The sequence below is a fragment of the Roseovarius sp. genome (assembly GCF_040223625.1).
Classification (GTDB): Bacteria; Pseudomonadota; Alphaproteobacteria; order Rhodobacterales; family Rhodobacteraceae; genus Roseovarius.
The window spans coordinates 1-56504 of the sequence record NZ_JAVKFX010000066.1; the positions used below are offsets into that span (position 1 = coordinate 1).

At 67.0% G+C, this 56504-nt stretch carries 50 protein-coding genes, 1 tRNA gene and 1 pseudogene (1 of these 52 running past the window's edge); 21 read left to right on the forward strand and 31 right to left on the reverse strand.

Annotation, left to right across the window (positions count from 1 at the left end; translation table 11 throughout):
- The 6 genes and pseudogenes from RLN94_RS18580 to rpiA form a co-directional block, all read right to left on the reverse strand.
- Window positions 1-909 (reverse strand): annotated as a pseudogene (locus RLN94_RS18580) (trypsin-like peptidase domain-containing protein); the annotation flags it as partial.
- A gap of 230 nt (window positions 910-1139) precedes the next feature.
- Window positions 1140-1337: a DUF2065 domain-containing protein gene (locus RLN94_RS18585; RefSeq protein WP_350127741.1), complete on the reverse strand. Its 198-nt coding sequence runs from the start codon at window positions 1335-1337 to the stop codon at window positions 1140-1142.
- A complete protein-coding gene (gene hflC / locus RLN94_RS18590; protein WP_350127744.1) occupies window positions 1334-2590 on the reverse strand; it encodes a protease modulator HflC in 1257 nt (418 codons plus the stop codon). Before hflC ends, RLN94_RS18585 begins: the two co-directional genes overlap by 4 nt.
- A complete protein-coding gene (hflK, locus tag RLN94_RS18595) occupies window positions 2590-3759 on the reverse strand; it encodes an FtsH protease activity modulator HflK (RefSeq protein WP_350127747.1) in 1170 nt (389 codons plus the stop codon). The genes hflC and hflK overlap by 1 nt, the downstream gene beginning before the upstream one ends.
- A gap of 69 nt (window positions 3760-3828) precedes the next feature.
- Window positions 3829-5184 (reverse strand): glutathione-disulfide reductase, encoded by a 1356-nt coding sequence (gene gor / locus RLN94_RS18600; RefSeq protein WP_350127750.1) that lies wholly within the window; start codon window positions 5182-5184, stop codon window positions 3829-3831.
- 12 nt (window positions 5185-5196) lie between these two features.
- Window positions 5197-5985, reverse strand: a complete 789-nt coding sequence (rpiA, locus tag RLN94_RS18605) for a ribose-5-phosphate isomerase RpiA (RefSeq protein ID WP_350127752.1) — start codon at window positions 5983-5985, stop codon at window positions 5197-5199.
- Between the two features lie 346 nt (window positions 5986-6331).
- On the opposite strand from rpiA, the gene RLN94_RS18610 reads away from it, so the two are divergent.
- The 3 genes from RLN94_RS18610 (at window position 6332) to RLN94_RS18620 (ending at window position 9463) form a co-directional block, all read left to right on the forward strand.
- A complete protein-coding gene (locus tag RLN94_RS18610) occupies window positions 6332-7039 on the forward strand; it encodes a glutathione S-transferase family protein (RefSeq protein WP_350127755.1) in 708 nt (235 codons plus the stop codon).
- Window positions 7039-8412 carry an L-serine ammonia-lyase gene (locus tag RLN94_RS18615; RefSeq protein ID WP_350127758.1) on the forward strand — a complete coding sequence of 458 codons (1374 nt, stop codon included), beginning with the start codon at window positions 7039-7041 and terminating at the stop codon, window positions 8410-8412. Before RLN94_RS18610 ends, RLN94_RS18615 begins: the two co-directional genes overlap by 1 nt.
- Window positions 8413-8548: 136 nt before the next feature.
- Entirely contained in the window at window positions 8549-9463 is a 915-nt protein-coding gene (locus RLN94_RS18620) for a DMT family transporter (RefSeq protein WP_350127761.1), read from the forward strand.
- Here the strand turns inward: RLN94_RS18620 and RLN94_RS18625 are convergent.
- Window positions 9460-10134 (reverse strand): thiamine diphosphokinase, encoded by a 675-nt coding sequence (locus RLN94_RS18625; RefSeq protein WP_350127764.1) that lies wholly within the window; start codon window positions 10132-10134, stop codon window positions 9460-9462. The two genes, RLN94_RS18620 and RLN94_RS18625, sit on opposite strands and share 4 nt — an antisense overlap.
- 149 nt (window positions 10135-10283) lie before the next feature.
- Here RLN94_RS18625 and RLN94_RS18630 point away from each other — a divergent pair, with 149 nt between their 5' ends.
- Together RLN94_RS18630 and RLN94_RS18635 are read left to right on the forward strand one after the other, a co-directional pair.
- Window positions 10284-12653, forward strand: coding sequence for a coiled-coil domain-containing protein (locus tag RLN94_RS18630; RefSeq protein ID WP_350169426.1), 2370 nt, complete (start codon window positions 10284-10286; stop codon window positions 12651-12653).
- A 130-nt stretch (window positions 12654-12783) separates the two neighbouring features.
- Window positions 12784-13197 carry a DUF2267 domain-containing protein gene (locus tag RLN94_RS18635; protein WP_350127770.1) on the forward strand — a complete coding sequence of 138 codons (414 nt, stop codon included), beginning with the start codon at window positions 12784-12786 and terminating at the stop codon, window positions 13195-13197.
- A gap of 54 nt (window positions 13198-13251) precedes the next feature.
- Here the strand turns inward: RLN94_RS18635 and RLN94_RS18640 are convergent, their stop codons facing one another.
- The 7 genes from RLN94_RS18640 to RLN94_RS18670 all read right to left on the reverse strand — a co-directional run bounded on the left by RLN94_RS18640 (window position 13252) and on the right by RLN94_RS18670 (window position 21496).
- A complete protein-coding gene (locus RLN94_RS18640; RefSeq protein WP_350127773.1) occupies window positions 13252-14388 on the reverse strand; it encodes a Stf0 family sulfotransferase in 1137 nt (378 codons plus the stop codon).
- 69 nt (window positions 14389-14457) lie between these two features.
- Entirely contained in the window at window positions 14458-15222 is a 765-nt protein-coding gene (locus RLN94_RS18645) for a TIGR01458 family HAD-type hydrolase (RefSeq protein WP_350127776.1), read from the reverse strand.
- 42 nt (window positions 15223-15264) lie between these two features.
- On the reverse strand, window positions 15265-16272 hold the full coding sequence (locus RLN94_RS18650) for a helix-turn-helix domain-containing protein (protein WP_350127779.1): 1008 nt from the start codon (window positions 16270-16272) through the stop codon (window positions 15265-15267).
- Between the two features lie 57 nt (window positions 16273-16329).
- On the reverse strand, window positions 16330-16899 hold the full coding sequence (locus RLN94_RS18655; RefSeq protein ID WP_350127782.1) for a sarcosine oxidase subunit gamma: 570 nt from the start codon (window positions 16897-16899) through the stop codon (window positions 16330-16332).
- A complete protein-coding gene (locus tag RLN94_RS18660) occupies window positions 16892-19840 on the reverse strand; it encodes a sarcosine oxidase subunit alpha family protein (protein ID WP_350127785.1) in 2949 nt (982 codons plus the stop codon). Before RLN94_RS18660 ends, RLN94_RS18655 begins: the two co-directional genes overlap by 8 nt.
- Entirely contained in the window at window positions 19837-20124 is a 288-nt protein-coding gene (locus tag RLN94_RS18665; RefSeq protein ID WP_350127788.1) for a sarcosine oxidase subunit delta, read from the reverse strand. The genes RLN94_RS18660 and RLN94_RS18665 overlap by 4 nt, the downstream gene beginning before the upstream one ends.
- Window positions 20125-20245: 121 nt before the next feature.
- Window positions 20246-21496 (reverse strand): sarcosine oxidase subunit beta family protein, encoded by a 1251-nt coding sequence (locus RLN94_RS18670; RefSeq protein WP_350127791.1) that lies wholly within the window; start codon window positions 21494-21496, stop codon window positions 20246-20248.
- Window positions 21497-21576: 80 nt separating this feature from the next.
- Here RLN94_RS18670 and RLN94_RS18675 point away from each other — a divergent pair, with 80 nt between their 5' ends.
- A complete protein-coding gene (locus tag RLN94_RS18675; RefSeq protein WP_350159188.1) occupies window positions 21577-22545 on the forward strand; it encodes a GlxA family transcriptional regulator in 969 nt (322 codons plus the stop codon).
- A gap of 92 nt (window positions 22546-22637) precedes the next feature.
- Complete coding sequence (locus RLN94_RS18680; protein WP_350127797.1) at window positions 22638-23363, forward strand: type 1 glutamine amidotransferase; 726 nt, start codon at window positions 22638-22640, stop codon at window positions 23361-23363.
- 97 nt (window positions 23364-23460) lie between these two features.
- On the opposite strand, the gene zapE is transcribed toward RLN94_RS18680, so the two are convergent.
- Window positions 23461-24519, reverse strand: coding sequence for a cell division protein ZapE (gene zapE, locus RLN94_RS18685; RefSeq protein ID WP_350127914.1), 1059 nt, complete (start codon window positions 24517-24519; stop codon window positions 23461-23463).
- Between the two features lie 140 nt (window positions 24520-24659).
- Here zapE and RLN94_RS18690 point away from each other — a divergent pair, with 140 nt between their 5' ends.
- A complete protein-coding gene (locus RLN94_RS18690; RefSeq protein ID WP_350127800.1) occupies window positions 24660-25898 on the forward strand; it encodes an MFS transporter in 1239 nt (412 codons plus the stop codon).
- 10 nt (window positions 25899-25908) lie between these two features.
- Here the strand turns inward: RLN94_RS18690 and RLN94_RS18695 are convergent, their stop codons facing one another.
- The 7 genes from RLN94_RS18695 to fghA all read right to left on the reverse strand — a co-directional run bounded on the left by RLN94_RS18695 (window position 25909) and on the right by fghA (window position 32199).
- Window positions 25909-26826: an alpha/beta fold hydrolase gene (locus RLN94_RS18695; RefSeq protein ID WP_350127803.1), complete on the reverse strand. Its 918-nt coding sequence runs from the start codon at window positions 26824-26826 to the stop codon at window positions 25909-25911.
- Window positions 26823-27740: an ornithine cyclodeaminase family protein gene (locus tag RLN94_RS18700; protein ID WP_350127806.1), complete on the reverse strand. Its 918-nt coding sequence runs from the start codon at window positions 27738-27740 to the stop codon at window positions 26823-26825. Before RLN94_RS18700 ends, RLN94_RS18695 begins: the two co-directional genes overlap by 4 nt.
- Window positions 27737-28357: an HAD family hydrolase gene (locus RLN94_RS18705; protein ID WP_350127809.1), complete on the reverse strand. Its 621-nt coding sequence runs from the start codon at window positions 28355-28357 to the stop codon at window positions 27737-27739. The genes RLN94_RS18700 and RLN94_RS18705 overlap by 4 nt, the downstream gene beginning before the upstream one ends.
- Before the next feature lie 9 nt (window positions 28358-28366).
- Complete coding sequence (locus RLN94_RS18710; protein ID WP_350127812.1) at window positions 28367-29329, reverse strand: DMT family transporter; 963 nt, start codon at window positions 29327-29329, stop codon at window positions 28367-28369.
- Between the two features lie 75 nt (window positions 29330-29404).
- Window positions 29405-29848, reverse strand: a complete 444-nt coding sequence (locus RLN94_RS18715; RefSeq protein ID WP_350127815.1) for a YaiI/YqxD family protein — start codon at window positions 29846-29848, stop codon at window positions 29405-29407.
- Complete coding sequence (sthA, locus tag RLN94_RS18720; RefSeq protein WP_350127818.1) at window positions 29845-31296, reverse strand: Si-specific NAD(P)(+) transhydrogenase; 1452 nt, start codon at window positions 31294-31296, stop codon at window positions 29845-29847. The genes RLN94_RS18715 and sthA overlap by 4 nt, the downstream gene beginning before the upstream one ends.
- 69 nt (window positions 31297-31365) lie before the next feature.
- Entirely contained in the window at window positions 31366-32199 is an 834-nt protein-coding gene (gene fghA / locus RLN94_RS18725) for an S-formylglutathione hydrolase (protein ID WP_350127821.1), read from the reverse strand.
- A 187-nt stretch (window positions 32200-32386) separates the two neighbouring features.
- On the opposite strand from fghA, the gene RLN94_RS18730 reads away from it, so the two are divergent.
- Window positions 32387-34045, forward strand: coding sequence for a hypothetical protein (locus RLN94_RS18730; protein ID WP_350127824.1), 1659 nt, complete (start codon window positions 32387-32389; stop codon window positions 34043-34045).
- A gap of 14 nt (window positions 34046-34059) precedes the next feature.
- Here RLN94_RS18730 and RLN94_RS18735 read toward each other — a convergent pair whose 3' ends face one another.
- Together RLN94_RS18735 and RLN94_RS18740 are read right to left on the reverse strand one after the other, a co-directional pair.
- Entirely contained in the window at window positions 34060-34758 is a 699-nt protein-coding gene (locus RLN94_RS18735; RefSeq protein WP_350127827.1) for a nitroreductase family protein, read from the reverse strand.
- Between the two features lie 13 nt (window positions 34759-34771).
- On the reverse strand, window positions 34772-35704 hold the full coding sequence (locus RLN94_RS18740) for an AEC family transporter (RefSeq protein ID WP_350127830.1): 933 nt from the start codon (window positions 35702-35704) through the stop codon (window positions 34772-34774).
- A gap of 320 nt (window positions 35705-36024) precedes the next feature.
- Between RLN94_RS18740 and RLN94_RS18745 the strand changes: the two genes are divergently transcribed.
- The gene (locus tag RLN94_RS18745; protein ID WP_350127833.1) at window positions 36025-36234 is read left to right on the forward strand and encodes a DUF4287 domain-containing protein; all 210 of its coding nucleotides are present in this window, start codon (window positions 36025-36027) and stop codon (window positions 36232-36234) included.
- Window positions 36235-36624: a cupin domain-containing protein gene (locus RLN94_RS18750; RefSeq protein WP_350127836.1), complete on the forward strand. Its 390-nt coding sequence runs from the start codon at window positions 36235-36237 to the stop codon at window positions 36622-36624.
- An 80-nt stretch (window positions 36625-36704) separates the two neighbouring features.
- On the opposite strand, the gene mbfA is transcribed toward RLN94_RS18750, so the two are convergent.
- Window positions 36705-37682, reverse strand: a complete 978-nt coding sequence (gene mbfA / locus RLN94_RS18755; RefSeq protein ID WP_350127839.1) for an iron exporter MbfA — start codon at window positions 37680-37682, stop codon at window positions 36705-36707.
- 134 nt (window positions 37683-37816) lie between these two features.
- Between mbfA and RLN94_RS18760 the strand changes: the two genes are divergently transcribed.
- The 4 genes from RLN94_RS18760 (at window position 37817) to RLN94_RS18775 (ending at window position 46176) form a co-directional block, all read left to right on the forward strand.
- The gene (locus tag RLN94_RS18760; protein WP_350127841.1) at window positions 37817-39874 is read left to right on the forward strand and encodes a hydantoinase/oxoprolinase family protein; all 2058 of its coding nucleotides are present in this window, start codon (window positions 37817-37819) and stop codon (window positions 39872-39874) included.
- Between the two features lie 157 nt (window positions 39875-40031).
- On the forward strand, window positions 40032-41765 hold the full coding sequence (locus RLN94_RS18765; RefSeq protein ID WP_350127844.1) for a hydantoinase B/oxoprolinase family protein: 1734 nt from the start codon (window positions 40032-40034) through the stop codon (window positions 41763-41765).
- Between the two features lie 79 nt (window positions 41766-41844).
- Window positions 41845-43029: a DUF2793 domain-containing protein gene (locus RLN94_RS18770; RefSeq protein ID WP_350127847.1), complete on the forward strand. Its 1185-nt coding sequence runs from the start codon at window positions 41845-41847 to the stop codon at window positions 43027-43029.
- A 150-nt stretch (window positions 43030-43179) separates the two neighbouring features.
- Window positions 43180-46176, forward strand: coding sequence for a calcium-binding protein (locus RLN94_RS18775; RefSeq protein ID WP_350127850.1), 2997 nt, complete (start codon window positions 43180-43182; stop codon window positions 46174-46176).
- A 10-nt stretch (window positions 46177-46186) separates the two neighbouring features.
- Here RLN94_RS18775 and glmM read toward each other — a convergent pair whose 3' ends face one another.
- Window positions 46187-47527: a phosphoglucosamine mutase gene (gene glmM / locus RLN94_RS18780; protein WP_350127917.1), complete on the reverse strand. Its 1341-nt coding sequence runs from the start codon at window positions 47525-47527 to the stop codon at window positions 46187-46189.
- Window positions 47528-47750: 223 nt separating this feature from the next.
- On the opposite strand from glmM, the gene smpB reads away from it, so the two are divergent.
- A complete protein-coding gene (smpB, locus tag RLN94_RS18785; protein ID WP_350127854.1) occupies window positions 47751-48227 on the forward strand; it encodes an SsrA-binding protein SmpB in 477 nt (158 codons plus the stop codon).
- A gap of 67 nt (window positions 48228-48294) precedes the next feature.
- Here the strand turns inward: smpB and RLN94_RS18790 are convergent, their stop codons facing one another.
- The gene (locus RLN94_RS18790) at window positions 48295-48861 is read right to left on the reverse strand and encodes a helix-turn-helix domain-containing protein (protein WP_350127857.1); all 567 of its coding nucleotides are present in this window, start codon (window positions 48859-48861) and stop codon (window positions 48295-48297) included.
- A gap of 71 nt (window positions 48862-48932) precedes the next feature.
- Here RLN94_RS18790 and RLN94_RS18795 point away from each other — a divergent pair, with 71 nt between their 5' ends.
- Window positions 48933-49928, forward strand: coding sequence for an MFS transporter (locus tag RLN94_RS18795; protein WP_350127860.1), 996 nt, complete (start codon window positions 48933-48935; stop codon window positions 49926-49928).
- 161 nt (window positions 49929-50089) lie between these two features.
- Here the strand turns inward: RLN94_RS18795 and RLN94_RS18800 are convergent, their stop codons facing one another.
- A complete protein-coding gene (locus RLN94_RS18800; RefSeq protein WP_350127863.1) occupies window positions 50090-50740 on the reverse strand; it encodes a GntR family transcriptional regulator in 651 nt (216 codons plus the stop codon).
- 31 nt (window positions 50741-50771) lie between these two features.
- Window positions 50772-51464, reverse strand: a complete 693-nt coding sequence (locus RLN94_RS18805) for a M48 family metallopeptidase (RefSeq protein WP_350127866.1) — start codon at window positions 51462-51464, stop codon at window positions 50772-50774.
- A gap of 117 nt (window positions 51465-51581) precedes the next feature.
- Between RLN94_RS18805 and RLN94_RS18810 the strand changes: the two genes are divergently transcribed.
- Window positions 51582-51911, forward strand: coding sequence for a TIGR02300 family protein (locus tag RLN94_RS18810; RefSeq protein ID WP_350127869.1), 330 nt, complete (start codon window positions 51582-51584; stop codon window positions 51909-51911).
- An 89-nt stretch (window positions 51912-52000) separates the two neighbouring features.
- Window positions 52001-52076, forward strand: a tRNA-Ala gene (locus RLN94_RS18815).
- Between the two features lie 38 nt (window positions 52077-52114).
- On the opposite strand, the gene RLN94_RS18820 is transcribed toward RLN94_RS18815, so the two are convergent.
- Window positions 52115-53281 carry an MFS transporter gene (locus RLN94_RS18820; RefSeq protein WP_350127872.1) on the reverse strand — a complete coding sequence of 389 codons (1167 nt, stop codon included), beginning with the start codon at window positions 53279-53281 and terminating at the stop codon, window positions 52115-52117.
- Between the two features lie 90 nt (window positions 53282-53371).
- Between RLN94_RS18820 and RLN94_RS18825 the strand changes: the two genes are divergently transcribed.
- Window positions 53372-54703: an aminotransferase-like domain-containing protein gene (locus RLN94_RS18825; RefSeq protein ID WP_350127875.1), complete on the forward strand. Its 1332-nt coding sequence runs from the start codon at window positions 53372-53374 to the stop codon at window positions 54701-54703.
- 68 nt (window positions 54704-54771) lie between these two features.
- Here RLN94_RS18825 and RLN94_RS18830 read toward each other — a convergent pair whose 3' ends face one another.
- Window positions 54772-55707: a helix-turn-helix transcriptional regulator gene (locus tag RLN94_RS18830; RefSeq protein ID WP_350127878.1), complete on the reverse strand. Its 936-nt coding sequence runs from the start codon at window positions 55705-55707 to the stop codon at window positions 54772-54774.
- 99 nt (window positions 55708-55806) lie between these two features.
- Here RLN94_RS18830 and RLN94_RS18835 point away from each other — a divergent pair, with 99 nt between their 5' ends.
- On the forward strand, window positions 55807-56504 hold the 5' portion of the coding sequence (locus tag RLN94_RS18835; protein ID WP_350127881.1) for an SDR family oxidoreductase. 61 nt of this gene lie beyond the right edge of the window; 698 of the gene's 759 nt are visible here — the first part of the coding sequence; it begins with the start codon at window positions 55807-55809; the stop codon falls past the right edge of the window.

Here is a 56504-nt window from a genome sequence, read left to right on the forward strand (position 1 = left end):
GGTGACTTCCTTGCCGTCGAACGACATGATCACGTCGCCCGCTTCCATGCCGGCCTCGGCGGCCGGGCCTTCGGGCACGTCAGTGACAAGGGCGCCCGAGACCTTCTCGAGGCCAATGGCCTCGGCCACGTCGTCGGTCACGTCCTGGATGCGCACGCCAAGCCAGCCACGGCGGGTTTCGCCGTATTCGCGCAGCTGGTCGACCACGCGGGTGACCACGTTCGACGCCATCGAGAAGCCGATGCCGATCGAGCCGCCATTGGGCTACAGTATCGCGGTGTTCACGCCGATGACCTGGCCATCGAGGTTGAACAGCGGCCCGCCCGAGTTGCCCCGGTTGATCGCCGCGTCTGTCTGGATGTAATCGTCATACGACCCGCGCAAGGCACGATTGTTGGCCGAAACGATCCCCGCGGACACCGAGAACCCCTGACCCAGCGGGTTGCCCATGGCGACGACCCAGTCGCCGACGCGGGCGGCGTCGCTGTCGCCGAAGCTGACGTAGGGCAGCGGCTTGTCGGCCTCGACCTTCAGCAGCGCGATGTCGGTCTTGGGGTCGGTGCCGACGACCTCGGCCGTCAGTTCCTCGCCCGAGAAGAACTCGACGATCACCTCGTCGGCGCTTTCGATGACGTGGTTGTTGGTGACGACATAGCCGTCTTCGGAGATCACAAAGCCGGAGCCCAGCGCCGAGGTGCGGCGGGGGCTGTCGCCGTTGCGATCCTGAAATTCACGAAAGAAATCCTCGAAGGGCGAGCCTTCGGGGACGATGGGCGAAGGCCCGGTGCCCTGGGCCACCACCGTCGAGGTGGTGATGTTCACGACGGCCGGGCTGACCGTATCTGCGAGATCGGCAAAGCTGTCAGGGCGTGCCTGTGCCGCGATGGCCTGGGCAATGACGAGGCCCATGGCGAGGGCCGTCAGCCAGAAGGCCCGCAGCGCGCCGCGCCCGTCCTGTTGCTGTGCGATGGTTTGTGCTGTCAATGGAAACTCTCCTCCGGTTTATCCGATTGTCCGCATCGGTAGGGCAATTGTTGTCCTGAGCTTCTATTTATGAACGGTTGCCCGAGACGCAAAACTTGGCAAGCCAGTGTCACGACCATGTGAACCTGTCGCGAGCCCCGAGGCAAGCGCGCAAGTCAGGCGCCGAGCATCTTTGCGCACCAGACCAGCACCAGGCCGATGGCGATCGAGACGAGTCCGATCAGGCGGCGGGTCTGCTCGGGGAGGGCCCGCAGGGCGGCGAGCAGTTGTTCGACAAGCGAAGGGGCCAGTGCATAGACCAGCCCCTCGACCACGAGTACCAGCCCGAGGGCCAGAAAGAACGTGGCAATCAATTGGTGACCTCCTCGGCGGGGTCTTCCGCCTCGATCTGCTCGTCGGCAGCGGCGTCGCCGGTGTCAGTGTCGCCGTCGTCCGCGGCGGTGCCGTCATCGGAGGCGCCTTCGTCAGCGGCCCCGTCTTCGGCGGCCCCGTCCTCGGCGGTTCCGCCTTCGGTCGCCGCCGCCCCGGCATCGCCGTTGTCGACGTCTTCGGCTGCTTCCTGAGCAGCTTCCTCGGCGGCTTCGGCCTCCTCTTCGGCTTCCTGCTGGGCGGCATCCTCTTCGAGGCGGCGCCGTTCGCTTTCCGGAAGGTCCGGCGAAATCTCCGTTTCCGGAGCCATTTCGCGAAGGCGTTCCATGTCGATCTCCTCGATGGCGACTTCGCCCAGACCGTCGGCGCGCACGGCCTCGAACATCTGGCCGAGGAATTCGCTGTTGGGCGAGAAGACGATGGTCGAATTCTCCTCGTTCATCGACCGTTCGAGGGCAGAAAGCGAGCGGTAGAAGGCGAAGAAATCCGGGTTGTTGCCGAAGGCCTCGGCATATATCCGGTTGCGTTCGGCATCGGCCTCGCCTCGGGCGATCTCGGCCTCGCGTTCCGCATTCGAGACCGTTTCCACCACGGTCCGGTCGGCGGCGGCGCGGACGCGCTGTGCCGCCTCGTTACCGCGGGCGATCTCGTCCGCCGCCTCGCGTTCCCGCTCGGCCCGCATCCGGGCGAAGGTGGCGTCGAGGTTCTGCTGCGGCAGGTTGGTCTGCTTCAGCCGGACGTCGACGATCTCGAGGCCGAGACCCGCCGCGCTGGCACGGGCCTGTTCGAGGATGCGGACGGCAAGGTCGCGCCGCTGCGGCGACAGGATCGTGTCGGATGTCACCTGGTCGGCACCCAGCACCTCGCGGATCTGGGCGTTCAGGACCGAAGCGAGCCGGTCTTCGGCGACGCGCGTGCCGCCGATGCCGACAGCCTGCCGGAACTGGACCACGTCGGCGATCCGGTAGCGGGTGAAGGCATCGACCACGAGCCGGCGATCATCCGAGGGCGTGACCTCGATCGCGTCGGTGTCGAGCGACAGGATCCGCCGGTCGTAGCGCACGACCTCCTGGATCAGGGGGATCTTCACGCCGAGGCCCGGCTGATCGACGACCTTCTTGATCTGGCCGAATTGCAGGACAAGGGCCTTCTCACGTTCGTCCACGATGTAGAGCGAGGACAGGATGCCGATGATCGCAACGGCAAGGATGGGCAGAAAGAGAGCGGATTTGCGCATCAGTTCGATCCTTCGTTGCCGGCAGGCCGCGAGCGGCGCAATTGGTCAAGGGGCAGGTAGGGCAACACGCCCTCGCCGTTGGCGCCGGTGGATTCGTCGAGCAGGATCTTGTCCATCTTGCCAAGCGTGCGCTCTACCGTTTCGAGGTAGAGGCGGCGCTGGGTCACCTCGGGCGCCTGGTTGAATTCCTGGGCCACGGCAATGAAGCGGCTGGCCTCACCGATGGCTTCGTTAACGACGCGGGCGCGGTAGCCTTCGGCCTGTTCGAGCACCTGCGCGGCTTCACCGCGGGCCTCGGCCAGAACGCGGTTGGCGTAGGCATCGGCCTGGCGTTGCAGGCGGTCGCGTTCCTGTTCGGCGGCCTGCACCTCGCGGAAGGCATCGATCACCTCGCGCGGCGGGTCGGCGGTGTCGAGGTTGACCCGGACGATGTTGATGCCGCTTTGATACTCGTCGAGCGTCGACTGGATATTCTCGCGCGCGGTGTCGGCGATGATCCCACGGTCGCGGTTGAGGATCGGGGCGAGGTTGGTCGCGGCGATGATCTCGCGCATGACGGCCTCGGACACCGCCTGAACCGTCAGTTGCGGATCGCGGATGTTGAAGAGAAGCTTGGCCGGGTCGTTGATGTTCCAGACCACTTGGAAGTCGATATCGACGATGTTCGCGTCGGTAGTCAGCATCAGCCCGTCGCCGCCCGAAGACGAGCCGCGACCGCTGCCGATATTCTCGGTGCGCTCGGAGGTGACGTTGATCACCTCTGCCGTCACGAGCGGCCAAGGCGCGAAGTTCAGGCCGGGATCGCCGGTGGAGTAATATTCACCGAGGAACAGTTCGACCGACTGCTCTTCGGGCTTGACGGTATAGAAGCTGGCCATGGCCCAGAGCGCGACGGCGATCAGGCCGCCGATGACGAAGACGCCGCGCCCGAAGCCCGGGCCGCTGCCGCCGGGACCGGCGCCGTTGCCCTTGCCCGAGCCGCCGCGACCGCCCATGAGGACGCGAAGCTGGTCCTGGCCTTTCCTGACAAGTTCGTCGATCTCGGGGATCTGCGAGCCCCCTTCCGGCGGGCGTCGCCCGCCCCGGTTGCCGCGGCGGTCGTCATCGTCTCCGCCGTTCCCTCCCGAGTTTCCGCCGCCGCCCCAGGGGCCGCCAGAATGTCCAGCCATTTAACCTCTTCCTCTGTTTTGGCGTCCGTCCAAACGCTACTTCATAACCTGTGGTTTCACAGGCAAAAATCAACCGGTGCGCGCCGGCTCCCGCATTGTCACGATCTCTTCCGACATGGTCGGGTGCACGGCCACGGTACGGTCGAAATCCTCTTTCGTGGCGCCCATCTTCACCGCGATTCCGGCCATCTGGATCATCTCGCCCGCGCCAGGCGCGACGATATGACAGCCCAGCACCTTGCGGGTGGCCTGGCTGACGATCAGTTTCATCAGCACCCGGTCGGAGCGGCCGGCGAAGGCCTGCTGCATCGGCTTGAAGGAGGTGGCGTAGACCTCGATCGGTTCCTGTTCCTGCGCCGCTTCCTCGGACAGGCCCACGGTGCCGAACTCGGGCTGGGTGAAGATCGCCGTGGGGATCAGATCGTGATCGACGGGGGTGGGATTGCCCTTAAACACCGTCTCGACAAAGGCCATCCCCTCGCGGATCGCCACCGGGGTCAGGTTTACCCGGTCGGTCACGTCGCCGATGGCATAGACCGACGGCACGCTGGTCTGGCTGTAGTCGTCGACCAGCACCTCGCCCTTGCGGCCGAGCTTCACGCCCGCCTCTTCCAACCCCATGCCATCGGTGTTGGGCCGGCGGCCTGTGGCAAAAAAGATCTTGTCGAACGTGTGCTCGGTGCCGTTGGTGCCGGTCACGCGGTAGCCGTCGCCGGTTTTCTCGACCCGCTTGATATCGGTGCCGAGATGCAGGTGGATGCCGCCGGCGATCATCTCGTCGGCGATCAGGCCGCGCGCCTCCTCGTCGAAGCCGCGCAGGATCTGGGCGCCGCGGTAGAATTGCGTCACCTCGACGCCGAGGCCGTTGAGGATGCCGGCGAACTCGCAGGCGATATAGCCGCCGCCGATGATCAGGATGGATTTCGGCAGCGTTTCGAGGTGGAAGATGTCGTTCGACACGAGCCCCTCGTCTGGGCCGGGCAGGTCGGGCCGGACCGGGCGGCCGCCGGTGGCCAACAGGATGTGCTTGGCGGTGAACGATTTGCCGGTCGACAGCTTGACGGTGTGGGCATCTTCGAGCGTGGCGCGGGCGTCGTATGTGTCGACGCCGGAATTCTTCAGCAGGTTGCGATAGACACCTTCCAGCCGGTCAAGCTCGGAATGCAGGTGGCTCCTGAAGGCCTGCCAGTCGAAAGCCCCCGCCTCGACCTTCCAGCCATAGGCCTGCGCGTCTTCGATATGGCCGGGATACTCGCTGGCGAAGACCATCAGCTTCTTGGGCACGCAGCCCCGGATCACGCATGTGCCGCCATAGCGGTCTTCCTCGGCCAGCGCCACCTTTGCGCCGCCCTGCGCCGCCACCCGGGCCGCGCGCACGCCGCCCGACCCGCCGCCGATCACGAAAAGATCGTAGTCGAAGCTCATATCTCTTTTTTCCTAATCCTGCAGGTCGGAGAAGAGATTGTCGGATTCCACGAAATCCAGACGGTCTTCTTCCACCGTGCCTTCGTTGATATCGCGCGTCTCGACCTTGCCGTTGCCGTGGCCGAGGATCACGATGTCGCAGATATCCATGAAAAGCCCGTTTTCAACGACGCCCGGCATCTGGTTGAGCACCATGGCAAGCTGATGCGGGTTCCCGATGCGGCCGAGATGGAGGTCGATGATGTAATTTCCCTCGTCGGTGATGTAGGGATGGCGGCCGTTCATCCGGAGCGAGGCATCGCGGCCGAGCACGTCCATACTGATCAGAAGCTCCTCGATCAGGGCGCGGGTGGTCTGCCAGCCGAAGGGGATGACCTCGACCGGCAGGGGGAAAGCGCCGAGCCTTTCGACCTCTTTCCCGATATCCGCGATCACGATCATCTGATCGGAGGCGGTGGCGACGATCTTCTCCTGCAACAGTGCGCCGCCGCCGCCCTTGATGAGGTTGAGGTTGCCGTCGAACTCGTCGGCGCCGTCGATGGTGAGGTCGAGCCACTTGGCCTCGTCCAGGCTGATCACGTCGATGCCCACGTCACGGGCCAGCTCGGCCGTCCGGGTGGAGGTGGGCACGCCGCGGATCTTGAGCCCGTCATCGCGCACCAGCTCGCCCAGGCAGCGCACCATCCACGCCGCGGTGCTGCCGGTGCCGAGGCCCACGCGCATGCCGTCCTCGACATAGTCGACGGATCGCTTGGCGGCGACGAATTTCGCCTTGTCGATGGGCGACAACTCTCCGGACATGGCAGGCAACTCCCCGAACTCTCTGGCCGGTTATAAGAGAGTTGCGCGCACGGTGCGAGGGGCAATTGCCGCAAAAAAGCGGGGGAAACGGGCCCTAGGCGGGTGGAACCACCCCGACCTGCAGCGGATGGGTGACCGTGCGCCCCGGATCGGCGCCGAACATGGCGAGCCAGAGCGTGGCGAGAAACAGAACGAACCAGGCGGCAGACATGGCGCCCCTCCTTTCGGGATGCGTGGAGGGGAGGGTAGGCCGAGATGGTTAAGGGCCGGTGAAATTCACCGATCCGCGCGGCGGGAGGTCGTTTTCGGGCATGACAGGCCGGGCGCGGGGCCCTATGCGCGGCGCATGACCCAACGCTATCGCCTGCATTACGCCCCCGACAACGCCTCGCTCATCATCCGGCTGGTGCTGGAAGAGATGGGCGTGCCCTACGAAACCGCGCTGATCGACCGCAAGACACGCGGCCACAAGGCGCCCGCCTACCTGAAGGTGAACCCCGCCGGGCTGATCCCGGCGCTGGAGACGCCGGAGGGGCCGATCTTCGAGACCGGTGCGATCCTTCTGTGGCTGGCCGACCGGCACGGGGCGCTGGCCCCGGCGGCCGACAGCCCGGAGCGGGGTGCGTTCCTGAAATGGCTGTTCTTCACGTCGAACACGCTGCACGTGGCGCTGCGGATGCGGTTCTACCCGGCGCAATACGTGGGCGATAACCCGGCGGCGCAGGCCGCATTGCGGGAGCATCTGAAAGGGGAGGTTGCCCGGCACCTGAGCCTGATCGAGACTCAGGCGGCGGAAGGGCCGGGCTGGCTGTGCGGGGCCGAGCGCTCGGTGCTGGATTTCTACCTCGCCTGCCTGGTCCGCTGGATCCAGCTCTATCCCGCGGCGGAGGACAATGGCTGGTTCCGCCTGGCGGATTGGCCGCATATGCAGGCCATGGCGACGCGTCTGGAACGTTGCAAGGCCGTCAGGGCTGCCATAGATGCGGAAGGCCTGGGCGAAACGCCCTTCACCGCCCCGCGATTTCCGACACCACCAGAAGGTAGCGCCACCTGATGTTTCTTTCCGTCTTCGACATGTTCAAGGTCGGTATCGGCCCGTCTTCCTCGCATACGATGGGGCCGATGGTGGCGGCGGGCAAGTTCCTCGACAAGATGCGCGCGGCGCCGTTCGGGTTTCACGGCGTGAAGGGCTCGCTTCATGGGTCGCTGGCGTTTACCGGCGTGGGCCACGCCACCGACCGGGCGACGATCCTCGGGCTGGCGGGGTTCCTGCCGGAGACCTATGACCACGAGCAGGCCGAGAAGGTGCTCGAGGAGATCCGCGAGACGCACACGGTGTCACCCGAGGGCCTCGGCACGTTGCAGTTTCATCCCAAGGACGACCTGACCTTCGATTTCGGGCCGAACTTGCCCGGCCATGCCAACGGCATGATCCTGATGGCCACCGACAAGCAGGGCGACGTGATCCTGCAGGAGACCTATTATTCCATCGGCGGCGGTTTCGTGATGACCGAGGCCGAGCTGGCGGCGGGGCGGAACACGGAAGAGGGTGACCCGGTGCCCTACCCGTTCAAGAGCGCCGCCGAGATGCTGGAGATGTCCGAGACCAGCGGCAAGACCATCGCCCAGATGAAGAAAGCCAACGAGATTTCGCGCGGCGGGTCGGAGAACCTGCGATCGGGCGTCAGCCGTATCTGGCAGGTGATGAACGACTGTATCGAGCGCGGGCTGACCACCGAAGGCGAGCTGCCGGGCGGGTTGTACGTCAAGCGCCGGGCCAAGGGGATTGCCGATGCGTTGATGGCCGAGCGGGGCACCAACCTGAACGCGCCGCACAAGATCAACGACTGGATGAGCGCCTATGCCATGGCCGTCAACGAGGAGAACGCCGCCGGCGGGCAGGTGGTGACCGCCCCCACTAACGGGGCGGCGGGGGTGGTGCCGGCGGTTATCAAGTACTGGCTGGAGCATGTGCCGGGCGCGTCCGAGGCGCAGGTCGAGGATTTCCTGCTGACCGCGGCGGCAATCGGCGGTCTGGTGAAGTACAACGCCTCGATCTCCGGTGCCGAAGCCGGCTGCCAGGCGGAAGTGGGTAGCGCGGCGGCGATGGGCGCGGCCGGGCTGGCGGCGGTGCTGGGCGGCACGCCGCAACAGATCGAGAACGCGGCCGAGATCGCGCTGGAGCATCACCTCGGCATGACCTGCGACCCGGTGAAGGGGCTGGTGCAGGTGCCCTGTATCGAGCGCAACGGGCTGGGTGCCATCAAGGCGGTGAGCGCGGCCAGCCTGGCGCTGCGCGGCGACGGCACGCATCTTGTGCCGCTTGATGCCTGCATCGAGACGATGCGCCAGACCGGGGCGGACATGAGCGAGAAGTACAAGGAAACTTCGCTCGGCGGGCTTGCGGTGAACGTGCCGAACTGCTGAGGGGCCGAGCGGCGGGCGACAGGTTCTGTCTGTAGCTTGGCCTTGTCACCAGTGTTCAGGCCAGAATGCGCTTGCACCCTCTGCCGCTTTTCTGTGCAGTGCCGGACAGGAACGCACGCAGGACAGGCAGCAGGACATGAGCGCGAACACGGGCCGGACGGGCCTCGGTATTCTTCTGATGGTCGGCTTCGCCATCATCGCCCCGGCGATGGACACCTGTGCCAAGCTGATCGGCGATGCCGTGGCCGTGGGCCAGATCGCGGCGACGCGCTTCGTGGCGCAATCGGTGCTGCTGGTGCCGCTGGCGCTGGTTTTCGGCTGGCTGCACTGGCCCCGGCGGGGCGAGGTGGCGCTGCACCTGGTGCGGGCGGCGCTGTTGCTGGTTGCGACGGCGTTCTTCTTCACCGCGCTCCGGTTCATGCCGGTGGCCGAGGCGATCTCGATCTTCTTCGTCGAGCCCTTCATCCTGACGCTGCTGGGCGGGCTGCTGCTCGGCGAGCCGATCGGGCCGCGCCGCTATGTCGCCTGTGCCATCGGGTTCGCCGGGGCGCTGCTGATCATCCAGCCCAGCTTCGAGGAGGTCGGGCTGGTAGCGCTGCTGCCGCTGGTGACGGCGCTGTGCTTTGCCTTCTACATGATCCTGACCCGGCGGATGGCGACGCGGATGCACCCGATCACCCTGCAGGTCTATACCGGCTTCGCCGCGCTGGCGCTGGCGGTGCCGCTTCTGTGGGCCTTCGACGGCTCGGGCGTGGCCGCGCTCGACCCGGTCTGGCCGGAGGCGCGCGAGTTGTGGCTGCTGCTCGCGCTGGGGATATTCGCGACGCTGGCGCATGTCTGCATCAGCTTCGCGCTGGCCTTTGCGCCGGCCTCGCTGCTGGCGCCGATCCAGTACCTGGAAATCGTCAGCGCCACGATCCTCGGCTTCTACGTGTTCGGCGATTTGCCCGACGCGCTGGCCTTCGCCGGGATCGGGCTGATCGTGGCATCGGGGCTTTTCGTATTCGTGCGCGAGCGCAAGCTGGAACGCCGCCCGGTGCCGCAGCCCTAACCGCCCGGCCAGAGGGCGGTGGTGCCCATGAGCGATCGCACGACCGTCTCGAAGCTCTGCTCGGGCAGGATGACCAGCATCTTGGGCGCGGTGAAGGACATGTGCACCGTGCCGGTGGAGAGATTGGAGGTGCCGACCCGCCCGTCGGGGGCGAAATTCAGCCCGTTGATCGGCCATTCCAGCCCGTCCGACACCCCCTCGACCGCGCCCATGGGAAAGAGCGACACCCGCGTCTCCGGCGGCAGGTCGAGAGAGATGGAAGGCGGGGCGAGAAAGACAAGCTCCTCGGCGCCCAGAAGGATGCAGCGGCGGGCCGGGAAGCGCACCAGCGTGTTGTAGGCCGCCAGCGCATGGTCGAGCCGGTCGCCGGAAAAGCCGATCCCGATGACCAGAGGCGCGCGGATGTTGCGCAGGCATTTCTCGAAATCGGTGCTGTCCTGCTCGGCGATGTGGTGCAGGGCCTCGGCGGGCAAGGCACGCTGTGCCGCCTCGGAGACCGAATCGAAATCGCCGATCACGGCGGCCGGTTCGACCCCGTGGGCCAGCGCCGCATCGGCCCCGCTGTCGGCGGCGACCACCTGCGGGCCCAGCGACAACGCCCGTTCGATGCGCGTTTTCGTCACCGCCGCGCCGCCGATCAGCGTCACTGGTTCACTGGCATGGACAATCAAAGCAAGACTCCGCGGATTGTACCCCGATTAAGAAATAGAACACATTCTAACCACTAAATGATACGGTAATACTCCAAGAATCGAACCGCTTTGGTCTAGTGGATCATGGTAAACACGAGGCTTGCGGGCAGATCAATGTGAGCGAGATTATGGTAAGTACAAGTAAAATCCTGACGGTTTCATACGGCACCTTCTCATGCACGCTTGAAGGCTTCGACGACTCGTTTGACACCATGAAGGCGATTGCGGAGTACTTCCGTGACCTCGCCGCCGATGACCGGTACTTCGGGGCGGAACCGCCGACACCGGATGCCGAGATGCTGGCCCGGATCGCCGAGCGCGAGATCGCCCGCCGGGTCGAGGCGCACGAGAACGAAGGCCGGATCGTGCTGCGCGCCGCCGAGGCCGCAGCAGAGGCGGAAGAGGTCGCGCCCGAGCCGGCGCCGGAACCCAAGCCCGAGCCCAAGCAGATCGCCGCCGCGGCCGCGCTGGCCCGGGTCGAGGATGAGAGCGAGGCGCTGAAAACCGCCATCCACGCCCATACCGAAGCCGTTGAAGCCGAGGCGGACGAGCCGGTGGCCCTAGAGCCCGCCGCAGAAACCGCCATCGAAACACCCCCGCAGGAACAGCAGCCGCTGGTCGCCATGGCCCCCGCCGCGGAAGACCCGGTGATTGCCGAGGACGAGGTGGTGATCGCCGAGGCGCCCGTTGCCGAAGAGGACGACGCGTACCTGCAGGAGGCGATGGCCGACCTCGTGGCGGAAGATGACGATGCCGAGGATCACGACGACGAAGAGCTGAACGCCTTCGCCGACGTCGCCGAGGACGACCAGGACGAGCCTTTCGCCGGCTATGACGAGGATTATGCCGAGGATGACGCCGAAGAGGTGATCATCCCCCCGGCCCCCGCCGCCGAGGAGGCCGACAGCGTTGCCGCACGGCTGCGCCGGATCCGCTCGGTCGTGGCGCATTCCAGTGACGGTTATGCCACCGACGACTATTCCGAGGACGAGCACGCCCAGGACTTCCTGCAACGTACCGCCGAGGAGCTGGATGCCACGCTGGCCGAGGATGACGCCGCCGTGGAGCAGCCCGAAGAGGCATCCGACGAAACCGACGAGGACGATGCCTTTGCCGATCTGAGCGCGCGCCTGGCCGAAGCGGCCGACGAAACCGCCGAGGATCCGGCGGGCACGCTGGAAACGGCCGAGGCCGACGAGGCGGATCTCGATGACGGGCTGTCGGAGGATACGCTGTCGCAGCTTCTGGCCGACGCGATGCCGGCGGAGGAGGCGCCCGCCAATGACACCGCACCCCAGCTTGAGACCGAGCCGGAAGCGGAGGCCGATGACGAGGCGCCCTTCGTTCTGACCGGCGAAGAACAGGTCACGACCGACGCCGGCCGCCCGCTCCGGGCCCGCGTGCTGAAAATGAAGCGCAGCGAATTCGAGGCGGCAATCGCCTCGGGCCAGATCGAGGAAGATTTCGACGAGGACGAGGCGCCCGCCGCCGCCGCGCCGGACATGGCGACCGAGGCTGATGACGCCGAAGCGATGCTGAGCCCCGAGGACGAGGCCGAATTGCAGCGCGAGCTGGCCGAGGTCGAGGCCGAGATGGAACAGGGCGCCGGCTTCGACGAGGCCCCTGCCGCCCATGAAATGGTGGCCGACGAGGCCGGGATCGACGAAGCGGCTTTCGAGGACGCGGACGCGCATGATGCCGAGCCCGAGCCCGAGCAGATGTTCGAGGAACCCGCACCCGCGCCCGCGGCAGAAGCCCACGACGACGCGATGGACGAGCCCGACGACATGCCCGGCGCCCGCAGGGCCAGACGGCTTCAGGGGTCGGATACCGAATCGGATGCCTCGCGCCTGTTCGACACCGCCGACACGCATTTCGAGGCGCCGGACTCCAACAAGCGCCGGAATGCCATCCAGCATCTGCGCGCCGCCGTGGCCGCCACCAAGGCCGAGAAGAACGCCGGCAGCACGCTTGCGCAGGAACCTGACGAAGATCCCTATCGCTCGGACCTGGCCAGCGTGGTGCGCCCGCGCCGCCACCGGGCCAGCGGGTCAGACGAAACACCGCGCTCGCGCCGCCCCGGTGCCGAGACCCGGCAGGCCCCGCTGAAGCTGGTGGCCGAACAGCGGGTCGATACGCCGCGCGACCCTGTTCGCCCGCGCCGTGTATCGGCCCAGCTTTCGGGCCAGGCGGAAAGCGCGCCGGTGGAAGAGGGCGGGTTCAGCGAGTTCGCCGAGCAGATCGGCGCGAGCACCCTGCCCGAGCTTCTGGAGGCCGCCGCAGCCTACATGGCGGATATCGAAGGCCGCCAGCAATTCTCTCGCCCGATGCTGATGGGCAAACTGAAGGAGGTCGAGCTCGACTCCTTCTCGCGCGAGGACGGGCTGCGCTCCTTCGGGCACCTTCTCCGGCAGGGCAAGCTGCAGAAGGTCAAGGGCGGGCGGTTCTCGATCACCGACCAGACCGAATTCCGCGCCCAGGCCCGCCACGCGGGCTAAAGTCAAGCGGTTGGAACATGACAAGGCCCCCGGTGGAAACACCGGGGGTTTTTCGATTCACGACGGAGACGGGGTAGCCGATACGGTCTAGAAGCGGGGGCCAAAGCGACGTGCAAGGCAGGAGGACCCGATGCCGATGCCATGGACCTATCGCCACGCCTCGAAGGAATCGGACAACTCGGCCTATGCCGCGATGGACGGCGTGCTTCAGGTGTTCCGGCGCCGCCTGACTGCGCAGCATGGCATTGATTTCGCTTCGGTTCTTCCCTCTGTACCGCGGGCGGTGTTCATCAGCAGCTGGAAGTTGGAGGAGCCGCCCCCGCCCTTTCCCGACCGCGCCGCGCTGGTGCGCGAGGTCATGGCGGTGCGGAAGGATCACAACCTGACGCCCGAGAATGCGATCGAAGCCGTGGCATGGACCCTGCGGCGCTATACCAACCGGGCCGACCTGGAGCGGGTGCTCGGGCGCCTGCCCGAGGGGGCGGTGGCCTTTTCGCATGTCGAGGTGACGGACCCGAGGGAGATCGAGCAGAGGATTTTCTGAGGCCGAAAGTGACAGGGGACCTCCATGAACGGGCCGCCCGCACGACTCGGGCGTTTACCGGTCGATCCGGTCGCCAAGGTCAGACCTGAGCTTCGAGATGAATTCCTCGTTCTTCCGGGTGGAAGATGACCGCGGCAGGTTGCTTGCCCCCTCCATCCGGTTTCGCGCCGCCTCGGTATCCAGGTCGAGATGTTGCAGTATCCGTGTCGCGCATCCCACGCCGTCCGACACGATGTCCTCGAACGTGAAGGACAGATCGGGACCGCCGCGTTCCGCGAGGAACCGGTCGGCCAGATCGTCCTGCCGCTTGAGCATTTCGTAGAGGTCCTTCAACCGCGCAAAGTCGTATTCGAGAGAATTGGCCTTTGCTTCGAGACGCGCGTAGGCTTCGGCATCGTGGACATGCCAGCGGGCCGCGCTTTCCGCGATGTAGGTGGAGACGGCCCGAGCGACGCAATCCTCGCGCGTGATGCTGACCAGCGTCCAGTCCTTCGAACTGTGCAAGAGGTTCTGCCAGGCGTCATGCGAATAGGTGCCGGTGGCCCCGGCGAGGAAGCCGTGGACGATCTTCGTCACGAAGACCCCGTTCTTCTGACCCTTTGCAGACACGCCTGCCAGCCAATCAAGCAAGTCGATATTGCCTGTCCGTGACAGGGCCGCCACGTGATGACGCATATGTTCCCTGATATTGCCCAGTTGGCCGGAACTGGACAGGATGTTTGACAGGTACGTCGAACCTGACCGTGCCGGACAGATGATCGCACCGATGCGGGCCGGCTTGCCAGTTGCCCGCGAACCTCCCCCGGCACACCATGCTGGATACAAATCGCGCATCACATCGACTACGCGAACCCCACGGTCTGCGCAGACATCCTTTGCCTTCTGTATCGTCGACGGATCGCTGAAATCGCCCAGGACATAGACCGGCTTGCCCGTCACGTAGTCAACCGGCGCGCCGGCCGCCGCCAGGCGCTCTGCGTCCACGGGCACATGTAACCCCGGATAGCCGAAACGCGCTTCCAGTGCGCGCTTTGTCGGACCGCCGGCCAACAGGAATCCCGGCGGAAGCTGCCAGAACAGCTTTTCCACGAACCCGATCTCGTCAAGCAGCCCGAGAAGGCTGGCCGCCGAGACGTACGGATCTTCCATCGTGCGTTGCCGACAATCGGCCCGCGAAACCCAGGGGGGCATCGGTCCTCCTTTGGACAAGTGCGTTCAAGAAGCAATACACCCTGGCACGCGTGCGATAAAAGGCCCCCGTCAGGACAACAGCCAGTCGACCGCCGCGGAGAGGTCGGCGGCCACGTGGCTCGGGGCCGGGTCGATACCGGTTTCATCGCCGTCGCGGTACTTCCCGGTTTTCACCAGCACCGCACGGCCGAGGCCCGCGCGCAGGGCGCCGGCAACGTCAGACTCCGCATCGTCCCCCACCATAGCTGCCTCCTCCGCCGTCACCCCCATGTCGTCGAGCGCGGCGGCAAAGAAGGCCTTGGCGGGCTTGCCCAGAACCTCCGCCTCGGTCCCGCTCGCGTATTCCAGCGCGGCGACGAACGCACCGGCATCCATGCTCAGCTCGCCATCGGCATCGCGAAAGGCGCGGTTGGCGGCAAGCGCATAGAACGCGGCCCCCGCGCTCAGCACCCGGAACGCGGCGTTGAGCCTATCGAAGGTGAAATAAGGCCCGGCATCGCCAACCACGAGCGCGCCGGGCCTGTCACTGTCCTCATGCCCTTCGAAATCCTCGGCAAGATCGGGGTGGATCAGCAGGTGCGCCTTCACCCCCTTTGCGGTCAGAGCGTCGCAGGCCGCCCTGGCGGGTGTGAACAGCTCCTCATCCTCCAGCTCGAACCCCATTTTGCGCAGCTTTTCCAGAAGCTTGCGCCGGGGCGCGCGGGTCGAGTTGGTCAGGAACCGCACCGGCAGGCCGCCCGCGCGCAGTGTCGCCACGGCCTCGGCCGCGCCGGGCACGGGCTGGTCGCCGTCGTAAAGGACCCCGGAGAGATCGAGCAGGACGCCTTTCACCATGGCAAGAGGATGGCAAGACCGCGCCCGGCGGTCAAACCCTGCTTATGCGGCACGCCCCGCCCCGGCGCCGGCAAAGGCGTGGCGGCGCACCTCGCCCGGCATCTGGCCGTATTTGCGGTGAAACCATTTCTTCATCAGCGTCACGTTGGAAAACCCGCAGGCGACCGACACCTCGCCCACCGGCAGCGAGGTCTGCGCCAGCAGGCTGTGCGCCCGTTCCAGCCGCAGGTCGCGGTAAACCTTGAGGGGGGTCTGGCCCAGATACTCGCTGAACCCGCGTTCCAGCTTGCGGGGGGAGACGTCGAGGATATCGGCGATCTGGCCGACGGTCAGCGTGTCCTCGAGATGGTCGCGCATGATCTGCAGCGCCTCGCAGATCACCTCGTCGCCCTGCGCCATGCGCTTGTAGCGCCAGTGCTCGCCCGAGCCGCATTCGGCCTGCGGCTCGTTGAGCCCGAGGTCGCGGGCCAGTGCCACGCGGGTGAACTCGCCATCGCGGACGCCGACGAGGTCGACCATCATCCGGATGGCCGACACGTGGCCGGTGGCGCTGCTCATGGCCTTGTGGTGACAGGTGGTGCCCTCGACGATCTCGGGGCCCTGGGCGCCTTCCTCGACCCCGGGGCGGAAGCTGGGATGCACCGCCAGCCGCTTGGTGGCCAGCACGCCGGCGGCAAGCGGCACGAAAACGGCCGCGCCCACCACGCAGACGCGGGCGGCGTTGCGGATGGCGGCGCGCAGGGTGGTCAGGCCGTCGGCCGAGGGCTGCCACGGCGCGTCGGTGCCGCCGATCAGCACCAGCGTCTGGTCGGGCCCGCAGACCGGGCCGCAGGCTTGCGACAGCTCGGCCTCGCCGCGGATATGCACCCAGTCATAGGCCGGTTGCCCGGTCAGGCGGTTGGCACTGCGCAGGACGTCGATACAGGCCTCGGCGAGGAAGGCGACGCTGTCATCCTGGCTGATGAAGACGAATTCGCCGGACAGGCTGCGCCGTCCGGACACGGGTGTCGCCACCGCGGTACGGGCGCGTTCGAAGTTCTCGAGATACATGTGCTATCTTCCTTTCCCTTCGTGGCGCGGAGCCCTGAAATCCGCGTTGTGAATCCCTTAGCTGACGTTCCTGATCGAGGTTTCCACGGCATGCAGGAACGAGCCGGCCGAGGAACTGGCGGAGAGGAGCAGGAAGCTGTCCTGCCCGGTGCGGAGGATGATGGTGCCCAGATGCTCCATCACCGTGCGCGCGGCGTCGCCGACGGCAAAGGCATCGGGGTGAATGTCGAGCGGGCAGATCCGTTCCAGCGCCGTGCGGGCGCGGGGGCCGGAAAGCTCCAGCGCGCACCACGTATCGGTCTGGTCGGTGAGATAGGCGGTATCGCCGATGCGCCCGGCGACGATGGTTTCGGCATCCGGCTCGGCCCGGTGGAAGAGGATGAAGGCCTGATCGGGGGCCAGCCGCAGCAGCGTGGCGCCGTCTTCCTGTGCGGTGGCGGATTTGCCCGGCGCGGGCAGGTCGGCGCCATAGCCCTTGCGGATGGCGGCCAGCGCCGCGTCCTCCCCGCCCAGCGGCAGGGCGACGGCGACGATCGCCAGATCCTTCGGCGCGCGCAGCCGGAGGCCGTCGATTGTGTGGTCCACGCCGGCCAGCGGCGGGGCGGGTGTGAGGGTGAACTCAGCCACGGAGACGCACTCCTTCCGGGTCGATGAAATGGGCCGACACGATCTCGACCTCCATCTCGGTGCCGTGCACGGGGCTGACGGCGCGGACGATCTCGCCCTTGCGCTCATGCCCGGACTTGATGAAGCCCAGCCCGATGGAATGGCCGAGGTTCGGCGAATAGGCGACCGAGGTCATCCAGCCCTGGTCGTTCTCCATCGTGGCCTCCTCGCCCTTGTTGATGAAATGCGCGCCGGTGATCAGCTTCTGCGAGCGGTCGACCGGGCGGAACCCCATCATCCGGATCGCGTCGTCGCGGATCATCTCGGGGCGTTGCGAGAGCACGTTGCCGATGCATTCCTTCTTCTGGCTGACCATCTTGCCCAGCCCGATATTGTGGGCGGTGGTCTGGCCGTTCAGCTCGTTGCCGACGGCGTGGCCCTTCTCGATGCGCATGACGCTGAGCGCCTCGGTGCCGTAGGGGACGGCGCCGAACTCCGCGCCGGCCTCGTTCAGGACCGCCATCATCGAGTTGCCGTAGCGGGCGGGCACGGCAATCTCGTAGGCCAGCTCGCCCGAGAAGGAGATGCGGAACAGCCGCGCGGGCGTGCCGCCGCAGACGGTGATCTCGGCACAGGACATGAAGGGGAAGGCCTCGTTCGAGAGGTCGACATCCTTGTCGACCACCTTGCGCAGCAGGTCGCGCGATTTCGGCCCGGCGACGGCGAACTGGGCCCAGCCATCGGTGGTGGAAATCAGGTGCACGTCCATGTTGGGCCAGAGGCACTGGCGGGCGAATTCGAGACGGCGGAAGACCAGCACGGCGTTGGCCGTGGTCGTGGTCATGACGTAGTGGTTCTCGCCCAGCCGCGCGGTGGTGCCGTCGTCGTAACAGATGCCATCCTCGCGCAGCATCAGGCCATAGCGGACCTTGCCCACCTTCAGGGTCGAGAAGGTGTTGGCATAGACCTTGTCGAGGAAGGCGTCGGCATCGCGGCCCTTGATGTCGATCTTGCCGAGCGTGGTGACATCGCAGATGCCGACCTTTTCACGGGCGGTCTTTGCCTCGCGGTCGACGCTGTCGCGCCAGCCCTTCTCGTCGCCCTGCACGTACCACTCCGCCCGCAGCCAGTTGCCGACGGTGACGAAGCTCGCGCCATGTTCCTCGGCCCATTTGTGCGAGGGGGTCAGGCGGTAGGGGCGGAAATCCTTGCCACGTGCCCGGCCGGCCAGCGCGCCCATGGGCACGGGGGTAAAGGGCGGGCGGAAGATGGTGGTGCCGGTCTCGGGGATCGTCCGCCCGGTGATCTCGGACATGATGGCGAGCGCCGGTATATTGGCGGTCTTGCCCTGGTCGGTGGCCATGCCAAGCGTGGTGTAGCGCTTGAGATGCTCGACCGCGCGGAAGCCTTCCTGGTGCGAGAGCTTCACGTCCTTGACGGTCACGTCGTTCTGCTGATCGAGCCAGGCGCGATGCTTGCTTTGCGGCACGTACCAGAATGCGGCGTTCTCCTGCGGTTCGTCCTCCGCCTCGACCGCATCGGCCTTGGCGGGGGTGAACCCGAGGTCGGAAATCTGCGCCTCGGCCTGTGCCCGGCCTTCGGCCAGGGCCGCGGCCAGCGTCATCGAGCCATTGGCGGCGCCCGCCACGACCATGCCCGCAGGCATGGTGCCGCCCGGCACGAAGGCCTTGATATCGTCGCGCCATTCCGGCTTGCCACGCTGGTGGCAGGTCAGGTGGACGTTGGGGTTCCACCCGCCCGAGACGGCGAGGCAATCGACCGGCAGAACCTGCCCATCGGTCAGGGTGATGGATTTCAGGCCCTTGCGGCCCACGGTATTCACCACGCTCGCCCCGCGAATGTGCCGCACGTCGGGCAGGCTGAACGGCGCCGCCCGGTCGCGGCTGTCGATCACGGCACGGACATGCACGCCCTTCGCCGCCAGGTCGGCGGCGGTGCGCCAGCCGTCGTCGTTGTTGGTGAAAACGGCCACTTCCTTGCCCGGCGCCACGCCAAAACGGTTGACGTAGGTCCGCACGGCGCCCGCCAGCATCACGCCGGGGCGGTCGTTGTTGCCGAAGGCAATGGGCCGCTCGGTGCTGCCCGCCGCCAACACGGCGCGCTTGGAATAGATCCGCCACAGGATCTGACGCGGCTTGCCGGCGCTGTCGGCGAGGTGGTCGGTGCAACGTTCGAGCGCGCCGTAAATGCCGTGATCGTAGGCGCCGTAAACGGTGGTGCGGGTCATGACCCGCACGTTGTCCATCGACGCCAGTTCCGCCAGCGCCTGTGCCGCCCAGTCGTGCCCGGCCATGCCGCCCAGCTCCAACGTTTCGGAATTGAGCCGCCCGCCGGCGACGAAATCCTCGTCCGCCAGGATCACGCGCGCCCCGGCCCGGGCCGCCGCCAGCGCCGCCGACAGGCCCGCGGGCCCGGAGCCGATCACCAGCAGGTCGCAATGCAGGAAGCCCTTGTCATACTGGTCCGGGTCTTCCTGCATCGACAGCCGCCCCAGACCCGCCGAGGCGCGGATCGCCGGCTCGTAGACCTTTTCCCAGAAGGTTTTCGGCCACATGAACGTCTTGTAATAGAAGCCCGCCGACAGGAAGGGCGAGAGGAAATCCGTCATCGCCATCATGTCGAATTCGAGCGAGCCGCGATGGTTCTGGCTGGTGGCGGTAAGCCCGTCGAAAAGCTCGGCCATGGTGGCGCGGGTGTTGGGCTCGGTATGGGCCCCGGTGCGCAGGTGCACGAGCGCGTTGGGCTCTTCCGAACCGGCGGTGAACACGCCGCGCGGGCGGTGATACTTGAACGACCGGCCGACCAGCCGCTGGCCGTTGGCCAGCAGGGCGGAGGCGAGCGTATCGCCTTCGAACCCGGTCAGGGACCTGTTGTTGAAGCGGAACTTGAGCGGTTTCGTGCGGTCGATCAGGCCGCCGCCGATGCGGTTGGGTTGCGTCATTTGTCCCGCCCCCTTGCGCGCGCCACGTCGCGGGCCAGCTCGACCCGGGTGATTTCATGGGTCAGCGTGTCGCGCGTGACCACCAGCCACGAACGATCACCCTGTTCATGATACCAGAGCTCCTGATGCTGCCCGGCCGGGTTGTCGCGCAGGTAGCCGTAATCGTGGAACTGCTCCATCGCGCCCTCGGCCTGCCAGTCGGGCCGGTCAATCAGGCTGGCATCGCCGAGATAGACGAACTCCGCGGCATCGCGCGGGCCTAGAAGGGGGTGATTGATGATCATCGTTTCGTTTTTCCCTTCGCGCCCCGGGCTTGACCCGGGGCCTCGTGATTGGCCGTGAGGTCCCGGGTCAGGCCCGGGACGGGTGGGAACGATGGGCAAGGGCAATCGCGCATGTCGGACCTCAGTGGAGGTTGGGCTGATTGCCCACGCCTTTTTCGTCGATGATGTTGCCGCTGCGGAACCGGTCGAGGCGCATCTGCGCGGCGGTCGGGTGCGGCTCGTCCTTGGCCAGCAGGTGGGCGTAGCAGTACCCGCTCGCCGGCGTCGCCTTGAACCCGCCATAGCACCAGCCGCCGTTGAAATAGAGCCCGTCGATATGGGTCTTGTCGATGAAGGGCGAGCCGTCCATCGACATGTCCATCAGCCCGCCCCACGACCGCAGGAGCCGGGCGCGACCGATCATCGGCATGATCGCCATGCCCCCCTCGGCCACGTCCTCGACAACCGGCAGGTTGCCGCGCTGGGCATAGGTGTTGTAGCCGTCGATATCGCCGCCGAAGACCAGCCCGCCCTTGTCGGACTGGCTGACGTAGAAGTGGCCGGCACCGAAGGTGATGACGCCCGGGAGAACTGGCTTCAGACCCTCGGTGACGAAAGCCTGGAGCACGTGGCTTTCGATCGGCAGGCGCATGCCCGCCGCGGCCATGACGCGGCTGGACGAGCCGGCGACACAGACCGCCACCTTCTTCGCCTTGATCGCGCCGCGGTTGGTCTCGACGCCCAGGCACTTGCCCTCTCTGATGTCGAAACCGGTGACCTCGCAATTCTGGATGATGTCGACGCCGCGGCTGTCGGCGCCGCGGGCATAGCCCCAGGCCACCGCGTCGTGCCGGGCGGTGCCGCCGCGGCGCTGGAAGAGGCCGCCCTTGATCGGGAAGCGGGCATTGTCGAAATCGAGGAAGGGCAGCTCGCGCCGCAGCGCGGCGGCATCGGCTAGCTCGGCATCGGCGCCGGCGAGGAACATGGCGTTCGCCCGCCGCACGAAGGCGTCGCGCTGGCCGTCAGTGTGGAACAGGTTGAGGATCGAGCGCTGCGACACCATCGAGTTGTAGTTGGTGTCCTGCTCGAGATTCTCCCACAGCTTCATCGACATCTCGTAGAACGGCTCGTTCCCGGGCAGCAGGTAGTTCGAGCGGATGATCGTGGTGTTCCGCCCGATATTGCCCGAGCCCAGCCAGCCCTTCTCGAGCACGGCGACGTTGCGGAGGCCGAATTCCTTGGCGAGATAATAGGCCGTTGCCAAACCGTGCCCGCCGCCACCGATGATGACGATATCGTATTCCGCCTTCGGCTCGGGGTCGCGCCAGACGGGTTTCCATCCCTTGTTGCCGGTCAGGCCTTCCTTGAAGATCCTGAATGCTGAATAGCGCATCGGGCGGGAGTCCTTATCCTTGAGTCATTCCCAGCATGACGCGTTCCGCTTCGCTCGACTTTTCCCAAACAGTCGCTTACATGCCTATTATGGACAGTATTGGTACAAATTCAGTAACCAAGCGGCGAATCGGCATCCTGCCGATCGACGGGTTCGCGGTGATGTCCTACGCCGCGCTGACCGAGCCGATGCGGGCGGCGAACGTGCTGGCGCGGCGGACGCTTTACGAGATGATCAACATCTCGGCCTCGGGCCACCCGATCGCCAGCTCCGGCGCCGCGCTGGTTCTGCCGCAGGCCAAGGTTGGCGACGATCTCGACCTCGACTACCTGTTCGTCGTCGCCGGCGGCGACCCGACAACCTATGACGACCGCGCCGTGATCAACTGGCTGGCCCGGATGGCGCGGGAGGGGGTGCCGCTGGGGGGCGTGTCGGGCGGGCCGATCATCCTGGCGCGCGCCGGGCTGATGGCTGGGCGGCGGATGACGGTGCACTGGGAACATGCCGCGGCGCTGGCCGAGATCTCGCCGCACCTGCTGATCGAACGTTCGCTCTACGTGATTGACCGCGACCGGGTGACCTGTGCCGGCGGCTCGGCGCCGATGGACCTGATGCACGCGCTGATCACCCAGCACCACGGCAAGCCCTTTGCCCGGCTGGTGAGCGACTGGTTCATGCATACCGAGGTGCGCCCCTCCGCCGGGCCGCAGCGCGCCGGGCTGGTGGAACGGGTGGGGGTGAACAACGCCGCCATCCTCGACGCGGTGGAGGTGATGGAGGCGAACGTGGCCGAGCCGGTGAGCCTTTCGCACCTGGCGCAAACCGCCGGGCTGTCGGAGCGACAATTGAACCGGCTTTTCACCGACAAGCTGGGTCGGCCGACGATGCGCTATTACCGCGAGCTTCGGCTGGAAAAGGCACAGAGCCTGCTGCGCAACTCGCCGCTCACGCTGACCGAGATCGCGCTGGCCACCGGCTTTGCCAGCTCTTCGCATTTCTCACGCGCCTATGCCGCGCAGTTCGGCCAGCCGCCCTCGGCCTATCGCTGAGCGATTGCGTCACGGGGCGCGCGGTTTGCGGTCGCCGCTTGTCAAATTGCCGGCGCCCGCCATAGTCTCGGCGCGAGAGAACGGAGGGCCCCATGCATATTCTCGTCCTGCAGCACGAACGTGTCGAACATCCCGGCGTCTTCCGGAAGTTCCTTCGCGAAGACGGCCACACATGGGAGGCGATCGAGCTCGACGAGGGCGAGCCGCTGCCCGACAGCACGGACGGGTTCGACGCGCTCTGGGTCATGGGCGGGCCGATGGACACCTGGCAGGAAGACATCCACCCCTGGCTGAAGCCCGAAAAGGAGTTCATCCGCAAGGCGGTGGCCGAGGAGGGAATGCCCTACCTGGGCCTGTGCCTGGGCCATCAGCTTCTGGCCGAGGCACTGGGCGGCTCGGTGGGACCGTCGAAGACGCCCGAGATCGGGGTGATGGACGTGCACCTGACCGAGGCGGGGGCGAGCGGCGTGCTGTTCGACGGGCTGCCGGAACGGTTCGACTGCCTGCAATGGCACTCGGCCGAGGTGACGGCGCTGCCCGAGGGGGCGCAGGTGCTGGCCACCTCGCCCGATTGCGCCGTGCAGGCGATGAAATGGGAAACGCGGGCCTATTCCATGCAGTTTCACATGGAGATCGAGGCCGATACCGTACTCAACTGGAACAACATCCCGGAATATGCGGGCGCGCTCGACAAGGCGATCGGGGCAGACGCGGTGCATGATCTCGAGGCGGCCTGTGCGCAACGGATGGAGAGCTTCAACGACCGGGCGGAGCGGATCTACATCAACTGGCTTCAGGCGACGTCGCGGGCGGGGTGACGGAAGTCCGGGGCCTTTGCGCCTAGCGTTGAATTTCCAGCGGAAATTCAACGTCTCCCCCAGAGTATTTTTCCCAAGAAGAAGCCGGGTCGGGGCTTCAATCCTCCGCCCAGCCGTCCGACTGCATCTCGCGCAGGCGGCTGGCGGTGCGTTCGAATTCGAAACTGCCCTCGCCCTCGACATAAAGGTACTCCGGTTCCGCCGCTGCCGAACAGATGAGCTGGGTTCCGGCCTCGTAGAGCGCATCGACAAGGGTGACGAAGCGCTTGGCCTCGTTGAAGTTCGAGCGCGAGAGCTGGGGGATGTTCTCCAGCACCAGCACGCGTGCCGCCTCGGCGATGGCGAGGTAGTCGGCGGGGCCGAGCGGCTTGGCGCAAAGATCGTAGAAGCTGGCCCGCGCCACGCCGTTGCGGAAGGCGGGGATCGTGACCTCGCGCTTGTTGACGACGAGGGTGTGGGGCGCGCTGTCGCCATCGGTGAGGTCGTTCCAGACCGCCTTGATGTTCTCGCGCGCCTCGGCGTCAATCGGGGTGAAATAGGTGCGGGTGCCGGCCAGCCTGTCCTGCCGGTAATCGGTGGGGCCGGCCATTTCATGGACCACCATCCGCTCCTTCACCAGGTCGATGAAGGGCAGGAAAAGCTGGCGGTTGAGGCCGTTCTTGTAGAGGTCGTCTGGCACGCGGTTGGAGGTGGTCACCACCACCACGCCCTCGTCGAACAGCGCCTCGAAGAGCCGGCCCACGATCATCGCGTCGGTGATGTCGGTGATCTGCATCTCGTCGAAGGCCAGAAGGCGGACGCTCTCGGTGACCTCCTTGGCGACGGGAGACAGCGCATCCTCCACCCCCTGCTTGCGGGCGGCGTGCATGCCGGCGTGGATCTCCTGCATGAAGGCGTGGAAATGCACCCGGCGGTTGGGCACCTCGAGCGTGTCGACGAACATGTCCATCAGCATCGACTTGCCGCGCCCGACCCCGCCCCAGAGATAGAGCCCCTTGGGCGGCTCGGGCGCCTTGCGGAACCAACCCTTCTTCCGCGGCTTGGCCAGCTCGGCGCGGATGCGCTCGAACTCGGGCAGCGCCGCCACCTGCGCGACGTCGCGGGTCAGTTTCCCCTCGGCGACGAGGCGGTCATATCGTTCCGGCAGCGTTTCCATCCGCCCCGCATAGCGCGCCCGCGCGGCCATGAAAAGCGCCTGTGCCGCCGTGGCGTCACGAACGGTGATTGTCACCCGCACAATCCTTGAATTGACGCCGCCCTTCCGAAGGGTAATCTGCGCCGCGACAGGAGCGCGCCATGCAGAAATCCACCCCCCTCTTCACGCCGGTGCTGATCGCCGGATGTGTCATCATGCTGATCTCCTTCGCGATCCGCGCTTCCTTCGGTGTCTTCCAGATCCCGATCGCGGAAGAGTTCGGCTGGCTTCGGGTCGAATTCTCGATGGCCATCGCCATCCAGAACCTCGCCTGGGGCATCGGCCAGCCGATCTTCGGCGCGCTGGCCGAGCGGATCGGCGACCGCAAGGCGATCGTGATGGGCGCCATCGTCTATGCTGCCGGGCTGGTGCTGTCCTCCACCGCAGTGACGCCAGGCGCGCTGCAATTCTACGAGGTGCTGGTGGGGTTCGGCATCGCCGGTACCGGTTTCGGGGTGATCCTCGCCGTGGTGGGCCGCGCCAGCTCCGACGAGAACCGCTCGATGAGCCTGGCCATCGCCACCGCAGCCGGCTCCGCCGGGCAGGTGGTGGGCCCGCCTGTGGCCGAGGCGCTTCTGAGCGTGATGAGCTGGCAGATGGTGTTCATCGTCTTCGCCGTGACGATCGTCGCCGCGCTGGTGATGCTGCCGCTGATGCGCGCGCCCGAGCCGGCGTCGAAGGCCGAGCTCGAGGAAAGCATGGGCGCGATCCTCGGCAAGGCCTTCCGCGACCCGTCCTATACGCTGATCTTCCTCGGCTTCTTCTCCTGTGGCTACCAGCTTGCCTTCGTCACCGCCCATTTCCCCGCCTTCGTGACCGAGATGTGCGGGCCCATCGCCGCGGGCAGCGTGCTGCACGGGATCGGCATCACCTCGACCTCGGCACTGGGCGCGGCGGCCATCGCGGTGATCGGGCTGGCCAATATCGCCGGCACGCTGACGGCGGGCTGGCTGGGCAAGCGCTATTCCAAGAAATACCTGCTGGCGGGCATCTACACCGGCCGGACGATCATCGCCGCGTGGTTCATCATGGTGCCGATGACGCCCGCGACGGTGCTGCTCTTCTCGGTCGGCATGGGCTCTCTCTGGCTGGCGACGGTGCCGCTGACCAGCGGGCTGATCGCGCATCTATACGGGCTGCGCTACATGGGCACGCTGTATGGCATCGTGTTCTTCAGCCACCAGCTTGGCAGTTTCCTGGGCGTCTGGCTGGGCGGGCGGATGTACGACATCTATGGCGATTACACCGCCGTCTGGTGGGTCGGCGTTGGGGTGGGTGCGTTCTCGGCGCTGGTGCACCTGCCGGTGAAGGAGAACCGGCTGAAACCGGCGCTGGCCTAAGGGGGCGCCGTCAGAGCACCGGTTTCATCGCCGCCATCACCGCGTCGGGGTGGGTATAGGCCAGCGCATGGCCGGCATCGGGGATGACCGCCTGCCGCGCCTGCGGGTTCCACTCGGCCAGCGTGTCCTTGCAGGTCAGTGGGATCACGTCATCCTTTTCGCCCCAGATCGCCAGCACCGGCGTGCCCGCCGCGGCGATGGCACGGTGGGCGTCGTCGAGATCCTCGTCAAGGATGCCGCGCAGCGAGGACAGCACGGCCGGGGCAAACCCCTTCATCCGCGTCTCGGCAATCTGCAGATCGACGATCCGGTCGATATGGGCGTGCCCCCCCCGCTCGGATTCCGTCGCCCGGCGCAGCGACTTGGCGTAGAAACCCAGCATCATCCAGCGGCCAAGGAAATTGTACTTCACCGCCATGTCCGCCACCGGCCCGAGATCATGGCCCAGCCCGGCCGGCGCCAGCAGCACCAGCTGCCGCAGGCGCCCGGCCTGCTCCGCCGCGAAGGCCGACGCGATGGCGCCGCCCATGGAATAGCCGAGCAGGGTGATCTCGCCCGTCACCCCCTGGTCCTCGAGGAGATCGTCAAGCTGGCGGAGGAAGAACGCGCTGTCCTGTTCGCTCCTCGGCCGGTCGGAGAAACCGCGGCCATAGAGATCGTAGGTCAGGACGCGATACCCCATTTGCGCCAGCTCCTCGGCCACCGGCCCCCAGACGAAGGAGGGCGTGGTGAGCCCATGCACGCAGACGGCGACAGGCCCATCCTCCGGCCCGTGCCACTGGTAATGGGTGACACCCTGCGAGAGGGTCGTGAACTGCCCCGGCGCAGCCTCCCGCCGGGTTCGGTTCATCCGGGGCCGCAGCGCCTCGACCGCGAAGGGCCAGATGGCCACGGCGGCGAGTATGGCGATGACGGCCCACCAGGTCATTGCGCGGCGGCCCAGGCGTCGAGGATGTAGCGGCTGGTCATCAGGTCCAGATGCGCGCCCCCGCCGTTCTTGAACAGCGTGATCTCGTCATCGCTCTCCCGCTTGAACTTACCGGCCTCGTAGTAGTCGGCCACGAGGTCGTCGCGGGCAATCACCCCCGCCTCGAGCGGGATCTTGATCTCGCCGATATGGCCCACGGTGGTATCGTAGCTGTCGACGAACACCCTCGCCCGCTTGAGCGCCGCGTCATCCACCTCGCGCATGTCCGGGCGGTAGGCGCCGATCAGGTCGACATGCTGGCCGGGTCGGAACCATTCCCCCTTCAGCAGCGGTTCGGTCGACATCGTGGCGGAGGTGACGATATCCGCCGCGCCCACCGCGGACTCCAGATCGTCGGCCACCCGCAGGCCCGGGCAGTCCTCGACCATCGCCTCGGCATTCTTGCGGGTGCGGTTCCAGACGGTGAAGCGCGCCTTCGGAAACGCGGCGGAATAGGCGTGGAACAGCGACCGTCCCACCGTCCCGGCGCCGACAATAAGTATCTCCTCGCTGTCGGGCCGGGCCAGTTTCGTGGCGGCATAGAGACTGTCTCCGGCGGTCTTCCACTTGGTGACGAGGTGAAAGTCGATCACCGCCTCGAGCTGACCGTCGCCATCGCCGAAGACACAGACAGACCCGTGGATCATCGGCTTGCCGGCCTTGGGGTTGCCCGGAAAGATCGTCGCCGATTTCACCGCCAGCCCCATGCCATCGATCCACGCCGAGCGCGACAGAAGCGTGTCGGGATCGCGGTAGAGAAAGGTATCGCCGATCTCGGCCTTGGGCAGCCTGTGCCCAGTCTCGAACGCCGCGCACAGCTTCATCCAGTCGAGATGTTTCTCGCCCTCGTCGAACGGGATCATGGTGACACTCATGCGATATCCTCCTGCGTCAGAAGCCCGTCCTCGACCAGCCGGCGGGCCAGCCCCTCGGGCGTTTCGAAACGATGTGTCTGCCAGCCGCGCGCGGCGGCGGCGGCGATGTTGTCTTCGCGGTCATCGGTGAAGAACAGCGTGTCCGGCGCCAGCCCGCAATCGGCCTCGACAGCGGCGTAAATCTCCGGGTCGGGCTTGATCATCCTCATCTCGCCGGAAATGTAGCGGCGGTCGAATTCCTTGAGCCAGGGAAACTGCGCCTCGCTCAGGGGAAAGTTCTCCTTGCCGAAATTGCTCAGCGCGAAGACCGGCACACCCTTCCCCTTCAGCGCCCGCAGAAGCTTCACCGAGTGCGCGATCTCCGGCTGGGCGATCTCCGTCCATTTCCACCGGAACTTCAGCACCTCCTGCCGCCATCTCCAATGCGCCGAGGCGGTATCCTCCACCACGTCGGCAAAGGCGTTGCCCGCGTCGATCTTCACCATCATACCGTGAATATCGACCTCGCCGAACATCTCCCGGCGCTTCGCCTTTCCGAGCACCCGGTCGAAATACTTCTCCGGCTGCCACTCGATCAGCACATTGCCGATGTCGAAAATCACCGCGTTGATCGCCATGAAACGCCCCTATCTCCTGACCGGCCCCTCGGCCACGTGCGTGCCTTTGCGCGATTCGCGCCAGACAAGGTAAAGCCCCGACCCGAGGATCAGCGCGATGCCGGCCCAGGCGACCATATCGGGCCAGGTGCCGAACACCGTGACGCCCCACAGGATCGCCATGGGCATCGAGATATATTCGAATGGCGCCGCAAAGGCCGCCTCGCTCAGCCGGTAGGCCTGGCTGATGAACAGAACGCCGGCCAGCCCGCTGATGCCCAGAAGGATGAAGATCGGGATATCCGCCGTGTCCACCGGCGCCCACGCCCGCAGAAGGAAATCAATGTCCGCGCCCGCCATCTCCGCAAGCTTGCCATCGCCTATGCTCAGCCCGATGGCGGCGCTGACGAACAGGAAGCAGCTTTGCGAATAGATTGCCATGGTCGCGGCACTCTCCGTGTCGCCGATCCGCCGGGCGATGATGTGCATCACCGCGTAAAGCGAGGCCGCGATCATCGGGAAGACCGAGGCCAGTTGAAACGCCGAGGTTCCCGGCTTGGCGATCAGCAGCACCCCCACGAATCCCACCGCGATGGCCGCCCAGCGCCGTGCGCCTACCCGTTCGCGCAGGAAGATCACCGAGAAGACCGTGATGACCAGCGGCGAGACGAAGAAGATCGCCACCGCATCGGCAATCGGCAGGGCGGCCAGCCCGAGGAACAGGAAGGAGTTGGCAAACACCACGCAAAGCCCCCGCGCGGCATGGGCCAGCGGGCGGCGCGTGCGGAACACCCGGAACCCGCCGAAGAACGGCATCACCAGGATCAGGAAGGTCGGAATGCCCACCAGCGCCCGCAGGAAAACCACCTGGTGCAGGGCATATCCGTCGGACACGAACTTGATCGCCACGTCGTTCAGCGAAAAGCAAAGCGCCGCCGTGAACGCACAGAGCGCGCCCACCAGGTTGGACCGTTCTATGGAAACCTGCGTCATGAAGTCCCGTTCGCTGTTCCCGGCAACAAACGGGAGCGGGCGGGGATTGTAAAGCATCGCGCCCGGAAAAACGGCTCAGCGCGCCGCCTGCCGAAGCGCCCGTTCCAGCGCGTCGAGAAACCTTGACCGGTCCGCCTTGGTAAAGCCCTTGCCGCCGCCCTGCCGGAACGGATCGGCGGCGCGCAGGTCGCTCATCAGGTCTCGCGTGGCCAGCGCCGCGCCCACGTTGCGCTCGGTCAGCGCTTCGCCATTTGGTTTCAGCACCAGCGCGCCACCCTCGACACATCGGGCGGCCAGCGGGATATCCCCGGTGATCACCACGTCCCCCGCCCCGGCCCGCTCGGCGATCCACTTGTCGGCCTCGTCCGGCCCCTCGGGCACGATCACCGTCTCGATGGCCGGGTTGGCCGAGGGCCGGATGCCGCCATTCGACACCATCTTCACGCCCACGCCATGCCGGGTGGCCACCCGCTCCACCTCCGCCTTCACGGGGCAGGCATCGGCATCGACGTAGATCACGCCTTCTTCGCCTTCGTGTCCACCTTGGCGCCCGGCTCCCGCTTCACCTTGTATTCCTCGGGAATGGGCATCCGGTTGAACGCATCGAGCCCGGCGATCTTGTAGGCCTCGGCCAGCGTCGGATAGTTGAACGTGTTCTGCACGAAGTAATCCACCGTCCCCTTCAGGTTCAGCACCGCCTGCGCGATATGGATGAGCTCGGTCGCCCCCTCGCCCACGATCTGCACGCCCAGCACCCGGCGGGTCTTGAGGCTGAACAACATCTTCAGCATCCCGTGCTCCAGCCCCATGATATGCCCCCGGCTGGTCTCGCGGAACCGGGCCACGCCCACCTCGTAGGGAATGCCCCGCTCCTGCATCTCCTCCTCCGACATGCCGCAGGTGGAAATTTCCGGCACCGAGTAGATGCCATAGGGAAACCACGGGCTTTCCGGCAGCGTCGGCGTATCGAGCGCATGGCAGGCCGCGATCCGCCCCTGCTGGATCGAAGTAGAGGCAAGGCTGGGATGGCCGATCACGTCGCCGGCGGCATAGATATGCTTGGCCGAGGTCTGGTAGGTCTTGCGGTCCACCTCGATCCGCCCGCGATGATCTGTGGCGATCCCCACGGCGTCGAGGTTCAGCCGCTCGGTCGCCCCCATCCGCCCGGCGGCGAACAGAAGCATCTCGGCCCGCACGTGGCGGCCATTGGCCATGCTCACCTCGACATGGCCGCCGGCATCCTCGATCTGTTCGATGGCCGAACCGAGCCGCAGGTCGACGCCGTTATCCCTGATCTGATGGGTAAACTCCTCGATGATCCGGCTGTCGATGAAATCGAGAAAACTGTCGCGCGGCTCGATCAGCGTCACCCGCACGTCGAGCGCCGAGAACATCGTGGCATATTCCACCCCGATCACCCCGGCCCCCACCACCACAAGGCTGCGCGGAATCTGCGCCAGCTCGAGAAACTCGTCACTGTCGACGATGGTCGAGCCGTTGAAGGGCACGTAATCCGGCCGATAGGTCTTGGTCCCGGTCGAGATCAGGAACCGGTCGGCGGTCAGCCGGCTGACCTCGCCCGCCTCGGTGGCCACCTCCACCTCGTTCGGGCCGATGAACTTCGCCATACCGTTCAGCGTGTCGACATGGTTGCGGTTGAACTGGTGCTCGAGGATATCGACCTCGTAATCGAGCGTCTTGTGCAGGCGCGACTTGAGGTCCTGCGCCTCGATATCCTCCTTCACCCGGTACGAGCGGCCGTAAAAGCTCCGCTCGCGCCAACCCGACAGGTTCAGCACCGTCTCGCGCAGGGTCTTCGACGGGATCGTGCCGGTATGCACCGAGACACCGCCAAGGCGGTCACGCCGGTCGATCACCAGCACCCGCCGCTTCAGCTTACCCGCCTGGATCGCAGCCGACCGCCCGGCCGGGCCGGAGCCGATGATGATGAGGTCGTAATGGCTCATTCAATGTCCTTCCCAAAATCGGCCGGTGAGCCGGACCGAAACACAGTGGCCCGACATTCGCGGGGCTGATCAGCCCGCATAAAGCGCCTCGGCATGGAAGCTCACGTGATCCTCCATGAAGGTCGAGACAAAGAAATAGCTGTGGTCGTATCCCGGCTGCAGCCGCAAATTGGCCTGCTGCCCCCGCTCGGCCGCCGCATGGGCAAAGTTGTGCGTGTTGAGCAATTTGAAGAACTGGTCCTTCGTCCCCGTATCCGTCAGGATCGGCCCATCGAACCCGGCCTCCCGCATCAGCAGCGTCGCGTCATGCGCGGCCCAGACCGCCTCGTCATCGCCGAGATACCCGCCAAGCTGCTTCCGACCCCAGTCGCTCGCCGTCGGATGGCAGATCGGCGCGAAGGCCGAGACCGAGCGATACCGCCCCGGCAGCCCCATCGCCAGCGTCAGCGCACCATGCCCGCCCATCGAATGCCCGGTGATCCCCTGCCGGCTTGCATCGATGGCGAACTCGCTGGCCACCAGCGCCGGCAGCTCCTCGCCGACGTAATCCCACATCCGGAAATGCTTGGCCCACGGGTCCTGCGTGGCGTTCACGTAGAACCCCGCCCCCTGCCCCATGTCGAACGAATCCTCGTCGGCCACGCCATCGCCGCGCGGGCTCGTATCGGGGAAGACCAGCGCGATCCCCTGCTCGGCCGCCCAGCCCTGCGCCCCCGCCTTGGTCATCGCGTTCTCATGCGTGCAGGTCAGCCCCGACAGGTACCACAGCACCGGCACCGGCCCGTCCTTCGCCTCTTCCGGCAGGAACAGGCCAAAGGTCATGTCGCAATTGCAGGCCTCCGAGGCGTGCTTGTACACCCCTTGGACCCCGCCGAAACAGGCGTTCTCGGAAACGGTTTCCATCCTTACCTCCCATGCCAGGAACCAGAGTTACCCGTCTCTAACAAGCCAGCCGAAGTCTGGAAACGCAAAACCGGCGCAGGCCCATGCAACAGCGACATGACCGGGCCTTCCAGTTTCCCAGCAAGGGCCACATTCACGCCGCAAAGCGAAGCTCAACCTGAGGCTGAAACGTCCGGGAAGGGATACCATGCGTCGCGTTATCAAGGTCTTTACGACAATCGCCCTGCTCGCCGTGGCGGCGCCAGTCGCCGCGGAAGATGCAACCGCCTCGAACGGCACCCCCTTCACCCGCACGGACCTTTACGCCGCGATCGAGGCGGGCGATCACAGGCTGGTCGAAACCACCTTCGCGGAGCTGCAGGCGCAGACCCTGGCCAACGAGGTCGGCGTCAACCGTCTCCGCGGGCTTTACGGCGTCTTCGGCACCAGCAACCCCCGCATCGTCGGATTTGCCGAAAGCTGGCTGGAGGCCTACCCGGACAGCCCCTTCGCCCGAACGGGGCTGGCCTGGGCCAGAAGCAGCACCGGCTGGAACATCCGGGGCGAGAAGCTCGCGCGCCAGACCTTCCCCGACGCCCTAGAGGCCTTCAGCCTGCTGCACCGCGACGCGTGGGACCTCGCGTTCGCGGCCCATGAAACCGATCCCGCGCTCGTCCCGGCCTCGGATGCGTTGCTGGCACTCGCCAATTCCACGGGGGAATACGAACGCGCCTTCGAGGTGCTGGACAGGGCGATGACGCTCCGCCCCGATCTCGGAACGCTCGAACGCGCCACGCTCATGACCGCCCCCGGCTGGGGCGGAAAATGGGACACGGCCGAAGCGCTCTGCGATCACTATGGCCCGACGATAGACCCGGGCAAAACCGACGCCACACTTCACTGCAAGGTCTATGCCGCCCTCAATTACCACGTCGGCGAAATGGGCGAGTGGGGGCTGGATATCCTCGAGCGGACGCCCATTCCGGCGCTCGACTACCTGCGGATCCACATGGCAACCTCCAGCAGCGCTAGCCGGGCCGATGCCGCTTTCGCCCATGCCTACCTCACGCGCGACGGCTTCACCGATGTCCGGAATGCCCGGCGATTCGACGAAAACGTGGCATGGCAGTACGGCTACGACTTCCTCGGCGAATCCCACCTGCGGCAGGCCAGGAAGAACGCAGCCGAGGCGCTCGAGCATGACCCATACGACCCGGCCCTGAACCGGATCATGGCAGAGGACGTCATGGCCTTCGAACTGCAGGGCGACAGCCTGACCCATCGCGTGGTCGAGCGTGTCCCGACTGAACAGAAGCTCCTCCATGTCGGCCGGCAGCTCGCGGTCTCCCCCTACGATCCCGAGCTCTGGACCGAATACGCCACCCTCCTGCGCCTTGTCGATCGTCAGGGGGCCATGCTCAAGGCTGAACCCTATGCGATCAACGCCATCGTCTACTCCAATTACAGCCCCGGCTACGTGATCGGCTATGCCCAGCGAAAGGCCCGCGCCATCATCGAACTCGACAGCCTCGAAGATCAGCCGGACAGCGCCATGTGGCAACGTCTGAGCGAAGCCGACAAGGCCCGCGCCGAGCAGGACCGCCAGAAACTGCTCGACTTCCGTCACGGCATCGACATGGACAAGACCCTGCGTTGCCCGATGCTGCAGGCCTACCGGCTACACGGTGTGATCTGCGCCCGTTCGAACAGCTCCTCCTGTGAGCTTCACCAGACACAGCGCGCGATGTTCGAGCCGTTACTGGACGACATCGAGAAACGGAGGGCCTGCACCGGGGTCATGGCGGCAAGCGAGATCGAGCTGTTCTTCCTGCCCGTCGATGTCGAGCTGTTCGACTCCGAGGGCTGAGCCCGGATACCGCTTCACCCCGTCCGACGATGGACGCTCATGATCTCGTCAATCGGTTTCTTGATGGTGGCCGCCTTCGGCATCGTAGCACCCCGGGCCGCGTGGCCCACAGTCAAGATCATCACCGGCTTTTCATTTTCCGGCCGGTTCAGCAACCCGTTCAGAAACTTCATCGGGTTCGGCGTATGGGTCAGCATCGACAGCCCCGCCGTATGCAGCGCGGTGATCAGCAGACCGGTCGCAATCCCCACGCTCTCCGGAACGTAGTAGTGCTTCCGCCGCGTCCCGTCAGGGTTCACCCCATAGCGCTGCGCGAAGACCACGATCAGCCAGGGCGCATCGGTCAGGTGCGGCTTGCTCGCATCCGTCCCGATCGGCTCCAGCGCCGCCAGCCACGCGTCGCCGGCCCCGCCCTCGTAGAACTGCCGCTCCTCCTCCTCGGCCGCCGCCCGGATCTTCGCCTTCATCTCCGGGTCGGCCACGGCCGCGAAATGCCAGGGCTGCTGGTTCGCCCCGCTCGGCGCCAGCCCCGCCGTCTCGATGGCCGCGGCGATCACCGCCTCCGGCACGGGCTTTGTCTCGTACTCCCGCACCGTATGCCGCTGCCGCATCAGGTCGCGAAAGCCCTCTACCGCTTCCTGCGCCTCTGCATCGCTCAGCTCCCGCCGGTGCGGCAGGGGAAGCGGCTCGTATCCGGTTGGCTCCTCGCCCATGCAACCGATCCTTTCAGTAAAGCTGCCCCACCCAGCCGATCACCAGCGACACCGTGATCACCGCAAGCGCCGTCGAGATCAGGATCGAGGCCGACACCCGTTGCGGCGCGATCCGGTAATGCTCGGCCAGGATATAGACGTTGCCTGCCACCGGCAGCGCAGCAGCTGCGATCATCACGGCGGCGGCATAGGGCTCCACCGGGAACAAAATCAGCGCCGAGAACGCCACCGCGCCGGGATGCAGCACCAGCTTGCTGAAGCTCAGCCACCCGGCGATCAACGGCCGCTCGGCCTTCTTCGTGGCCAGCGACGCGCCGATGGCGAACAGCGCCCCGGGCGTCGCCGCGCCCCCCAGCAGCGACAGGAAATCGTTCATCACGCTCGGGATCGGCAGCTTCAGCGCCGACCAGCCCAGCCCCAGCACGATCGACACGATCATCGGGTTCTTCAGCAGGCCCAGCCCCACCGTCTTCAGCGCGTTCAGCCCCACCGCCCCGTCGCGCGACCCGGTCACCAGGATCACCACAAGCGAGCCGAACACGATCAGGTCGATCGACAGCACCAACATCACCGATCCGATCGCCGCCTCGCCCATCAAGAGCGTCAGCATCGGCACGCCGAGAAACCCCACGTTGCCGATCACCCCGCATTGCGATTCGAACGCCGCCTCCTCAATCGAGGCGCCGCGCAGGAAGGCCGCCATCATCACCACGCCATAGACAAAGGCCGTGGCCCACAGGTAGGCGGCGATGAAGCGCATGTTGAACACCTCGCCGAACGACAGGTTCGCCGAGAAGCGGAACAGCATCGCCGACAATGCGAAGTAGAACACGAACTTGGTCAGCCACGCCGTCGCCTCCTCGGTGAAGAAGCCGGTGCGCCCGGCCCCGAAGCCAAGGCCGATCACGCAGAAGAAGGGCAGGGTCTGTAAGAAAATTTCCAGCATCGCCCGCTTGTTAGCACGCCTCACGGGCGGCGCAAACGGGAATGACCGGCCACGCCGCCCCGCCGCGCGATTAAGGGGGCAGCGCGTCGCCCTGCCCCCTTCGGCCGGCGCACTGGGATGTCGCGCCGGGCCTGCCCTTATACGGTCGTCCGCACCCCTGCATCGACCGCGCCACCAGCTTGGACCGGCAATGGTTAACAAACCATTGCCACCCGCCCGCGCCCGACAGCCGGAAGAAAAGAAATCGCACTGGCCGGACCGCAAAACCGGTATAGCTGGCCGCAACCGGGCAGGTCGCCCGGCGATGAAAGGCAGAGACAATGACCGACAAGATCAAGGGCCCCGCCTCCTACTTCCCGTCCATCGAGGCCAAGTACGGCCGCCCCATCGCGGAATGGAAGGACCTGATCCGCGCCCAGCCCGGCAAGAAGCACATGGAACTGGTCACTTGGCTGAAGCAGGAGCACGGGATGGGCCACGGCCACGCCAACGCGCTTGTCGCCGACACCCTGCGCGAAGCTGCCGCCTAGATGGCCCGCCGGGATTACGACCCCGCCACCGCCCCGCCCGATGACCGGCCTGCCGCGAAGGCGCGGGCGTTCGATCCGTCCGGGGAGGGCCCGTGGCGCGGCGCGCTGGCCGGCGAACGCATCGGCTCGGCCAACACCATCCTCGCATACGGAACCGACACGATCGGCGAAGGCCCGCGACTACACGTCCATCCCTATGACGAAACCTTCGTGGTGATCACCGGACACGCCCGCTTTTTCGTCGGCGACGAGGTGATCGACGCCGCCGCCGGCGACGTTCTGCTCGCCCCCGCCGGTCAGCCCCACAGGTTCGAGAACGCCGGCCCCGGCCGCCTCCAGACCATAGACATCCACCACTCCCCCCGCTGGATCCAGACGGACCTCGACTAGCGCCCGGCCCGGCTTCTTCTGGCCGAAAATATCCTCGGGGGTGAACTGGCCGCAGGCCAGGAGGGGGCAGACAGCCCCCTCTACCCGCTCCCGATCAGCACCCCGGCCGCGAACACAAGCGCGCCGCCCAGCACCACCTGGAACGCCGCCCGGAAGAACGGCGTCTCCATGTAGCGGTTCTGGATCCACGCGATCGCCCACAGCTCCACGAACACCACGGCAATGGCGAGGATCGTCGCCGTCCAGAAGTCGGGGATCAGGTAGGGCAGCGCGTGCCCCAGCCCGCCCACCGTGGTCATCACCCCGCTGGCGATGCCGCGCTTCACCGGGCTGCCCCGCCCCGACAGTTCGCCATCATCGCTGGCGGCCTCGGTGAAGCCCATGGAAATCCCCGCCCCCACGCTGGCGGCCAGCCCGACAAGGAAGGTCGTCCACGTATCCTGCGTGGCAAAGGCCGTGGCAAAGATCGGCGCCAGGGTCGAGACCGACCCGTCCATCAGCCCGGCCAGCCCGGGCTGCACCCATGTCAGCACGAACTGCCGCCGCGCGGTGCGCGATTCGGCGGCGCGGGTGTCGTCGTCGAGATGTTCCTGCTCAAGCTCGCCGGCCCGGTCCTGGTGCCCCGCCTCTGCCGCGGCAAGATCCCCTAACAGCTTGCGCGTGTCCGCATCCGTCGTGTTCGCCGCCGCCTTGAGGTAGAACGCTTCCGCCTCCCGCTCCATCGCCTCGGCCTCTTCGCGGATCCGCTCGATCCCGAGGTTCTCCACCAGCCACACCGGCCGCCGCGCGTAATACCCCGCCACGTGCTCCCGTCGGATGAGCGGGATCACCTCGCCGAACCGCTTGCGATGCAGCTCGATCAGCGCCTTGCGGTGGCCGTCCTCCTCTTCCGCCATCCCGTCGAACACGCGGGCCGTATCGGGGTAATCGGCCCGCAGCATCTCGGCATAGGAGCGGTAGATGCGCCCGTCATCCTCTTCCGAGGATATGGCGAGGGCGAGGATTTCCTGTTCGCTCAGCTCCGAGAACCGGCGGCGGGAGGACATTCCGGGAATCATGGGGCGACCTTTCGAATTAGAACAATTCTAAACTATACGGCACGCCCGCAGGATCAAGCCCCGACACCCGCCGCGTTGACTTTTCCCCAAGCCTCGACAACGCTCCCATCCGACAGGCACAGGGGTAGCGGCAGATGGCACAAGAACGGTCCGGGCTGGTGGCGGGCATCGACGTGGGCGGCACGTTCACCGACCTGTTGCAGCTCGACCAGACGACCGGCGCCGTGCGCATCGCCAAGGTGCCCAGCACCCCCGACAATCAGGCCTTCGGCGTGATGGACGCGCTCACCGCCGCCGAATGCGACCTCGCCGCGCTCGACCTGATCGTCCACGGCACCACGACCACCACCAACGCCGTCCTCGAACGCAAGCTCAGCCGCACCGGCCTCATCACCACGCAAGGCTTCCGCGACGTGCTCGAACTCGGCCGCCGCACCCGGCCGCAGGCCTATGGCATGACCGGCCAGTTCACCCCCCTCATCCCCCGCGACCTGCGCCTCGAAGTGCCCGAACGCACCGATGCGTCCGGCGCCGTCGTCACCCCTCTCGACGAGGACGCTGTGCGCACCGCCGCCCAGGCCCTCCTCGACGCCGGGTGCGAGGCTGTGGTCGTCCATTTCCTCCATTCCTACGCCAACCCCGCCCATGAGCAGCGCGCCGGCGCCGTGCTGGCCGAGATCTGGCCCAACAGCCACATCACCCTCGGCCATGCCATCCTGCAGGAATCCCGCGAATTCGAACGGGGCGTCACGGCGGCGGTCAACGCCAGCGTCCAGCCCATCCTCGACCGCTACCTCCGCCGCCTGACCGAAAGCCTCGCCGAGGGCGGGTACGACCGCGACGTTCTGGTGATGAACGGCAACGGCGGCATGGTCTCTTCCCGTTTCGTGGCGCGCGAGGCGGCAAAGACCGTCATGTCCGGCCCCGCCTCGGGCGTGATGGCCGCCGCCTATACCGGCCGCATCGCCGGTATGCCCGACCTGCTGACCTATGACATGGGCGGCACCTCGACCGACGTGGCGCTGGTGCGCGGCGCCGAACCCGCCGTCTCGAACGAGATCGAGATCGAATACGCCATGCCGATCCACGTGCCCATGGTCGACGTGCGCACCGTGGGCGCCGGCGGCGGCTCCATCGCCCGCGTGAACGCCGCCGGCCTCCTCGAAGTCGGCCCCCAAAGCGCCGGCGCCGACCCCGGCCCGATCTGCTACGGCCGCGGCGGAACCGAGCCCACCATCTCCGACGCCAACCTCCTCCTCGGCCGGCTCGATCCGGCCCGGCTGGCGGTCAAGGGCGGCGTCACCCTCCAAACCGTCGAAGACATCTTTGCCGAACGCCTGGGCCGACCCCTCGGCCTCACCGCCCACGAAGCCGCGCAAGCCGTCGTCCAGCTCGCAAACACCACCATGGCAGGCGCCATCCGCATGGTCTCCCTCTCCCTCGGTGCCGACCCGCGCGACTTCGCCCTCTTCGCCTTCGGCGGCGCCGGCCCGCTCCATGCCGCGGCGCTGGCCCGCGAACTGGGCGTCCCCCGCGTCCTCGTGCCCAGCCGCCCCGGCATCACCAACGCCATCGGCTGTGTCGTCGCCGACCTCCGCCACGACTTCGTGCAGACCCTCAACACCCCCGTCGACGCCTTGGCCGAGACCCAGCTCGCCGACATCTTCGCCGCCCAGACCGCCGAGGGCGAACGCCTCATCGCCAAGGAGCGCGTCGAGATCCGCGGCCTGCGCCACCTTTACAGCGTCGACATGCAATTCGTTGGCCAGACCCACCTCCTCCGCGTCGAACTGGAAACCCCCGAGATCGACAACGCCGCCCTCCGCGAGCTCTTCGAGATCGCCTATTTCCGCCGCTTCCGCGTCGAGCTCTCGGAAATCCGCGCCAACGTGGTCAACGCGAACTGCTCGGTCATCGGCGCCCGCGTGCCCCTCGACCTCTCCACCCTGATCGACCCGTCGGGCCGCAAACCCACCCTCGCCGACGCGCAGACCGGCACCCGCCCCGTCCGCTTCGGCGCCGACATCCACGACACCCCCATCTACTGGCGCGACCACCTCCCGCTCGACGTCTCCCTCGACGGCCCGGCGATCATCCAGCAAATGGACACGACCCTCCTCATCGAACCCGGCGACCGGGCGACAGGCGACCCGCACGGCAACATCATCCTTCACGTGGGGGCGCCAACATGACCCCAACACACCCCCGCCCCGGCCCGGAGCCGGCGCAGGAAAAGAGGTCCCGGGTCAAGCCCGGGACGGGAGATGCGCCCTGTCCGATACAAGGCAATACCCGCCCCGCCCCCCGAGCCGGGGCCTCGCACCACGAAACAAACCCGGGACGAGTCGCATGATCGACCCCATCACCCTCTCCGTCATCCAGGCCGGCTTGCAACAGGTCTGCGACGAGATGGATCTCAGCTTCTCCCGCGCCGCCTTCTCCCCCGTCATCGCCGAGGCCAACGACCGCTCCGACGGCATCTACGACGCCGCCGACGGCGCCCTCATCGCCCAGGGCGCGGGCGGCCTGCCGGTTTTCGTCGGCACCATGCAATATTCCACCCGCACCCTCATCCAGATGATCCGCGAGGGCCGCGCCGGCCAGCCCGAGCCGGGCGATATCTACATCGTCAACGACCCCTATCTCGGCGGCACCCATCTGATGGATGTGCGCTTCGCCCGCCCCTATTACCGCGATGGCCAGCTCTGGTGCTGGCTCTCAAACACCGGCCACTGGCCCGACACCGGCGGCGCGGTGCCCGGCGGCTTCTCCGCCTCCGCCACGGCGGTGGAACAGGAGGGCCTGCGCCTCCCCCCGGTGAAGCTCTTCAAGAAGGGCAAGCTCGACGCCGAGATCTACGCCATCATCTGCTCCAACATCCGCGTCGCCGACCAGCGCATCGGCGACGTCAAGGCCCAGGCCGCCGCGCTGGACCTCGGCGCCGCCCGGCTCGACGCGCTGCTCGACCGCTACGGCGACGCCACCGTCTCCCAAGCCATCGCCGAACTCCGAAAACGCGCCGCCGCCCAGATGCGCAGCTTCATCGCCGACATCCCCGAGGGCACGCACCAATCCACCGCCTGGGTCGACAGCGACGGCGTGGTGAATGAACCCCTCGCCATCCGCTTGGCCGTCACCCGCCAAAACGACCATCTCATCTTCGACTTCACCGGCTCCAGCGCCCCCTGCGCCGGGCCGATGAACTCCGTCCGCGCCACCACGCTCTCCTCCGTCTACCTCGCCATGCGCCACATCTTCCCCGAGGTCCCGATCAGCGCCGGCGCCTTCGAGCCCTTCACCATCACCGGCATCGAGGGCACTTTCCTCGACGCACAGTATCCCCGCCCCGTCTCCGGCTGCGCAGCAGAGGTCTCCCAACGCATCGCCGAAGCCGTCTTCGCCGCCCTTGTCAACGCCCTCCCCGACCGCGTCACCGCCGCCCCCGCCGGCACATCGGGCAACTTCGCCCTCGGCGGCCACGACCCCGCGAAGGGCCGCGACTTCGTCATGTACCAGCTCTCCGGCGGCGGCTATGGCGGCTATGCGGGCGGCGACGGCATCACCAACGGCTGCTCCACCATCGGCATTTCCAAGGCGCCCCCGGTGGAGATCATGGAACAGGCCTTCCCCGTCCTCTACCACCGCTACGCCCTGCGCGAAGGCTCTGGCGGGGCGGGGCAGATGCGCGGCGGCTTCGGCCTCGATTACGAACTCGAACTCCGCCGCGGCAGCGCCAAGGCCAGCTTCGTGATGGATCACGGCCGCTTCGGGCCGCAAGGCGTTCTCGGCGGCGCAGATGGCGCCCCCAACGAGGTCACAGTCTGGCGCGACGGCACGGCCTACATCCCCGAACACCTCTCCAAGGAACAGGACATCCCCCTCGCCCCCGGCGACCGCGTCCGCGTAAAAACCCCCGGCGGCGGCGGCTACGGCGATCCGCTGACACGCGATCCCGCGCTGGTGGCACGGGACGTGGCGCTTGGTCGCTATACTGCCGAACAGGCCGAAACCCTCTTCGGCGTCGTCCTCTCACCCACCGGCGAGGTCGACACCATCGCAACCACCTCCAGACGCGGCCCCTGACCCGCGCAACGCACGGTCCTCTCAATACCCGTTAACGCACCGTACCCTAGACCGCCGGCTTCTTAACCAAGGAGCCGATATGTCCGACATCACCGCGCGCCTCGACCTGCCGCTGATCCAGCCGTCCCAGGCGCAGAAACACGTCACCCATAACGAGGCGCTTCAGGTGCTCGACGGCCTCGTTCAGGCGGCGCTGGAAGAGACCGGCGCCAACACCCCGCCCTTCGAGCCGGTCACCGGCACGCTCTATGCCATCGGCCCCAGCCCGACCGACGACTGGGCCGGAGAGCCGAACAAGCTGGCCCTCCGCATCACCGAGGCCTGGCTCTTCATCGACCCCCAGCTTGGCTGGCGCGCCTGGGACAAGTCCACCGAACAGTTCAAGGTCTTCGACGGCACCGGCTGGGCCGAGATCACGCCCGACCTCGACAACCTCGACGGCATCGGCATCAACACCGCCTCCGACGGCACCAACCGCCTCGCCGTCGCCTCCGCCGCCACGCTCCTCACCCACGAGGGCGCGGGCCATCAGCTCAAGGTCAACAAATCCGCCGATACCGACACCGCCTCGCTGCTCTTCCAGTCGAACTGGACCGGTCACGCCGAGATGGGCCTCGCCGGCGACACCGCCTTTTCCGTCAAGGTCAGCGACGACGGGACGACATGGTATAACGCCTTGAAGGCCGCGGGTAATAGCGGCAACGTCGCCATCGGCGCCCAGCCGACCAGCGATAGCAAGTTGCGCGTCGTCATCGACCAGAGCGGCCCCTGGAACACTGCCTTCGAACGCTACGTCAACAGCGGCGGGTCGCATAACTTCCTCTTCCGCAAGGCGCGCGGAACCGAAGCCAGCCCGGTCGCCGTGCAAAGCGGCGACGCGCTGATGTCGATCACCTCGTCCGGGCATGACGGCTCGGATTTCGCGGCGGTGGGCGTGCTCCGCTTCGACGCCGAAACGGTGACCGGCACCGATATTTCCGGCCGTATGGAAATCGTTCTGGCCGACACCTCGGGCAACCTTCAGGCCCGCGCGGCGATCGACGAGGCCGGCAACATGGGCATCGGCACGACAACGCCCTCCACCACGCTCGACGTGAACGGACCGGCCCGGGTGAAAGGCTATACCGTCGCCGGCGCACCTCTGGCGGCCGACGCCGGGCCCGGCGCCATCATACTTGTGAACGACGAAGCCGGCGGCGCCGTGCTGGCCTTTTCCGACGGCACCGACTGGAGACGGGTGACCGACCGCGCCGTGATCTCGTAAGTCACCCGCCGAGTTTCCGGAAATCCGTAAAAATTGCCCGGCCCGTCGAATTAATTTCGACGGGTTATCCACCGTTTCGCCCCAATCTCATCCCGCTCCCATTCCGTATCGCCGCGCATCACTCTCGGTGGTGGAAAAGGGGTGAGCAGAATGGAACTGCAACTACGGGGAAAGGTCTCGGCCGGGCAGGTCGCACTGGATACGGCGATCAGCGATCTTCAATACGTCAACGGCCCGAACGGCCCTGTTCTGGTCTCGGTCTCGGGGCCCGAGGGGGGGCTTGCCACGTTCCGCCTTCGCGAAGACCTGCTGCCCCGCCGCGGCGACCAGGCCCACTACAATACCGGCCAGGTCAGCGGCGCCGGGCATGACCTGCTGGTAACCGACACCGGCGGCGCCATCCGGCTCTACGCCACAGGGTTCAGCCAGGATGGCATCCTGCGCTACACCCTGGGCACCGGCGGCGACATCGGCGGCCGGGCGGTCCTGCGCGGCGCCGATATCGGCGCGGCCCCGGCGGTCGCGGCGATCACCGAGGGGGGCGACATCCTGCTCGCCGATCCGGGGCAGTCGGGCTTCTCGGTTCATGCCATGGGCGCCTCCGATCTCGGGCAGGGCTACACCGTCGCCGACACCTCCTCGCCCCATGCCGATGCCATCGCCGCCGCGGCCACCACGCGCCTGGGCGGCACCGATATCGTCGTCGTCGCCAGCCAATCGGAATACGGCGTCACCGCCTACACGCTCGGCGCCAACTCGGCCCGCGCCGGCGACAGCGTCGGCCCGGCCCAGGGCCTCGGCATCATGGTGCCCACCGACATCGCCATCGCCACCACCGCCCAGGGCAGCTTCGTGATCGTCGCCTCCGAACCCTCACGCGGGGAATCCGGCGCGCTCAGCGTCATGCGGCTCGACGCGCAGGGTGGCCTGACCCCCACCGACCACGTGCTCGACACCCGCGACTCGCGCTTCGGCAACGTTCAGAAAGTGGCCACCCTTACCCATGAGGGGCACACCTACGTCGCGGCCGCCGGCGGCGACGGCGGCGTCACGCTCTTCGAGATGACCCCCGATGGCCGGCTCGTCCATATCGACAGCTTCGAAGGCACGCTCCAGGCCCCGCTCGGCGACGTGACCGCGCTCGAAATCGCCGTCGTCGGCGACGAGCTGCAGGTCTTCGCAGCCACCGAGGAAGACGCCGGCATCGCCGTGCTCCGCGCCGACCTGTCGCAACAGGGCACCGTCCTCGTCGCCGACAACGGCAACGATACCCTCACCGGCACCGGGCGCGACGACACCCTGCTCGACGGCACGGGCACCGACAGGCTGGAAGGGCGCGGCGGCGCCGACCTCTACGTGCTGACGCCCGACGGCCAGACCGACACGATCATCGGCTTCGACCCGGCCCACGACATCCTCGACCTCTCGGGCCTGCCCTTCCTTTACGACACCTCGCGGCTCGAGATCGTCAGCACCTCGAACGGCGCCCGCATCACCCATCGCGGCGAGATCATCGTCCTGCGCAGCGCCAACGGCCAGCCGCTCGACCCCGAAGCGGTGCGCGCCGCGATCGAGGTGAAGATCAACCGCAGTTTCTCCGCTCCCACCCTAGACCTCGAGGGCACCGACGGGGCCGACATGCTGCGCGGCGACTGCGGCGCCGACACGCTCGAGGGCGGCCACGGCAACGACACGCTCGAAGGGCAGGACGGCGCCGATTCCCTGATCGGCGGGCGCGGCGATGACAGCATCATGGGCATGGGCGGAAGCGACAACCTCCGGGGTGGTCGCGGCCGCGACCGGCTCTATGGCGGCGTCGGCGACGATACCATTCAGGGCGGCAGCGACGATGACCGCCTCGTCGGCCAAATCGGGAATGACCGGATGTACGGCCAGGGGGACAACGACACACTCTTCGGTGACTTGGGCAACGACACACTGTTCGGCGAACAGGGCGCCGACAGGCTCGAGGGCGGCCGCGATGATGACAGGCTGTACGGGGGCGACGACAAGGACACGCTGTTCGGCGGAAGTGGAAACGATACCCTGGACGGCGGCGGACACCATGACGCGCTCGAGGGCGGCAGCGGGCGTGACCTGGCGCACGGCGGCATGGGCCATGATACGATCAGTGGCGAAGTCGGCAACGACACGCTACTCGGCGAAGACGGGAACGACCATCTCCACGGCGGCGCGGGACACGATCATGTGACCGGCAGTACCGGCCATGACTCGCTCTGGGGGGACGACGGACGCGATACCCTCGACGGCGGCTATGGCAACGACTCCATCTTCGGCGGCGCGGACGACGACAGCCTTGTCGGCGACGCCGGCAACGACAGGCTGCGGGGTCAGGACGGAAACGACACCCTTCGGGCCGATAACGGCGACGACTTTCTGACGGGAGACTTGGGCGACGACTGGCTTGGGGGCGGCGAGGGAAAGGATTCCCTCCATGGAGGGAAAGGCAATGACCTGCTCGAGGGCGGCTACCACGGCGACAGGCTCGACGGGTGGCACGGCAACGACACCCTGTCAGGCGGCCAGGGGCACGACAAAATTATCGGAGGGCGAGACCACGATCTGCTCGCCGGAGGGCGCGGTAACGACACCATGACCGGCGACCACGGTCGCGACACACTAAACGGCGGCAGCGGCAACGATGTCATGAACGGTGGCACATGGTCAGACGTGCTTCACGGCGGCACTGGTCATGACATCATGAACGGCGACGAGGGCCACGACCGGCTCAGAGGCAACAGAGGTAACGATCAGATCGACGGTGCCAGTGGCCGCGATACCGTTTCCGGCGGGTATGGGAATGACCGGATCAATGGTGGCGCGGATTCCGACCACATGAACGGCGACATCGGCGACGACACCCTGACCGGCGGGACGGGCGCCGATACCTTCGTCTTCCGGCCGGGGGGCGACGCAGACGTCATCACCGATTTCAACTGGCGCGAAGACCGCTTGCAACTCGACAGCGACTGGCGAGACCCCGGCATGAGCAAATCCGCCTTCGTCAACGCCTATGCCCGCGACACCCCCGACGGCATCGTGCTGGACATGGGCAACGGCGATACCATCCTGCTCGAGGACTTCCACAACATGAACCGGCTCGACGATGCGCTGATCTTCGGCTGACCCGCGCGCGTCAGCTCGCCGCCTGCACCGCGTCGACCACGCTGCTGAGCACGTCGTCCAGAAGCCCCGGCTCCACCGACTCGGCCATCACCCGGATCAGCGGCTCGGTCCCCGACTTGCGGATCAGGAGCCGCCCGTCATTGCCCAGCCGCGTCTCGGCCCTGGCAATCGCCTCCTGCACGGCCTCGGCCGACAGCGGCTGCGCCCCCTGCTTGTAGCGCACGTTCACCAGCTTCTGCGGCACCGGCTCGAACACCCGGGAAAGCTCGCTCGCCGGCTTGCCGGTCTCGACCATGCAGCCCAGGAACTGCAGCGCCCCGATCAGCCCGTCGCCGGTGGTGGCATAATCGGTCATCACGATATGCCCCGACTGCTCGCCGCCCAGCGTGTAGCCCCCGGCGCGCATCTCCTCGACCACGTAACGGTCGCCCACCGCGGTCCGCTTCAGGTCGATGCCCCTGGCATTGAGATGCCGCTCGAGGCCAAGGTTCGACATCACCGTCGCCACCAGCGTGTTGCCCGCCAGCCGCCCGTCCTCGGCCCAGCGCGTGGCGATCAGCGCCATGATCTGGTCGCCGTCGGCCACCTGTCCCTTTTCATCCACCAGCACCACCCGGTCGGCATCGCCGTCAAGGCAGATGCCGATATCCGCCCGCGTCTCCAGCACCTTCTGCGCCGCAGCCTCCGGATGGGTCGAACCGCAGCCATCGTTGATGTTGTAGCCGTTCGGGTCCACCCCGATCGGGATCACCTCGGCACCCAGCTCCCACAAGACGCTCGGCGCGGTGCGATAGGCGGCACCGTTGGCGCAATCCACCACCACCCGCAAACCGTCCAGCCGCTTGCGATAGGGGAAGGTCGTCTTGGCATATTCCACGTAGCGCCCACGCGCGTCCTCGAACCGCTTCGCCCGGCCGATATTGTCGGGCTTCGACAGCGGCACGCCATTCTGCATCATCTCCTCGATGCCCGCCTCGGCCTCGTCCGACAGCTTGAAACCGTCCGGTCCGAACAGCTTGATACCGTTGTCATGCGCCGGGTTGTGGCTGGCCGAGATCATCACCCCCACATCGGCCCGCAGCCCGTGGGTCAGGTAGCCGATCGCCGGCGTGGGCACCGGGCCCAGCAGGAAAACGTCCATCCCCGTCGAGGTGAACCCCGCCGTCAGCGCATACTCGATCATGTAGCCCGACCGACGCGTGTCCTTGCCGATCACCACCCGGTGCTCGTTCTGGTCCCGGCGAAAGAACCGGCCCGCCGCGGCGCCCAGCTGCAGCGCCATCTCGGCCGTCATCGGCCAGCTGTTGGCCTGCCCGCGCACGCCATCGGTTCCGAACAGCTTTTCCGACATGTCTTCCACTTCCTCGTCACGCGCCCGGCCTGTCGCGCCGGCGCTCATTTTTACCTCCATATCCCCTGGGCCGGGGCCTGTCCAATCACGGCTCGCGACAATCCTGTGGCATTTCCACCCCCATCCGGCCCCCGATCGGCGAACCCCCGCCTTTCCTCCCGGCCGCCCATGCCCTATATTCCACCCTTCCGGCATCAACCCGAGACGCCCCGAGGAACACCCGATGGCCAAACCGAAGGACAACCCGAACTACAAGGTGGTGGCCGAGAACCGGCGCGCCCGGTTCGACTATGCCATCGAGGACGACCTCGAATGCGGCATCATCCTCGAAGGCTCCGAGGTGAAATCCCTCCGCCAGGGCTCGTCGAACATCGCCGAAAGCTACGCCATCGTCGAGGATGGCGAGCTCTGGCTGGTGAACGGCTATATCGCGCCCTACGAACAGGCCAAGACCTTCCAGCATGACGAACGCCGCAAGCGCAAGCTGCTGGCCTCGAAGAAGGAACTGGCCCGCCTCTGGAACGAGACCCAGCGCAAGGGCATGACGTTGGTGCCGCTGGTGATGTATTTCAACCATCGCGGCATCGCCAAGCTCAAGATCGGCATCGCCAAGGGCAAGAAGAACCACGACAAGCGCGAAACCGCGGCCAAACGCGACTGGAACCGCCAGAAACAACGCCTGCTGAAAGAACACAGCTGAGGCAGGGCCCGATTTCTTGAAAAGAAATCGCCCCGAAATCTTTTAAAGATTTCGGCCCCTTACCGCCCTAAAGCGTCTCCACCAGCCGCGCATGGCTGCCATCCGACAGCCGGAACCGCGTCCACGCCATCGGCCCCTCGCGGATCTCCAGCAGCCGGCTCTTCCGCCCGCCCGTCCGGAACTCCAGCACCGGCGCCGCCACGTCGTACCAGCCCGACGCCTCCAGCCGGCCCTCCGCCGCCACGATTTCGGCGCTGGCGCATTCCCACAGCAGCGCCCCGTCAAGCTCCTCCGGCGGGCGCCGGAAACTCCGCGCCCGTGCGCCCGAGAAGGCCAGCAGCCGGTGGGTCAGGTCGCAGACAAGATGCACCGGTGCCGCGCTGTCCCGCACGAACTGCCCCAGCCGCCGGTCCGCCGCCCCGCTCAGCCGCGCCGCCAGAAGGTCGGCCAGCGCCCGCGCCTCCGCCGCGCCGGGCCGCTGCTCGCCCCGCTCCCAGCGCGAGATCTGCGGCTGCGACACGCCGAGCAGCTCCGCCGCATGGCTTTGCTTCACCCGGTGCAGCGCGCGCCACGTCCTGAGCCCGCGCCCCAAATCGCTCCGGCATCGCGGCGGCATGTCAGGGGTCTCGTCCATGCGGCAGGAATATCTTATGCCTCGCGCCCCCGGCAAGCGCCATCTATCGCGGCCTCACGGAGGTGCCCCCAATGCCGCTCGGACGACGTGAAACCTGGATCTACCTGACCGGCCTGCTGGCCGCGGCGCAGATGGGCAAGATGCCCCCGCTCATGCCGCTGATCTCGCCCGAACTCGGGCTTTCCCTGCTGGCCGGCGCCATCGTCATCTCGCTGATCGAACTGGGCGGGGCCCTCTTCGGTGCCCCCGCCGCCGGCATCGCCGCGCGCTGCGGCGAATGGCGCACCCTGTCGCTGGGCCTCGCCCTCCTGACCGCCGGCAGCCTGGGCGAGGCACTGGCCCCCACCGGCCCCTGGCTCACCGCCGCGCGCGTCGCAGAAAGCGCCGGCTACCTCGCGGTGATCGTCTCCGCCCCGGTGCTGATGGCGCGCGAGGCGCAACGCCTCTCCCCCGGCACGGCCCTCGTGGTCTGGAGCACGTTCTTCCCGGCCGGGCTCGGTCTCGGCACCGTCCTGTCGGGTGCGCTGGCCGCCCCGCTCGGCTGGCGCGGCGTGCTGCTGGCCTGGGCGCTGGCGGGGGCCGCCCTCTGGCTCTGCGCCCCGCGCCACGCAACCGCCGCCAGACCCACCGCCCCGATCACCGCCTTCCGCCCCTCGGGCGCCTCGCTCGTCCTCGCGGCGGGCTTCGGCGGCTTCACCTGTTTCCACGTGGGCATCCTTGCCCTGATGCCCGAGTTCCTGATCTCGCAGAAAGGCGCCACACCGGGGCTGGCCGGCCTCGTCACCGGGCTCGGCGGCTTCATCACCATCGCCGGCATCGCCCTGCCGCTCTGGCTCTCGCGCCGCGCCCCCCTGCGGCTCTCCCTGCCGCTGCTCACCCTCGGCCTGCTCCTGCCCGCATCCCTGCTCTTCGGCATTGTCCACCCGGCCACCTCCCTCGGCACCAGCGCCGCGCTCTTCCTCGCGTTCAACCTGCTCGCCGGCCTCTTCCCGCCGCTGGCCTTCGGCTCCATCCCCCGCTTCGCTGGCCCCGGCGGGCTCGGCCCCGCCAATGGCGCCCTGGCCTAGGCGGGCGCGGCCGGCTCCCTCCTCGGCCCCCCGGCCTACGCGGCGGTCGTCACCCACGGCGGCTGGCTGACCGCCGCCGGCTTCGGCCTCGCCCTGTCGATGATCCCGCTGCTGCTCCTGTCGGCGCTGGAGGCGCGCAGCCGGCCCCGCTGAGGCCGCGCTCAGGCCAGCAGCATCCGCAGCCCCTGCGTCACGTCCGACCGCACGGCAAGGCGCAGGCCCGGCTCGTCCCCCGCCTTGAGCGCCGCGATGATCAGCCGGTGATAATGCGGCGGATCCTTGCGCTGCAGCCGCCCGTAAAGCGCCCGCATCGTCGGGCCAAGCTGCAGCCAGACGGTTTCCGCCATCGCCAGCATCGCCGGCGCCTGCGCCCGCAGGTAAAGCGTCCGGTGAAACTCGAGGTTGCGGCGGATATAGCCCACCGCGTCATGCCGGGCGGTCATCTCGGTGATATGGCCGTTGATCGACTGCAGCCGGTCGATCAGCGCGATATGCGCCCGCGGCAGGGCGCGGCTGGCCAGCTCCACCTCGAGCAGGGCGCGCAGGGCGGCCAGCTCCTCGATCCGTTCGTTCCCGATCTCGGGCGTGGTCACCCGGCCCGAGCTCGAGACGGTCAGCGCCCCTTCGGCCGACAGGCGGCGGATGGCCTCGCGCGCCGGCGTCATCGACACCTCGTATTCCGCGGCCAGCCCGCGCAGGGTCAGCGCGTGGCCGGGCGGAAGCTCGCCATGCATGATCCGGGTGCGCAGCCCCCGGTAGACACGGTCATGGGCAGAGCTCGGGGCCGGCTCGGGACGGGGTGTGATCAACATGTCGGTATTTGTGATCACGCGCGCGCCCCCGTCAATCGCCAAAGCGGTAGCGGTGCAGCGACGCCCCGTTGTCGCGCAGCCAGCGACGGTAGGGCTCGTAGCCGGGCTTGAGCCGGCCGACCGTGTCCCAGAAGGCCCGCGAATGGTTCATCTCTGCCAGGTGCGCGACCTCGTGCGCAGCGACGTAGTCGAGCACGTCCTCGGGCGCGAGGATCAGCCGCCAAGAATACATCAGCCCGCCATCATGCGAACACGACCCCCAGCGCGACCGCGTGTCGCGCAGGGTCAGGCGGGCATAGGGCCGGCCCAGCGCCGTGGCGTACCGGTCCGAGGCCTCGGCCAGCCGGTCGCGCGCCTGCGCCTTGAGCCAGGCGCGCAGGCGGGCGGGCACCGCCTCGGGCGCGCCGGGCACGAGCAGGCTGTCGCCCTCGGCGCGAACGCTGCGTCCGCCGCCTGCCACGATTCGCACCGGCGACCCGGCAAAGGGCAGCTCCGCCCCCAGCCCCACCAGCACCTCGTCCGGCCGCCGGCTGAGCTGCTTGCGCAGCCAGCCGGCCTTTTCCTCGGCAAACTCCAGCGCCTTCCGCTCGGCCACGCCGCGCGGCAGGGTCAGCGTCACCCGCCCGTCAACGCCCGAGACGCGCAGCGAAATCCGCCGGGCCCGGGCCGAGCGGCGCAGAATCAGGGCAACCGGGGGGTTGCCGGGAAGAACGTGATGGCCCATATGCCCTCGACACAAGCTTTTCGCGCAGGCCGGTTCAAAGCCTTTGACACCTTACCGGACTTATGGCAGGTGGCGCGGATTGTCTGCAAGACCAGAGAGTTTCAAGAGGGATCACCCATGCCCAAGGAAGAATGGGGCGTAAAGCGCGTCTGCCCGACCACCGGCAAGCGGTTCTACGACCTGAACAAGAACCCGATCGTCAGCCCGTATACCGGCGAAGTGGTGGAACTGGAAACCGGCAAGAGCCGGTCGATCACCGCCGATGCGGAGGACGCGGAAACCAAGAAGATGAAATCCGGCAGCGAGGACGTGGATTCGAGCGTGCTGGACGATGATGACGATGTCGAAGTCGATCTGGGCGATGACGTGCTCGATGACGACGATGACGACGACAACGTTTCCCTCGACGACATCGCCGACGTGTCGGACGAAGACAACGAAAACTGATGGCGCAGGGGCGGGATTTTCCACTTGATCCCGCCCGGCGCTTTGCCTAGATAGCGGCAATTGCCGGACCCGACGGTCCGCACAGGTACGGGGCCTTAGCTCAGCTGGGAGAGCGCTTGCATGGCATGCAAGAGGTCAGGGGTTCGATCCCCCTAGGCTCCACCAAACCTCCCCCGAAGCGCTCGACACTACCCCCGGCGTCCTCACGCCGCTTCAAAAGTGACCGAAGCTGACAGGGACCTTCGCTTCCAGAGTGTCACGACGATCGCGGTGGCCAGAAGCTGAACGGTTGCAAAGACGATCAAGGCCGTCAGCAGCCCCAGCAGATCGGCCAGCGCTCCGCTGGCGATCACGGGCAGCGAGAACCCGGAATAGGCATAGACGAACAGACCCGCCGCTGCCCGCGCGCGGTCGTCCGCCGCACGCAGCGACACTTCGGCGAGCGAGGCGAGGTAGGTAAACCCGTAGCTCGCGGCACTCGTGATGCAGGTGCCCAGAAGAACGAGCCCCAGAAGGTTCAGCCAGACCCCGGCCAGCAGGACCAGAAACCCCAGCGGGATCAGGATGAAGCCGAGACCCAAAGCCCGAGTGTTGGTCATCCGGCGCGCCATCGGCTGACAGAGAAATCCGACGAAGATCGCCAGGAAAATGACAAGCCCCGTCCAGCCCCCAAGGTCGTTCGCGGCCAGTTCCAGCGGGACGACCGCTATCGTCATGCCGGTCGTGGACCATGCGAGGGCCATGGCCGCGCCGAACATCCATGTGCCGACCGGAAAGACCGGCAACCGCAACAGCGAGACAGGGCGCGGCGCATCCACCCGCGGCAACACGAGGGCGATCACGGCCAGGGTGGGCGCAATGACGAACAGAACGATGTAGCTGGCGGGCAAAAGCGTCGGCCCCTGCAAACCAAGGCTGATACCGGTTGCCAGAGCGCCGCCGCCAAAGCCGAGGGATGTGGCCGAGGTGACGATCAGGGCGGCTGTCCTGGCACGGTCCGCGCCGAGTATTTCCGTCATGTAGGCCGTGCCGGCAGTCGTCGCGAGGCCCGTTCCGATCCCCAGCAGGACGCGCGCAATCACAAGGCTTGTCCAGCCGGGCACCTGAACCAGCAGCGCCGTCGCCGCGGCACCGAGGATCAGGGCAAGGGCAACCGGACCCCGCCGGCCGATCCGGTCGGAAAGCCCCCCAAGCAACAACAGCGTTGGCATCAGCCCGCCGACATAGGCTGCGAAGGCAAGTGTCACCGCCGTGGCCCCGACATCGCTTTCCACGGCATAGGCATCATAGAGCGGGGCCTGAAGGTTCACGGCGAACGTGACGGTGAAAAGACCGAGCGCAAGCAGCCCGGCAGGGAGTGATCTAGGCATGTAACGGGCCTCGAAGGTTGACGTGAGACCGGGATGCCACGATGACATTATGCATGACAATTTTTATATTGTAATAGGTACAGTCGACCGATGACGAAGCCCCGCTACCTGCGCCTTGCTGACACCCTCTCCGCCGCCATCCGCGAAGGTCGGCTGGCACCGGGAACAAAGCTGCCGACACACCGCGCATTTGCGGAACAGTGTAATGTCGCCCTTGCGACGGCGACCCGCATCTACAAGGAGCTCGAGCGGCGGGGAGAGGTCATCGGCGAAGCCGGGCGCGGCACGTTCGTGCGCGATCCCGGCCTGCCGCCGACGCTCGGCGTTCACCAGACCGAGTCCGACGGCCTCGTCGACCTCGTGTTCAACATGCCCGGCGACGCCGGGGATGCCGAGATACTCCGGGCCGGATTGCGGCGACTGTCGTCCGCAGGCGACCTCGAGGCGATGTTGCGCTATCAGCCGCACGGAGGGCGCGCGCACGAACGCCGGATCATCGCGGAAAGTCTGACCCCCGCTCTCGGCACGGTCGCGCCGGACAACCTGTTGATCACGTCGGGCGGTCAGCATGGCCTCGCAACCATCGCCTTCGGCCTTTTCGACAGGGGCGAGGCCATCGCCACCGATACTTTGACCTACCCGGGCTTCAAGTCGGTCGCGGCGCTTCAGGGGCTGGACCTCTTCCCGGTGGAGGGGGCGGGCGGCGTCATGAACCCCGACGCCCTCGACCGCCAGTGCCGCGCGCGGCGGCTACGGGCGGTCTATCTCATGCCCACGGTCCACAATCCCCTTGGATCGGTGATGGACGGGGCCACGCGGGGGCGGATTGTCGAAGTCGCCCGAAAGCATGACCTTCTCATCATCGAGGACGCGGCCTACGCTTTCCTCGAACACGACCCGCCGCCAAGCTTCCTCGAACGCGCCCCGGAACGTACGATTCATGTCGGAAGCTTCTCCAAAAGCCTGGCGACAGGGCTGCGCCTTGGCTACCTCGTGGCGCCGCCGCGGCACATCCATAGGCTGCTCGAAGCGATCAGGGCAACGACATGGAACGCGCCCGCGCTGATCTCCGGGCTTGTCACGGGCTGGATCGAAGACGGCACACTGGCCGGGTCCGAAGACAGCCGAAGGCAAGACGGCGCGGAACGTCAGCGTCTCTGCCACGCGATCCTGGGTGATCTGACGCTCACCGCACACCCCAATGCCGGCTTTGCATGGGTCTGGCTCGAAAAGGGAAGGCGCGCCGAGCCGATTGTCGTGGCGCTGAAAGAGCGAGGGATTTCGGCATCCGGCGCCGAGCCATTCGCCACGACGACCGCGGTCCCCCAGGCCTTGCGCCTCGCCTTTGGCGGCATTCCAGGGGCAGAGCTGCGCGGGGTGTTCGAGACGGTTCGCCTGGCGATCGAAAACACCGTCGACTGATGCCATCTCGTGCAGAGGGCACCCCGGTCGCCTTTTCTTCAATTGCACCGCCCAAGCCCGATCCCCGCTCAGCCCGCACCGGCCTCGGCCGCGATTTCCGTCCCGGCCCCGGTCACCGCGCCCGCGTACGCCCCCGGAGGCAGGCCGGCATGCCGCGCGAAGGCCGCGCTGAAGGCGCTCGCAGAGCCATAGCCCACACGCTGCGCGATCTCGGCAATCGGCGCCTCCTTCCTGGCCAGCATGCCCTTGGCCAGCGCCATCCGCCACGTGGTCACATAGGCCATCGGCGCGATCCCCACCTTGCCGCGGAACCGCTCGTAGAAGCTGCTGCGCGACATGGCCGCCGCCCCGGCCAGCGCGGGCACCGAATGCGGCCGGGCCGGGTCGGCATGGATCTCCCGCAGGGCCACGCCAAGCTGCGGGTCGGCCAGCCCCCGGATCAGGCCGGGCGACGCCCCGGTATCCGCCGTGGCGCGCAGCGCCTCGATCAGCAGCACCTCCAGCAGCCGCACAAGCACCATGTCCCGGCCGGCGCGCCCCGCCCGCGTCTCGTCGTCGATCATCCTCATCAGCGTGGCCTGCCGGTCCGCCCCCCGCACATGCGCCACATCCGGCAGCAGCGCCACGAGCAGGTCCCGGTTCGGCGACGAAAACCCGCAATGCCCGACCAGCATGACCGTGTCGGCCGGCGCGTCCGGATCGCCCAGCCGGATGACACCGGGGCCCAGCTCCAGCGGCGCACGGGCCGCGCCGGCCCCCGGTGGCTCAAGGCTCGTACAGGCGAACCCGAACAGCTCGGGCACCAGCACGAACTCCCCCGCCGCCAGCCGCAGAGGCGCCCGGCCCGCCGGCCTCAGCACGCAAGACCCCTCGATCATCGCGCAATAGAGCGAACTGCCGCCCGCATCCCCCTCCACGATCCAGCACCCGCCGCCCGTCACCCGCTTGGAAATCGACGGGACAGGTTTCAGAAGGCTCACGACATCGGCGAGGGGATCCGGCATGATCCGGACATACGCTAAAGCATCCCGGACGTCCAGTAATGGAATGTCCGGGCCCGCCCCGCCATCTCCTGATCACCATAGCAACAGGAGACCAACACCATGCCAAAGATCCTCATCACCGGCTGCTCAACCGGATTCGGCCGCGCCATCGCCGAACACTTCCTGGCCCGGGGCTGGGATGTCGTCGCCACCATGCGCACCCCGCGTGAAGGCATCCTGCCCCCGCACGAGGCGCTGACCCTCCTGCCGCTCGACGTGACCGACCCCGATGACATCACCGCCGCGCTGTCCAGCGCCGGCCCGATCGACGCGCTGGTCAACAATGCCGGCGTCGGCCTTCTGAACGCGCTGGAAGGCGCGACCCCCGACAACATGCGCGCGGTCTTCGCCACCAATGTCTTCGGCCCCATCGCCCTGACCAGGGCCGTGATGCCGCAGTTCCGCGAACGCGGCGCCGGGGTGGTGGTGAACATCAGCTCCACCGTCACCCTGAAGCCGCTGCCGGCCCTGTCCGCCTACAGCGCAAGCAAGGCCGCGCTCAACGCCTTCACCGAAAGCTTCGCCATCGAGGCCGCGCTGTTCGGCGTGCGCGCCCGCCTCGTCCTGCCCGGCCTCGCCCCGTCGACCGCCTTCGCCCAGAACGCGGTCGCCCGGATGGGCCTGGACATCCCCGCCCCCTACGAGGCCTTCGTGACCGAAACGCTGGAGGGGCTGCAAACCGCAACCGAGGTGACAACGTCGGAAGACGTGGCTCAGGCCGTCTGGCAGGCCGTCACCGACCCTGATGCACCGATGAA

What these genes read in the sequence shown, in the direction of transcription:
- hflC (WP_350127744.1), bottom strand. Translation starts at nt 2,590, where the DNA reads ATGCGCAAATCCGCTCTCTTTCTGCCCATCCTTGCCGTTGCGATCATC.
- hflK (WP_350127747.1), bottom strand. Translation starts at nt 3,759, where the DNA reads ATGGCTGGACATTCTGGCGGCCCCTGGGGCGGCGGCGGAAACTCGGGA.
- gor (WP_350127750.1), bottom strand. Translation starts at nt 5,184, where the DNA reads ATGAGCTTCGACTACGATCTTTTCGTGATCGGCGGCGGGTCGGGCGGC.
- rpiA (WP_350127752.1), bottom strand. Translation starts at nt 5,985, where the DNA reads ATGTCCGGAGAGTTGTCGCCCATCGACAAGGCGAAATTCGTCGCCGCC.
- RLN94_RS18610 (WP_350127755.1), top strand. Translation starts at nt 6,332, where the DNA reads ATGACCCAACGCTATCGCCTGCATTACGCCCCCGACAACGCCTCGCTC.
- RLN94_RS18615 (WP_350127758.1), top strand. Translation starts at nt 7,039, where the DNA reads ATGTTTCTTTCCGTCTTCGACATGTTCAAGGTCGGTATCGGCCCGTCT.
- RLN94_RS18620 (WP_350127761.1), top strand. Translation starts at nt 8,549, where the DNA reads ATGAGCGCGAACACGGGCCGGACGGGCCTCGGTATTCTTCTGATGGTC.
- RLN94_RS18630 (WP_350169426.1), top strand. Translation starts at nt 10,284, where the DNA reads ATGGTAAGTACAAGTAAAATCCTGACGGTTTCATACGGCACCTTCTCA.
- RLN94_RS18635 (WP_350127770.1), top strand. Translation starts at nt 12,784, where the DNA reads ATGCCGATGCCATGGACCTATCGCCACGCCTCGAAGGAATCGGACAAC.
- RLN94_RS18640 (WP_350127773.1), bottom strand. Translation starts at nt 14,388, where the DNA reads ATGCCCCCCTGGGTTTCGCGGGCCGATTGTCGGCAACGCACGATGGAA.
- RLN94_RS18645 (WP_350127776.1), bottom strand. Translation starts at nt 15,222, where the DNA reads ATGGTGAAAGGCGTCCTGCTCGATCTCTCCGGGGTCCTTTACGACGGC.
- RLN94_RS18650 (WP_350127779.1), bottom strand. Translation starts at nt 16,272, where the DNA reads ATGTATCTCGAGAACTTCGAACGCGCCCGTACCGCGGTGGCGACACCC.
- RLN94_RS18660 (WP_350127785.1), bottom strand. Translation starts at nt 19,840, where the DNA reads ATGACGCAACCCAACCGCATCGGCGGCGGCCTGATCGACCGCACGAAA.
- RLN94_RS18665 (WP_350127788.1), bottom strand. Translation starts at nt 20,124, where the DNA reads ATGATCATCAATCACCCCCTTCTAGGCCCGCGCGATGCCGCGGAGTTC.
- RLN94_RS18670 (WP_350127791.1), bottom strand. Translation starts at nt 21,496, where the DNA reads ATGCGCTATTCAGCATTCAGGATCTTCAAGGAAGGCCTGACCGGCAAC.
- RLN94_RS18675 (WP_350159188.1), top strand. Translation starts at nt 21,577, where the DNA reads ATGCCTATTATGGACAGTATTGGTACAAATTCAGTAACCAAGCGGCGA.
- RLN94_RS18680 (WP_350127797.1), top strand. Translation starts at nt 22,638, where the DNA reads ATGCATATTCTCGTCCTGCAGCACGAACGTGTCGAACATCCCGGCGTC.
- zapE (WP_350127914.1), bottom strand. Translation starts at nt 24,519, where the DNA reads ATGGAAACGCTGCCGGAACGATATGACCGCCTCGTCGCCGAGGGGAAA.
- RLN94_RS18690 (WP_350127800.1), top strand. Translation starts at nt 24,660, where the DNA reads ATGCAGAAATCCACCCCCCTCTTCACGCCGGTGCTGATCGCCGGATGT.
- RLN94_RS18695 (WP_350127803.1), bottom strand. Translation starts at nt 26,826, where the DNA reads ATGACCTGGTGGGCCGTCATCGCCATACTCGCCGCCGTGGCCATCTGG.
- RLN94_RS18700 (WP_350127806.1), bottom strand. Translation starts at nt 27,740, where the DNA reads ATGAGTGTCACCATGATCCCGTTCGACGAGGGCGAGAAACATCTCGAC.
- RLN94_RS18705 (WP_350127809.1), bottom strand. Translation starts at nt 28,357, where the DNA reads ATGGCGATCAACGCGGTGATTTTCGACATCGGCAATGTGCTGATCGAG.
- RLN94_RS18710 (WP_350127812.1), bottom strand. Translation starts at nt 29,329, where the DNA reads ATGACGCAGGTTTCCATAGAACGGTCCAACCTGGTGGGCGCGCTCTGT.
- sthA (WP_350127818.1), bottom strand. Translation starts at nt 31,296, where the DNA reads ATGAGCCATTACGACCTCATCATCATCGGCTCCGGCCCGGCCGGGCGG.
- fghA (WP_350127821.1), bottom strand. Translation starts at nt 32,199, where the DNA reads ATGGAAACCGTTTCCGAGAACGCCTGTTTCGGCGGGGTCCAAGGGGTG.
- RLN94_RS18730 (WP_350127824.1), top strand. Translation starts at nt 32,387, where the DNA reads ATGCGTCGCGTTATCAAGGTCTTTACGACAATCGCCCTGCTCGCCGTG.
- RLN94_RS18735 (WP_350127827.1), bottom strand. Translation starts at nt 34,758, where the DNA reads ATGGGCGAGGAGCCAACCGGATACGAGCCGCTTCCCCTGCCGCACCGG.
- RLN94_RS18740 (WP_350127830.1), bottom strand. Translation starts at nt 35,704, where the DNA reads ATGCTGGAAATTTTCTTACAGACCCTGCCCTTCTTCTGCGTGATCGGC.
- RLN94_RS18745 (WP_350127833.1), top strand. Translation starts at nt 36,025, where the DNA reads ATGACCGACAAGATCAAGGGCCCCGCCTCCTACTTCCCGTCCATCGAG.
- RLN94_RS18750 (WP_350127836.1), top strand. Translation starts at nt 36,235, where the DNA reads ATGGCCCGCCGGGATTACGACCCCGCCACCGCCCCGCCCGATGACCGG.
- mbfA (WP_350127839.1), bottom strand. Translation starts at nt 37,682, where the DNA reads ATGATTCCCGGAATGTCCTCCCGCCGCCGGTTCTCGGAGCTGAGCGAA.
- RLN94_RS18760 (WP_350127841.1), top strand. Translation starts at nt 37,817, where the DNA reads ATGGCACAAGAACGGTCCGGGCTGGTGGCGGGCATCGACGTGGGCGGC.
- RLN94_RS18765 (WP_350127844.1), top strand. Translation starts at nt 40,032, where the DNA reads ATGATCGACCCCATCACCCTCTCCGTCATCCAGGCCGGCTTGCAACAG.
- RLN94_RS18770 (WP_350127847.1), top strand. Translation starts at nt 41,845, where the DNA reads ATGTCCGACATCACCGCGCGCCTCGACCTGCCGCTGATCCAGCCGTCC.
- RLN94_RS18775 (WP_350127850.1), top strand. Translation starts at nt 43,180, where the DNA reads ATGGAACTGCAACTACGGGGAAAGGTCTCGGCCGGGCAGGTCGCACTG.
- glmM (WP_350127917.1), bottom strand. Translation starts at nt 47,527, where the DNA reads ATGTCGGAAAAGCTGTTCGGAACCGATGGCGTGCGCGGGCAGGCCAAC.
- smpB (WP_350127854.1), top strand. Translation starts at nt 47,751, where the DNA reads ATGGCCAAACCGAAGGACAACCCGAACTACAAGGTGGTGGCCGAGAAC.
- RLN94_RS18790 (WP_350127857.1), bottom strand. Translation starts at nt 48,861, where the DNA reads ATGGACGAGACCCCTGACATGCCGCCGCGATGCCGGAGCGATTTGGGG.
- RLN94_RS18795 (WP_350127860.1), top strand. Translation starts at nt 48,933, where the DNA reads ATGCCGCTCGGACGACGTGAAACCTGGATCTACCTGACCGGCCTGCTG.
- RLN94_RS18800 (WP_350127863.1), bottom strand. Translation starts at nt 50,740, where the DNA reads ATGTTGATCACACCCCGTCCCGAGCCGGCCCCGAGCTCTGCCCATGAC.
- RLN94_RS18805 (WP_350127866.1), bottom strand. Translation starts at nt 51,464, where the DNA reads ATGGGCCATCACGTTCTTCCCGGCAACCCCCCGGTTGCCCTGATTCTG.
- RLN94_RS18810 (WP_350127869.1), top strand. Translation starts at nt 51,582, where the DNA reads ATGCCCAAGGAAGAATGGGGCGTAAAGCGCGTCTGCCCGACCACCGGC.
- RLN94_RS18820 (WP_350127872.1), bottom strand. Translation starts at nt 53,281, where the DNA reads ATGCCTAGATCACTCCCTGCCGGGCTGCTTGCGCTCGGTCTTTTCACC.
- RLN94_RS18825 (WP_350127875.1), top strand. Translation starts at nt 53,372, where the DNA reads ATGACGAAGCCCCGCTACCTGCGCCTTGCTGACACCCTCTCCGCCGCC.
- RLN94_RS18830 (WP_350127878.1), bottom strand. Translation starts at nt 55,707, where the DNA reads ATGCCGGATCCCCTCGCCGATGTCGTGAGCCTTCTGAAACCTGTCCCG.